The organism is Undibacterium sp. GW821-FHT11H02 (genome assembly GCF_058808015.1).
The window spans coordinates 1-57,671 of the sequence record NZ_JBXARG010000019.1; the positions used below are offsets into that span (position 1 = coordinate 1).

The 57,671-nt window shown below is 47.7% G+C and carries 40 protein-coding genes; 24 read left to right on the forward strand and 16 right to left on the reverse strand.

Going from position 1 to position 57,671, the window contains the following annotated elements; genetic code table 11:
* The 6 genes from AC1RR2_RS16805 to AC1RR2_RS16830 all read left to right on the forward strand — a co-directional run.
* A partial coding sequence (locus AC1RR2_RS16805; RefSeq protein ID WP_493223426.1) for a hypothetical protein occupies positions 1-318 on the forward strand: 318 nt, incomplete at its 5' end.
* Positions 319-465: 147 nt separating this feature from the next.
* Positions 466-1,377, forward strand: a complete 912-nt coding sequence (gene kdgD / locus AC1RR2_RS16810) for a 5-dehydro-4-deoxyglucarate dehydratase (RefSeq protein ID WP_493223427.1) — start codon at positions 466-468, stop codon at positions 1,375-1,377.
* Between the two features lie 113 nt (positions 1,378-1,490).
* Entirely contained in the window at positions 1,491-3,074 is a 1,584-nt protein-coding gene (locus tag AC1RR2_RS16815) for an aldehyde dehydrogenase (NADP(+)) (protein WP_493223428.1), read from the forward strand.
* Between the two features lie 94 nt (positions 3,075-3,168).
* Positions 3,169-4,590 (forward strand): MFS transporter, encoded by a 1,422-nt coding sequence (locus AC1RR2_RS16820; RefSeq protein WP_493223429.1) that lies wholly within the window; start codon positions 3,169-3,171, stop codon positions 4,588-4,590.
* 51 nt (positions 4,591-4,641) lie between these two features.
* Positions 4,642-5,568, forward strand: coding sequence for an SMP-30/gluconolactonase/LRE family protein (locus tag AC1RR2_RS16825; protein ID WP_493223430.1), 927 nt, complete (start codon positions 4,642-4,644; stop codon positions 5,566-5,568).
* A gap of 68 nt (positions 5,569-5,636) precedes the next feature.
* Complete coding sequence (locus tag AC1RR2_RS16830) at positions 5,637-7,304, forward strand: glycoside hydrolase family 43 protein (RefSeq protein WP_493223431.1); 1,668 nt, start codon at positions 5,637-5,639, stop codon at positions 7,302-7,304.
* Positions 7,305-7,366: 62 nt separating this feature from the next.
* Here AC1RR2_RS16830 and AC1RR2_RS16835 read toward each other — a convergent pair whose 3' ends face one another.
* The 7 genes from AC1RR2_RS16835 to AC1RR2_RS16865 all read right to left on the reverse strand — a co-directional run bounded on the left by AC1RR2_RS16835 (position 7,367) and on the right by AC1RR2_RS16865 (position 21,927).
* Positions 7,367-11,404 carry a response regulator gene (locus AC1RR2_RS16835; RefSeq protein ID WP_493223432.1) on the reverse strand — a complete coding sequence of 1,346 codons (4,038 nt, stop codon included), beginning with the start codon at positions 11,402-11,404 and terminating at the stop codon, positions 7,367-7,369.
* A gap of 93 nt (positions 11,405-11,497) precedes the next feature.
* Positions 11,498-12,412: a diguanylate cyclase domain-containing protein gene (locus AC1RR2_RS16840; RefSeq protein WP_493223433.1), complete on the reverse strand. Its 915-nt coding sequence runs from the start codon at positions 12,410-12,412 to the stop codon at positions 11,498-11,500.
* Positions 12,413-12,561: 149 nt separating this feature from the next.
* Entirely contained in the window at positions 12,562-14,469 is a 1,908-nt protein-coding gene (locus AC1RR2_RS16845; RefSeq protein WP_493223434.1) for a glycoside hydrolase family 28 protein, read from the reverse strand.
* Positions 14,470-14,536: 67 nt separating this feature from the next.
* Positions 14,537-17,290 carry a pectinesterase family protein gene (locus tag AC1RR2_RS16850; RefSeq protein WP_493223435.1) on the reverse strand — a complete coding sequence of 918 codons (2,754 nt, stop codon included), beginning with the start codon at positions 17,288-17,290 and terminating at the stop codon, positions 14,537-14,539.
* Positions 17,287-18,099 carry a rhamnogalacturonan acetylesterase gene (locus tag AC1RR2_RS16855; protein WP_493223436.1) on the reverse strand — a complete coding sequence of 271 codons (813 nt, stop codon included), beginning with the start codon at positions 18,097-18,099 and terminating at the stop codon, positions 17,287-17,289. Before AC1RR2_RS16855 ends, AC1RR2_RS16850 begins: the two co-directional genes overlap by 4 nt.
* 226 nt (positions 18,100-18,325) lie before the next feature.
* A complete protein-coding gene (locus tag AC1RR2_RS16860) occupies positions 18,326-21,022 on the reverse strand; it encodes a TonB-dependent receptor plug domain-containing protein (protein ID WP_493223437.1) in 2,697 nt (898 codons plus the stop codon).
* A gap of 215 nt (positions 21,023-21,237) precedes the next feature.
* The gene (locus AC1RR2_RS16865; protein ID WP_493223438.1) at positions 21,238-21,927 is read right to left on the reverse strand and encodes a FadR/GntR family transcriptional regulator; all 690 of its coding nucleotides are present in this window, start codon (positions 21,925-21,927) and stop codon (positions 21,238-21,240) included.
* 420 nt (positions 21,928-22,347) lie between these two features.
* Between AC1RR2_RS16865 and garD the strand changes: the two genes are divergently transcribed.
* From garD to AC1RR2_RS16885, 4 genes are all read left to right on the forward strand, one after another.
* Entirely contained in the window at positions 22,348-23,916 is a 1,569-nt protein-coding gene (gene garD / locus AC1RR2_RS16870; protein ID WP_493223439.1) for a galactarate dehydratase, read from the forward strand.
* A 79-nt stretch (positions 23,917-23,995) separates the two neighbouring features.
* A complete protein-coding gene (locus tag AC1RR2_RS16875; protein WP_493223440.1) occupies positions 23,996-24,820 on the forward strand; it encodes an NAD-dependent epimerase/dehydratase family protein in 825 nt (274 codons plus the stop codon).
* A 521-nt stretch (positions 24,821-25,341) separates the two neighbouring features.
* A complete protein-coding gene (locus tag AC1RR2_RS16880; RefSeq protein WP_493223441.1) occupies positions 25,342-26,073 on the forward strand; it encodes a hypothetical protein in 732 nt (243 codons plus the stop codon).
* 60 nt (positions 26,074-26,133) lie between these two features.
* Complete coding sequence (locus AC1RR2_RS16885) at positions 26,134-26,697, forward strand: C39 family peptidase (protein WP_493223442.1); 564 nt, start codon at positions 26,134-26,136, stop codon at positions 26,695-26,697.
* Between the two features lie 209 nt (positions 26,698-26,906).
* On the opposite strand, the gene AC1RR2_RS16890 is transcribed toward AC1RR2_RS16885, so the two are convergent.
* On the reverse strand, positions 26,907-27,089 hold the full coding sequence (locus AC1RR2_RS16890; protein ID WP_493221382.1) for a hypothetical protein: 183 nt from the start codon (positions 27,087-27,089) through the stop codon (positions 26,907-26,909).
* A gap of 218 nt (positions 27,090-27,307) precedes the next feature.
* Here AC1RR2_RS16890 and AC1RR2_RS16895 point away from each other — a divergent pair, with 218 nt between their 5' ends.
* The 3 genes from AC1RR2_RS16895 to AC1RR2_RS16905 are packed head-to-tail and all read left to right on the forward strand — an operon-like array spanning position 27,308 to position 29,742.
* Entirely contained in the window at positions 27,308-28,429 is a 1,122-nt protein-coding gene (locus AC1RR2_RS16895) for a sensor histidine kinase (protein WP_493223443.1), read from the forward strand.
* 20 nt (positions 28,430-28,449) lie between these two features.
* On the forward strand, positions 28,450-29,253 hold the full coding sequence (locus AC1RR2_RS16900; protein ID WP_493223444.1) for a LytR/AlgR family response regulator transcription factor: 804 nt from the start codon (positions 28,450-28,452) through the stop codon (positions 29,251-29,253).
* A gap of 33 nt (positions 29,254-29,286) precedes the next feature.
* Positions 29,287-29,742, forward strand: a complete 456-nt coding sequence (locus AC1RR2_RS16905) for a GNAT family N-acetyltransferase (RefSeq protein WP_493223445.1) — start codon at positions 29,287-29,289, stop codon at positions 29,740-29,742.
* A gap of 214 nt (positions 29,743-29,956) precedes the next feature.
* Here the strand turns inward: AC1RR2_RS16905 and AC1RR2_RS16910 are convergent, their stop codons facing one another.
* Positions 29,957-32,227 carry a carbohydrate binding family 9 domain-containing protein gene (locus tag AC1RR2_RS16910; RefSeq protein ID WP_493223446.1) on the reverse strand — a complete coding sequence of 757 codons (2,271 nt, stop codon included), beginning with the start codon at positions 32,225-32,227 and terminating at the stop codon, positions 29,957-29,959.
* Positions 32,228-32,552: 325 nt separating this feature from the next.
* Here AC1RR2_RS16910 and AC1RR2_RS16915 point away from each other — a divergent pair, with 325 nt between their 5' ends.
* The 8 genes from AC1RR2_RS16915 to AC1RR2_RS16950 all read left to right on the forward strand — a co-directional run bounded on the left by AC1RR2_RS16915 (position 32,553) and on the right by AC1RR2_RS16950 (position 43,973).
* The gene (locus AC1RR2_RS16915; protein ID WP_493223447.1) at positions 32,553-33,674 is read left to right on the forward strand and encodes a sensor histidine kinase; all 1,122 of its coding nucleotides are present in this window, start codon (positions 32,553-32,555) and stop codon (positions 33,672-33,674) included.
* A 3-nt stretch (positions 33,675-33,677) separates the two neighbouring features.
* A complete protein-coding gene (locus AC1RR2_RS16920; RefSeq protein WP_493223448.1) occupies positions 33,678-34,517 on the forward strand; it encodes a LytR/AlgR family response regulator transcription factor in 840 nt (279 codons plus the stop codon).
* A 50-nt stretch (positions 34,518-34,567) separates the two neighbouring features.
* Positions 34,568-35,095: a hypothetical protein gene (locus tag AC1RR2_RS16925; RefSeq protein ID WP_493223449.1), complete on the forward strand. Its 528-nt coding sequence runs from the start codon at positions 34,568-34,570 to the stop codon at positions 35,093-35,095.
* Positions 35,096-36,528: 1,433 nt separating this feature from the next.
* Positions 36,529-38,250 (forward strand): glutamine--tRNA ligase/YqeY domain fusion protein, encoded by a 1,722-nt coding sequence (locus AC1RR2_RS16930; protein ID WP_493223450.1) that lies wholly within the window; start codon positions 36,529-36,531, stop codon positions 38,248-38,250.
* Positions 38,251-38,369: 119 nt separating this feature from the next.
* Positions 38,370-39,038: a hypothetical protein gene (locus tag AC1RR2_RS16935; protein WP_493223451.1), complete on the forward strand. Its 669-nt coding sequence runs from the start codon at positions 38,370-38,372 to the stop codon at positions 39,036-39,038.
* 437 nt (positions 39,039-39,475) lie between these two features.
* Positions 39,476-40,333: an OST-HTH/LOTUS domain-containing protein gene (locus AC1RR2_RS16940; protein ID WP_493223452.1), complete on the forward strand. Its 858-nt coding sequence runs from the start codon at positions 39,476-39,478 to the stop codon at positions 40,331-40,333.
* A 1,075-nt stretch (positions 40,334-41,408) separates the two neighbouring features.
* A complete protein-coding gene (locus AC1RR2_RS16945) occupies positions 41,409-43,379 on the forward strand; it encodes an eCIS core domain-containing protein (RefSeq protein ID WP_493223453.1) in 1,971 nt (656 codons plus the stop codon).
* 135 nt (positions 43,380-43,514) lie between these two features.
* On the forward strand, positions 43,515-43,973 hold the full coding sequence (locus AC1RR2_RS16950) for a Crp/Fnr family transcriptional regulator (RefSeq protein ID WP_493223454.1): 459 nt from the start codon (positions 43,515-43,517) through the stop codon (positions 43,971-43,973).
* Between the two features lie 198 nt (positions 43,974-44,171).
* Here AC1RR2_RS16950 and AC1RR2_RS16955 read toward each other — a convergent pair whose 3' ends face one another.
* A complete protein-coding gene (locus tag AC1RR2_RS16955; protein ID WP_493223455.1) occupies positions 44,172-44,930 on the reverse strand; it encodes a substrate-binding periplasmic protein in 759 nt (252 codons plus the stop codon).
* A gap of 303 nt (positions 44,931-45,233) precedes the next feature.
* The gene (locus AC1RR2_RS16960; protein WP_493223456.1) at positions 45,234-46,586 is read right to left on the reverse strand and encodes an amidohydrolase family protein; all 1,353 of its coding nucleotides are present in this window, start codon (positions 46,584-46,586) and stop codon (positions 45,234-45,236) included.
* Between the two features lie 847 nt (positions 46,587-47,433).
* Between AC1RR2_RS16960 and AC1RR2_RS16965 the strand changes: the two genes are divergently transcribed.
* The gene (locus AC1RR2_RS16965; protein WP_493223457.1) at positions 47,434-48,147 is read left to right on the forward strand and encodes a DUF3667 domain-containing protein; all 714 of its coding nucleotides are present in this window, start codon (positions 47,434-47,436) and stop codon (positions 48,145-48,147) included.
* Positions 48,148-48,428: 281 nt separating this feature from the next.
* On the opposite strand, the gene AC1RR2_RS16970 is transcribed toward AC1RR2_RS16965, so the two are convergent.
* Both AC1RR2_RS16970 and AC1RR2_RS16975 read right to left on the reverse strand, forming a co-directional pair.
* On the reverse strand, positions 48,429-49,208 hold the full coding sequence (locus AC1RR2_RS16970) for a substrate-binding periplasmic protein (protein WP_493223458.1): 780 nt from the start codon (positions 49,206-49,208) through the stop codon (positions 48,429-48,431).
* A gap of 434 nt (positions 49,209-49,642) precedes the next feature.
* Complete coding sequence (locus AC1RR2_RS16975; RefSeq protein WP_493223459.1) at positions 49,643-50,209, reverse strand: glycosyl-4,4'-diaponeurosporenoate acyltransferase CrtO family protein; 567 nt, start codon at positions 50,207-50,209, stop codon at positions 49,643-49,645.
* Positions 50,210-51,002: 793 nt separating this feature from the next.
* Here AC1RR2_RS16975 and thiI point away from each other — a divergent pair.
* Complete coding sequence (thiI, locus tag AC1RR2_RS16980; RefSeq protein WP_493223460.1) at positions 51,003-52,523, forward strand: tRNA uracil 4-sulfurtransferase ThiI; 1,521 nt, start codon at positions 51,003-51,005, stop codon at positions 52,521-52,523.
* A gap of 160 nt (positions 52,524-52,683) precedes the next feature.
* On the opposite strand, the gene AC1RR2_RS16985 is transcribed toward thiI, so the two are convergent.
* The 3 genes from AC1RR2_RS16985 to AC1RR2_RS16995 form a co-directional block, all read right to left on the reverse strand.
* Entirely contained in the window at positions 52,684-53,619 is a 936-nt protein-coding gene (locus tag AC1RR2_RS16985) for a TraB/GumN family protein (protein WP_493223461.1), read from the reverse strand.
* A 178-nt stretch (positions 53,620-53,797) separates the two neighbouring features.
* Positions 53,798-55,372: a hypothetical protein gene (locus AC1RR2_RS16990; RefSeq protein ID WP_493223462.1), complete on the reverse strand. Its 1,575-nt coding sequence runs from the start codon at positions 55,370-55,372 to the stop codon at positions 53,798-53,800.
* Positions 55,373-55,384: 12 nt separating this feature from the next.
* Entirely contained in the window at positions 55,385-56,254 is an 870-nt protein-coding gene (locus AC1RR2_RS16995; protein WP_493223463.1) for an ABC transporter ATP-binding protein, read from the reverse strand.
* Positions 56,255-56,674: 420 nt separating this feature from the next.
* Here AC1RR2_RS16995 and AC1RR2_RS17000 point away from each other — a divergent pair, with 420 nt between their 5' ends.
* Positions 56,675-57,280 carry a hypothetical protein gene (locus AC1RR2_RS17000; RefSeq protein ID WP_493223464.1) on the forward strand — a complete coding sequence of 202 codons (606 nt, stop codon included), beginning with the start codon at positions 56,675-56,677 and terminating at the stop codon, positions 57,278-57,280.
* Positions 57,281-57,671: the final 391 nt, after the last annotated feature.

The window sequence follows — 57,671 nt, forward strand, 5'->3', positions numbered from 1 at the left end:
CAGTGGCAGCGTGGTCGCCTTTTTTGGGTTACCTTTTTTGGCGAAGCAAAAAAGGTAACTGGCTGTCGGGCCACCCCGACCTACAGACTCAAAAATCAACAAAACACTCCGCCATACGACAAGAAAAAGCCAACCCAAAAAAATACAAATAACGCGTGGGCACAAAACCCGTGCCCACCCTACGTCCAGGGACATCACGCGGCAATACCCCATCCCCATCCCAACCTTCCCCTCGAAGGCGAAGGGGAAGGAGCAACACCACACAGGATTCAAACAAATCTTTGCTTGCTAACTTGTTCTGACAAAAAGTTTCATTAAGATCAACGAAATCCGCCTCATCAAATAAAAAACCAAAAACCCTTTGCAAAAACCAATTTTAAGTTGTACGATGACGTATCACTTAAATCTAAGCCCATGATTTTTTCCAATTCCACCCAATTTCCTGCCTTTATTCCTGGAGACACTATGCACCCGCAAGAACTTAAACAAATCCTCTCGTCTGGACTCTTATCCTTCCCTATCACCGACTTCGATGAGAATGGTGATTTCCGTGCTGATACTTATGCTGAGCGTTTGGAATGGTTGGCGCCATATGGTGCTAGTGCTTTGTTTGCGGCGGGTGGTACCGGTGAATTCTTTTCTTTGACGCCTGGTGAATACAGCGACGTGATTCGTACTGCGGTCGATACTTGTCGTGGCAAAGTACCAATTTTGGCGGGCGTGGGTGGTCCTACCCGTACCGCAGTTGCATTAGCTCAAGATGCGCAGCGTTTGGGCGCTCAGGGTTTGTTGTTGTTGCCGCATTATCTGACTGAGGCCAGCCAAGATGGCTTGATCGAGCATGTTGCTGAAGTCTGCAAATCCGTCAATATTGGCGTGGTAGTGTACAACCGAGCTAACTGCCGTTTGACACCAGATTCTTTGGAAAAGTTGGCAGCGCGTTGCCCGAATTTGATCGGTTTTAAAGATGGTATCGGTGACATCGAATTGATGGTGTCAATCTGGCGTCGCATGGGCGACCGTTTTAGCTATCTCGGCGGTCTGCCAACAGCAGAGATTTTTGCTGGTGCGTATAAAGCGATAGGCACACCAGTGTATTCTTCTGCGGTATTTAATTTCGTGCCAAAATTAGCGATGGATTTTTATCACGCAACAGCGGCTGATGACTTCGCGACGACCAATCGTCTGATCGATGAATTCTTCCTGCCGTACTTAGAGATTCGCAATCGCAAAGCAGGTTACTCTGTGAGTATCGTGAAAGCCGGTGCACGCTTGGTCGGTCATAGCGGTGGTCCGGTACGCGCTCCTTTAACTGACTTGACGGCGGAAGAAGATGAGATGCTGTTGAAATTAATTCGTGCACAAGGCGCGCAATAAGCAACTGAGGACTGTGTCGTCACGCTTAGGCACAAAGTAAAAAACACAGAAAACGGGCTCGCCCGTTTTCGCCACATTTTAAACAAGCTCATAGGTTTTATCAGGAGTAATCAATGCAAATCACAGGAAGCATGATCATCGGTCAGCAAACAGTTTTTGGTAGTGCTGGTTCGGTCAAAGCGATTAATCCCGCCACCAATAACGAATTCGAACCCGCATTTGGTCTCGCTACCAATGCGGACATTGAACGAGCCTGTCAGTTAGCTAGCGCAGCCTTTGACATTTTTAGGGAAACCAGCCCAGAACAACGTGCTTCGTTTTTGGAAAAAATTGCGGACAATATTTTGGAATTAGGTAGTAGCCTGATCGAACGCGCCACCTTAGAAACTGGCCTGCCAGTAGCACGTCTGGAAGGTGAACGCGGTCGTACTATGAACCAATTGCGCTTGTTTGCAAAAGTGGTACGTGATGGTCGTTATTTGTCTGCGACGCTAGATTCTGCTTTGCCAGAACGCGCGCCGCCACGCCCTGATTTGCGCTTGCGCAAAATTGGTTTGGGCCCGGTTGCCGTCTTTGGCGCCAGCAATTTTCCTTTAGCGTTTTCTGTGGCGGGTGGTGATACCGCATCAGCCTTGGCAGCGGGTTGCCCGGTAGTGGTCAAAGCGCATAGTGCTCATCTCGGCACGTCAGAATTAGTGGCGACGGCGATTCAAAAAGCGGTACGTGACGCAGGTTTGCCAGAAGGCGTTTTTTCTATGGTGATAGGCGATGGTCGCCAAATTGGTCAGAGCTTGGTATCGCATCCGGCGATTAAAGCCGTTGGTTTTACAGGTTCACGCCAAGGCGGCATGGCGCTGGTTCGCACTGCGGCACAACGCCCTGAGCCTATTCCTGTTTATGCAGAGATGAGTAGTATTAATCCTGTGTTCTTGTTGCCTGGTATTTTGTCCGAGAAAGCCGCTGGCATTGCTCAGGCTTTTGTGGATTCTTTGACACTAGGTGCAGGTCAGTTCTGTACCAATCCTGGTATGGTCATCGCAGTAGACAGCCCTGCCCTGCAAAGCTTTATACAAGCGGCATCGACGGCAGTTGAAGGCAAACCTGCTGCGACCATGCTAACGCCAGGCATACATCAAGCCTACAGCAACGGCGTCAGTCGTTTGCATGAGATTGATGGCATTAAAACTTTAGCGCGGGGGCAGGAAAGCACAGGCAGTGCTTGTGCTGCACGCGCCAATCTTGTGCAATGTAGTGCGCAACAATTTTTATCAACCAGCGCTTTGCACGATGAAGTATTTGGCCCTTCTTCTTTGCTCATCGTCTGCGCTGATCAGACGGAAGTACTGGCCATTGCTGAACACTTAGAAGGTCAACTGACAGCGACAGTCCATGCCAATGCCGCAGACTATGCGGCAGCTGGCAAGTTATTGACGATATTGGAACGCAAAGCCGGACGTATTCTATTTAACGGCTTCCCTACAGGTGTGGAAGTTGCGCATGCAATGGTACATGGTGGTCCTTTCCCATCCACTTCGGATAGTCGTTCTACCTCGGTGGGTGCTTCAGCCATTGATCGTTTCTTGCGTCCGGTTTGCTATCAGGAAGTGCCCGCTGAGCTATTACCTATCAGTCTGCAAACCAGCAATCCTTTAGGCATCCCACGTGTGATCGATGGGGAACTGAAACTGCCTGGATAAATAAAGACTAGCGCTGACACGATCTTGTCAGCGCTATTTTTTTGCTTCGCACGACTCATAGCAAGCTCACAAAAAATAAAACCGGAGACAAGAAATGTCATCATCAGCGAAAGCACAAGTTACCAATGTAGAAGTGCCCTTACACGCCAATGCGCAAGGGATAGGAAAATACCGATGGACGATTTGTGCCCTATTGTTCTTTGCTACCACCATCAATTACTTAGATAGGCAAGTACTGAGCTTACTCGCCCCCGATCTGAGTAAAGAATTCGGTTGGACCAATAGCGATTACGCCAATATTACGGCGGCATTCCAATTTGTCTATGCGATTTCCATGCTGTTTGCCGGGCGCTTTATCGACAAAATTGGTACGAAAAAAGCTTTCGTACTGGCGATTACTATTTGGTCTATCGGTGCCATGATGCATGCGTTTGCCGTTGCATTTGGCAGCGCTATAAATACTATATTTACGACGCTGGGATTGGCTGCAGTGCCCGTTTCTATCGCTGGCTTTATGATCTCTCGCGCCGTGCTAGCCTTAGGCGAAGCTGGTAATTTTCCAGCTGCGATCAAAGCGACTGCAGAATATTTCCCTAAGAAAGAACGCTCTTTCGCTACTGGCATTTTTAACTCGGGTGCCAACATCGGTGCCGTACTAGCACCTATCACCGTGCCTATGATTGCATCGGCCTGGGGTTGGCAAGCCACCTTTATTATTATCGGCGCCATAGGCTTTTTGTGGCTGGGTGCGTGGCTGGTTTTTTATGACAAACCTGAACAACAAAAACGTTTGACTGCGGAAGAGTTAGCCTACATCAATCACGATCAGGTACGCGATGGCGTGATCGAAAACACCAATGACGAAGGCAAAAAATTCTCTTGGTTTCAATTGCTCGCTTATCGTCAAACTTGGGCTTTTGCCTTTGGTAAGTTTATGACGGATGGTGTGTGGTGGTTCTTCTTGTTTTGGTTGCCCAAATATCTGGCGGCACAATACGGAATGAAAACCACCGATTTTGTTTTTCCATTGGCGGTTTTGTATAGCATGACCATGGTCGGTAGTATCGGTGGCGGCTGGTTACCGACTTATTTTATCAATCGTGGTGACGCACCGTATGATGGTCGTATGAAAGCCATGTTGATGATTGCGGTGGTGCCGCTGGTGGTATTGTTAGCACAGCCTTTAGGCTACCTGAGTTTTTGGGTACCTGTTATTTTGATCGGTATCGGCGCCTCAGCACATCAAGCATGGTCTGCCAATATTTTTACGACGGTATCGGATATGTTTCCGAAAAAAGCGGTGGCTTCTGTCGTAGGTATCGGCGGTATGGCAGGCGGTCTCGGTGGTGTTTTGATTACGAAACTGGGTGGCTGGTTGTTTGACTACTATGGTGCGCAAGCTCAATTGCAAACGGGTTACACCATTATGTTCGCCATTTGCGCCCTCGCTTATTTGGTCGCTTGGGCTGTCATGAAAACCTTGGTACCGAAATACAAAGTCATTAGTGACTTATAAAATCACGACCAGTATGTTTATCAACGAAGTGCAGCCCAGCCCAGAAAATTCATGTTAAACACTGTAGATACTGTCGATGTAGCGCGTGTCGGTAATTCATCCATCAATATCCGTTGTGGCGTTGGCGAGAGCCCAGTCTGGCTCGCCAGCCACCAGGCCTGGTTTTGGGTTGATATCATCGCCAAAACCATTTGGCGTGCCGATGAAGCTGGAAACCATGTGCAAAGTTGGCAGACGGCGGAGATGATAGGCTGCATCACGCCTAAGCAAAATGCTGGACAGCGACTTGAATTTATCGCGGGCATGGAGAGCGGCATCTTTGATATTGTGCTGGAAGCACCAGCTAAAGTAAGCGCCACACGTCTGGCAGCGCCAGCGGAGTTGAAACCAGGTATGCGTTTTAACGATGGGCGCTGCGATCGTCAGGGCCGTTTTTGGAGCGGCACCATGCTGATCGATATGAGCGAAGCACGTGCTGCTGGCCACCTGTTCCGCTATTCCAAGGAGCAAGGCATTTCGGCGCCGGTGGTATCAAACTTATTGGTACAAAATGGGCTCGCATGGTCACCCGATGGACGCACCATGTATTTATCAGACTCTCACCCCAACAGCCAATTGATATGGGCGTTTGACTACGACACCGAGACTGGCACGCCACACAATCAACGCCTGTTTGTCGATATGAAAAACTATCCCGGTCGCCCTGATGGTGCGGCAATTGATGTGGATGGTTGCTACTGGATTTGCGGCAACGATGCGGGACGAATTTTACGTTTCACACCTGAAGGCAAGCTTGATCGGCACATTGCAGTACCGATGACAAAACCGACTATGTGCTGCTTCGGCGGTACCAATATGGATACCTTAATGGTGGCGTCAATCGCGGCTGGCCAGGCTGACGATGACGTTTGGGCGGGTGCGACGGTACTACTACGTCCGGGAGTGCAAGGATTTGCAGAGACTCCTTTTGGCGCTTAGTGGCTGAGCTCTCGCAGTTGCAGTCAGCACTAATTTGATTCCAAATTTTATAAAAAGGATATCCCAAAATGATGATGGATAAAGCACTCGCTTGCCTGTTAGTTTCTTTATTGCTGCCCGCCCTCAGCGTATCCGCACAAACCGCTAGCAAAACCACAAGCGCTGCTAAGCCAAGCAATCAGGGAACCGTCTGGGAACCTGATCTTGGAAATGGTCGCTATCGTAATCCCGTCATCCATGCCGATTATTCTGATCCCGATGTCATCCGGGTTGGAGATCAGTACTACATGACGGCCTCCAGTTTTAACAGCGCACCTGGCCTGCCCCTATTGCAGTCATCCGATATGATTCACTGGTCGCTTGTCGGCCATGCGCTCCCGAATCTGGTTCCAGCAGAAATGTTCAGCACACCACAACACGGCAAAGGTGTATGGGCGCCGAGTCTGCGTTTCCATGATGGCCAATTTTGGATTTTTTATCCTGATCCGGATGTTGGCATCTATGTCATGACCGCCAAAGATTTTACCGGCCCGTGGAGCACGCCGCACTTGCTGATCGCAGGAAAAGGCTTGATCGATCCTACCCCTTTGTGGGACGACGATGGCAAAGCCTGGTTGCTGCATGCCTGGGCAAAAAGTCGGGCCGGCTTTAATAATCAATTAAATTTGAAAAGCATGACTAAGGACGCGCGCCAAATCATAGATGACAAGGGCGTGGTCATTGATGGCAACAAATTAGCGGGCTACACCACTTTAGAGGGGCCCAAATTCTATAAACGCAATGGCTGGTATTACGTTTTCGCGCCAGCTGGCGGGGTGGAGCATGGTTGGCAAACTGTATTCCGCGCCAAAAATATTCTTGGCCCCTATGAAGAAAAAATTGTTTTGGCACAAGGTAGTAGCAACACCAACGGACCGCATCAAGGCGCCTGGGTGACGGCACAAGATGGTAGCGACTGGTTCTACCATTTTCAAGATAAACGCGCTTATGGCCGCATCGTGCATTTGCAAGCTATGGTTTGGGAAAATGACTGGCCTGTCATGGGTGTAAAGAATAGCAAAACAGGCATAGGTGAACCGGTCGCTGAATGGCAAAAACCTTTGGGCAAAGCGATTAGCAGCAAAGTATCCCTAGCGACTCCTGCAGAGTCAGATAACTTTTCGCGATCTGAACTTGGATTGCAATGGCAATGGAATGCTAATTGGAAAGCGGAATGGTATTCACTATCAGCACACAAAAATCATTTACGTTTATATCCGCAAACACTGATTGAGAAGCATACCCTGATCGATTATCCAGCGATCATTTTGCAAAAAATACCCGCACCAGAGTTGAGCGTCAGTGTCAAATTGAGTTTAAACACGAACACAGACGGAGATCGAGCTGGTTTGATTTTGTATGGCCTGAACTATGCTTGGGTAGGTTTGCAGCAGCATCAAGGCAAATATGAATTGCTTTACCTGACCTGCACAGGCGCAGGCAAATGTCATGAAAAAATCTTCAATCAAATACCTATAAGCACCTCAGAATTACATCTCAAATTCAGTATGCGAGCTGGTGGTATCACGCAGTTTTATTACAGAGAAAATGCTAAAGACTTCTCAGAAATAGGCGCGCCTTTCGTGGCAACACAAGGGCGCTGGGTGGGCGCCAAAATTGGTCTTTTCAGCACCACACCCGCTACTACAAATCATCAAAATAACTATGCCGATTTTTCAAATTTCATGATCGAATAGTCAGATGCATCACCATTTTAGATCTCGGCTTGAGGATCGCGATTGATGTGAATAGCCCAGATCTAAGAGTCCAAGCTCTCCAAAATCAATTCAGCGTGCTTGAAGTCCAAATTATTAATATGCTGCTCTAAGCGCTTGATGTTTTCGGCTGACATGTGCTGGCTCAGGTATTCCTTTAAGGCGACAAACACATCCCCAGCGGCAATGTTGTTTTGGCGCAGATCTTGCCTTAGTTGTTGCAGCAATGTTTGTGCTTCTTGATCAGACACTGCAGCGGCAAATTGCAAGGTATCGCCGATCTGTTTTTGCTCCAGCCAAATGTGAGCCGCATTGATGGTTTTTTGTAATTCTTGTTCTACGCTTGCCAGCAAGCTCGCGACATTTTTTCCATCGCCATCGCGAATTTCATTTTCTGCTTTCAAACTTAAAACCGCAAACGCTTTAGCGCCCAGCGTACCTATAGATCCGCGCATGGTATGCAATAGTCTGGCTGCATCCTCTAATCTGTGCTCTTCTACCGCGGTCCTGACCTGCAACATCTGTGAACTCGCCCTTTCGATTACTGCGCTGATAGACGATAAGATTTTCTGCAAACTCTTGGGATCCGCTGCGGCCAACATTTCTAAAGAGCGGGGGTTAAAAATCTCAGATTCAGAGCTGGCGGGGGCTGCTGCCGAGGCGCCTTGTTTAATCGAACTGGCTGTCTCTTTGGCTGCACATAATCCTGGTGGCAGATATTTGATAATCGCTGCAAACATTTGCTCCACATCGATGGGTTTGGCGATGAAATCATTCATACCTGACTGCAGGCAGCGATCACGTTCCGAATACATCACCCCCGCCGTCATCGCGATAATCGGTATCTGCAAATGCAGCTCATTACGTATCATGCGCGTGGCACTAATCCCGTCCATGATAGGCATCTGCACATCCATTAAGACTGCATGATATTTGTCTGCATGGACACGTAAATGTTCCACCGCTAAATAGCCATTTTCCATCACTTCAACCGTCGCACCACCTTGTTCCAAAAAGCCTTTGGCGACGATTTGATTGAAAGGATTATCTTCCACCAAGAGTAAATGCGCGCCTTGAATTTGATTCGCGCGCGTCAAAACTGCTTTGCTATAACGGGGCATCATTTCCACCCCAGAGCACAACATAATCGCTTCGTGTACCGTATCAAACACACTAGAGCCCGTGATCGGCTTCATCAAAATCGCATCAGCATATTCTGATGCCTGCTCTTGCAGCATACGGTCGCGGCTAAACGCGCTCACCATAATGACCAGAGGCGTTTTGCCTTTGGGAAGCATGTCGCGTAACATTTTTATCGTGACCAAGCCATCCATCATAGGCATCTGCCAGTCAACAATAATGGCATCAAAATGCTGCCCCTTAGCCAGCTTTGCACTGACGATATCGAGCGCCTGTTGACCATTGCTGGCCGATTCCGCTTCCCAATTCCAAGAGCTGACGGTTCGACAAATATAGTTATTACTTGTGGAATTATCGTCAACCACCAAGAGATGCAGAGGTTTTCTATTCTCTGGTATCGGTTCTAACACTTCGCCGGTTAAAGCCGTCAAAGGAACCACAATTTGAAATTCGCTACCCTGTCCCAAATGACTATGCACAGCTATCTGGCCGCCCATCAGATTCAATATACTTTTTGAAATCGACAAACCCAATCCAGTTCCACCATATTGTCTGGTCGTGGTTGCATCGGCCTGCGAAAAAGGCTGAAATAGCCTTTGCAACTGTGCCTCATCCATGCCTATACCGGTATCGCGTACGCTAAACCTGAGCTTAACCGCCTTGGCATTCGCCACCTCGCCAGACACCCCTTCAGGCGCGCCTTCCAGCATATGAATAGATCCATCAGGCGATCCATCAGGCGCCCCGTCAGCCATCTCGTCGGGCGCGATATCGACAAATAGTGAAACCTCACCTTGTTTGGTAAATTTCAAGGCATTCCCGGTCAGATTTGTCAGAATTTGTTGCAGGCGTAATTGATCACCAAGCAAGCGCTTAGGGACGCCCACATCCACACCTATCGCTACTTCTATATCCTTATCAGCGACCGACACCGCCATCATACTGGCCAGTGCGCCCAAGATATCATCCAACAGAAACTCGTTGTTAGACAACTCAAGGCGGTTCGCCTCTATCTTAGAAAAATCTAAGACATCGTTCAAAATCCCCATCAAAGACTGACCAGAGATTTTGATCATTTCCAGATACTTGCGTTGTTCAGAACTTAAGCTGGTTGCGGCCAGCAATTGCGACATACCGAGCACGGCATTCATAGGCGTTCTGATTTCATGGCTCATGTTCGCGACAAAATCACTCTTGGCCTTACTCATTTGCTCGGCACTTTCTTTCGCTGTGATCAAGAGACGCTGCAATTCTTTTTCGTCCGAAATATCGTGCGCAATGCCGAGATAACCGGTGATATTTTTTTGCGTATCAAGGATGGCGGTCACGACCAGACGTACTGGGATTTTTTTCCCTGACTTGTGTACATAAGTCCATTCACGTGTCTCGTAAATACCTTGCTTCGCTTTCGCCACGAAAACTTCAAAACCTGCGATCTCCCGTTTCAACTCTGCGCTCAACTCTTTGCCACGTAACTCCACCTCTTCTCGCACATGCAGTCGCGCAGGCGATTCTTTACCCAGAAATTCCGTGCCTGAATATCCGAGCATTTTTTCTGCGCCTTTGCTAAACAGGCTGATGATGCCGTTCAAGTCTGTGGCAATAATCGAAAACTCCGTCGCCGAATCTATCACCGATTGCAATTTGGCCTGCGCTACAAGTTCAGCCCGTTGCGCCGACTTTATATCGGTGATGTCACTAACGATGGCATATACGCCATCAATCACACCATCACGATAACTAGGCACATACGATGCCAGGCTCTCTCTAACCACACCGTGGGAATCGATAATGCTGCGTTCAAACATTTGAGACTCACCGCGCAGGGCCGCGCTCATGTAGGGCAAATTTTGCTCATATAAAGTATCTCCGACTATGTCTTTGATATGCTTACCAAGAATTTCTTCTGGCTGCCATCCGAAATAGTCGAGATACACACGATTGGCAAAACGATTCCTCAAATTCGTATCCCAGCACCCTATCAGGGCTGGTACATTGTCAACGATAGTCTGAATTTCCTTGTGTTTACGTTGCAACTCCTGTTCAATTTCGCGCTTTTGTTGGTCCTGAATACGAAATAAATTCATACTCGCCGCCAGAATAAGTACCGGTACGAAAGTCACCAAGATAGGAAGATAGTTCAGAAAACCCAATCCACTTTCCGCCTTGAGAGGCGGTTCGAACGCACCGATATGCATCATCATACCGATCACCAGTGACTGCAAAAAAACGACCATAGTCACCGTTTTGAAATCGCTATCAACCGCAGCGAATATCAAGGGAATCACCAGATAAATAAAAGGAAACGGTAAATAGTGCAAGGAAATATAACTGACCGCACACACTACAAACGCATAGAAAAAAGGCGAACGTTTCGCAATGAACTGAAAATTACTCGTTTCTTTGCTGCGCTTAAGCACCAATAAAAAAGGCAGTAAAGAAAGTGTGCCCACCGAAGAACTGACGAACCACATGGGCAATACCTGCAAGAATTGGGCGAAGCCAAAAAAGCCCAGGATACTCGCTCCCATCAACGCGCCCAAGCTACTCGGAAGCAGGCAAACGCTGAGCACAAAACGCAGCATTTTTTTGGGTGATTGATCAAATACTTTAGCAATGTTTTGCTGTGTAGCAAACCAAGTTGCCACCAACATTTCTATCGCATTCGGCAATACGAAGGCGATGGACAGCCACCATGAACTGCCAGACATCCAATTCGCACCAAAATTGGCTATAGCAAGCGCGGCGGCCAATGACCACCTGCTCTTCTTGTCGAACTGCACGAGAAACATGATACCGATCGCATTCGGATACCAAAAATGGGCGACCGTTCCAGCACCTCTAGAAAAATAAATCGAGATCAGTGCCAGAACAAAATACGCCAGTCCTATCAACAAAATTTGCGTATAAAAGAAGTTATTCTTGGGAATGCTATGCGCCATCTTCGCCTTCTGAATAATCACAACATGATCTACGATACAAGATTGTTACATCACTGCTGAACCACGAATTAGAGCTACTGCGGGCAATTCATTTTACACAAGGAATTGATACTGATTTCTGCCATTCCGCTTTGCCTGATACAGTGCGCGATCCGCTTGCTCCAACAAAGCTTCCGGAGAAAAATCATTCCTTGGTACGACCAGGGAAAGGCCCACGCTGATCGTCAGATAGTGCGAGCAGGCTGAAGCCGCATGAGGAATCTGCAGCGCGAATACTTTGTCGCATAGCATCTGACCATATTGCCGCAAGATAGGCTCATCAACTTGCGGCAAAAGCACCACAAACTCTTCTCCCCCATATCGAGCCACCAGCTCGCCGGGGCGCTTGGTCGCTAATTCTAAGGTTTGGGCGACGGCACTAAGCGCCGCATCACCGCCAATATGACCATAGGTGTCGTTGTAATTTTTGAAGTAGTCAATATCGACCAGAGCGATGCCTAAGGGAAGTTGGTGTCTTTGCAGGCGTCGATATTCTGATTCTATAGCGCTGTTGAAATAGCCACGGTTATAGAGCCCCGTCATTGCATCATGCCGTGCCAGGGATTCCAGGGCTGCAGAATTTTGTTTCAAGCGCAGATGCGTACGAACCCGGGCTTGCACCACAGGCGGATTGAGCGGCTTCGCCAGGAAATCGACCGCGCCTGCATCGAGACAGGCTATTTCAACTTCCATGCCGACATTGGCAGTCACAAAGATAATTGCGCCGCCACTAGTGGCTTCATCGCTCTTTAAGCGACGACACACTTCATAGCCATCCATCGGTGTCATGGCAACATCGAGCAAGATCAAATCAGGTTTTTGCTCGCGCGCTATTTCCAAGCCACGCTCACCGCTGCTCGCAAATAAAATACGCCCAAAATCCTTCAATATCTGACTCAACATGCGAATCAAATTGATATCGTCATCGATAATGAGTATGCAACTTTCTTTAGGAGAATAGGCTGACATTGCGCTGAATCTTGGAATTTTTAATTTCTAGATTTCAACAATACCCCAATGGCAATTTTTGTCCAAATTTTTTTTTGCCAACGTAGCTTAAATGACAATCTCTGATCTTAGCATACAGTCGAACTAGCCTTAGCTCGCCTTTTTTACCACTAAGACCGCGCGTCCAATACTTGATTCAACACTTCGCCATTAATCTTCACATTCTTCAAGCGCAAACCCTGCACGTTGTGTAAATACACAGGCTGCTCGCGATTGACAGTGGTGCCGAAATCACAGTTTTCTATCGTCACACTGCTTACTGGCAAAATTTTAGGTGCAGGCAAACTACCGTTGTAGTCAGACGCCACCGGCCCCAAAATCACAATCGCCTGATAACAGGAATGCTGTCCCGTCTTCGATTTGACATTGCCGACTTTCACATTGGATATATGTACATTACTCACCTCCGGAGGGCGAGTCCGTACATTGTCCGCTACCGGGGCGTAATCACAATCGAAAGTCACTACGGCGCCTGCCGCCGTCGCCACGGTGCGCGAAGCGATCGGCGAGCCAGGCAAAGTGGCATAGAATGAGGGGCTAGTCTGCACGCCATTCGGTATCGAGATATTCCGCACATAAAAATGGCGTAAAAAGCCGCCACGGTTCATATTGGTTTTCAACCGTATCGCGGTATTAAGCGGATTCGTCGCCCAATTGATATTCTCAAACAAGAGATTTTGCGCATAGACGTTTTGTATACCACCCGCCATCTCACTGCCCAGAGTCACTGCGCCATGACCACTCTGCATGGTGCAATTTTGAATCACGATGTTTTGTGAAGGACCGTATTGGGTATCACGGTTTTTGCCCGCTTTAATGGCGATACAATCGTCACCGGAATCAAAGGTACAGGACTCGACCAACACGTAATTACAAGCTTCCGGATCAAAGCCATCGCTATTCGGGCCATGGCTCTTCACCAGCACTTTATTAATCATCAAATCGCGGCAATTCACCGGATGATGGACCCAAAATGGTGAGTCCTTCACTTGATAGCCTTGCAGTAAAACCTTGTCGCAGCCTATGAGTTGTATCATAGGCGGGCGTAAGTAATGGCCTTTACCAAAGACTCGCTTCGGTAAGGGCACGTTCGCTTCTGATAAGGCGGGTAAGTAAGCGGCATCAGCACGCCAACGATCTGCTTCGCCTTGTATCAACGCGACATCGTCGTTCGCGATCGCCGTAATGTCTTGTAAGGTTTGCGCGTTGAGCGGATTGACCGTATTTTCTGACATTTTTCCAGCTTTGAAATTAGGCGTTGTGCCCTGACCGATAGAGTTGATCGTGCGTTGTTTCCCTTTCCAGGTCCACCAGCAGTCACCGGCCTCATTAAAAGGTATGCCACCCTGGCCGTTTAAGATACTGGTACTGTCCTCGCCCGTTAAGGCGATATTAGTTTGGCCGAAGGCATACACCAAAGGTGAATAATTCAAACAGTCATTACTCTGCCAGCGCGAGATGACCAAACGACCGTTGGCAGCACAGTCAACAGCACCATATTTAGCGTAATCATCGGGTTGATTGCTAAAGAAAATGTGGGCGCCCGCCTGTAAATGTACATGCACATTCGATAGCAATACGATAGGACCGGCACAATACCAATCGCCCTTTGGAATCACTACACGGCCACCACCCGCTTGATGACAAGCCACGATCGCCGCAGCTATCGCCGGATAGTTATCGAAGGAAGCTAGTTTAGGACTAGGCAAGGATGTCTGCTCTTCAAATGAGACCCAGCCCGGTACCGAACTTAATTCACAAGTCTTGGCTCCGAATTGCGTAATCATAAAATCTTCTTCGCGAAACTTTAAAGGCTGTGCAAATCGATCAATGATGGTTTGCGCAGCTGTCCAGGGATCGGTTGCTGCCAAAGTCTCAGCACCAGCGGTTTGCATTCCCAAGCTCGTGCTCGTGCTAGTGACAGCACCCAAAGTCGCCAGTGAAGACAAGCGTAAAAAGCGACGACGCTGTGGATTAGGATTCATCATCGTATCGTGCCAATTTTTTGTACCTGACATGGAATTTCTTTCGTCTCAAATTTTTCCGAAATGAATACGTACTAGGCCCTAGTGATCTCTATGTAAATCACTCTTGCGTGTTATTAAATTCAGCCAGAAAGATAGCCGCACTAGCCGTCGCCAGTTGCTCTGGCGAGCTATAGCCAAGTTGCTTGACTGGATCGATGCCGACCTCAATCAAATTGCGCCAGTAGTCGGCGATCGTAAACTGCACGGGTCGAAATGCCAGCACGCTTTTTCGATTCCAATCGGCCCAAGGATGCTGCTTCTGGATATGCGCGCCAATTTTCGAATTCAAAATAACCGACTTACCCACAGTCTCTAAAACATTTTTGGAGATGGTGCCATGCGGTGCTTGATAGCCATCCATCTCGGCCAAGCTACAGCGATAACGGGGTACATTAATGCCCGCATAAGGCGTACATTTTTGGGTATGAAACCATTGCCGTCCCAGATAAAATTTTCCAGCTAATGCATTGACGCTACCATCGTGCGTGAAGTTACATTCATTGAACACAAAACCATACGGTGTCTTCACATTGGTATTTGGCGCAGTGACATAGGAAGTGCTGCGATCACCCAAGGATTTAATTTCTGAACGATAAAAATAGGCGGTGGTGTCGCCAAAGATAAAGTCTACATTCCCTTCTACATAGGAACGATGAAAAAAACTACGCGAGGTATGCGCAATCGCTCTTGATTTTAAAAATAAGCTGTCTTGAAAACCGTGCACACGGATATTTTCAAACTGTACTTTATCAGCCCCGTCCAGCATCAAAGCGACTGCCTGATGCTGCACTACCACGACAGGCGCTGTGCCAGCGGTCGTACCACAACTGGTATTAGGGCATTCCGCCTTCAAATCCACTTTGTCTTTGTTATAGGCATTTTCAAATGTGATGTTTTTGGCCTGAAAACCATCGCCTTTAATCCAGGCAATTCCCGTACCACTAGTGCCGACCACAGACCGGTCTTTTAATGATAGATACATGGCTTGAATCGCACTATCAACTTTTTCAAACTGCGCAGCAAATCGCTCGGTATAGACGCTGCCTAACAAAGCGGCGTGAACGCTGGCAGATATCTTGGTTTTACGCGCGTCAGTTTCATTCGAATACAGCGTGATAGGCAAAGCCGTCTCTGGCACGTACATCAGTTCCTGATAAGTACCCGGTTTCACTAAGATGTATAAGCGCGGCTTCGTTGATTTTTCTGCGACTAATTTTCGTCCGTCGAGTAAAGCTCGATTGATCGCTGCCTGCACTGTGGCAAAGCGGGTTTGTCCATCAGCGGGTGCGTTGGCATCAACCACATAATCGACAGGCAGATTTGTCTTATTGACTAGGTCGTCGCTTAAAGGATTCCAAGGATCAATGACTTCTTTGCCCGCGGCACCAGTAGTGCGCAGCGCTTGTTCGATAGAGTAGTAGTTTGCTTGCTCCGCACTTAGCTGCGGTCTGAAATTCACAGGGGCAATCGCTGGGAAGGCGACAAATTTAGCCTGACAATCAGCAGACGCTGGCGCTGTCCAGCGCAATTCGCTCGCGGCTTCTGCGACTTTGCTAATTTGCTGATCAATCTCGATATTGGCAAATTGCAGTGTCTGTGGCGACTGCGCCGCTAGCGCTACTTGTTTGAACTGAATTGCCAATGGATGGGCGGCATCGTAGCCACGAACGATGATTTGTCCCGGCGTCAAACTACTGACACGTTCGAACACAATATCGCGATACTGAGGAATTTTATCGCCAACCGCGTTCTTGTCGTAGCGCGTATCAAGATCAATTGGGCGTTTGCTATTGCGTATGCAGACATCTTCATAACGTACTTGTTCCACCACACCACCGCGTGACACATCGCTCTTAATTCGTAAGCCCGAAGTCGTGCCATCCAGGCTCAAATCTTTGACCAAAATGCGACGCACGCCGCTATTGGTTTCACTGCCTATCGACATACCATGACCACTGTAGAAATGATTATGCAAGACCGATACATTTTCAGTCGGCCCATTATTACCGCCTTTGATTGCGATGTTATCGTCGCCTGTCCGGATGTAGCTATGCGCGATCGTGATATTGCGTGAGGAGATAGGATCAATACCATCCGTGTTTCTGGCATCCGAAGGTGTATCAATCTTCACAGCCCAAGCAGTAAAACCATCGACACGATTTAAAGTCAGATGAAAGTTCGGCGAATTGCGTAAAGTAATTTGATAAAACGTGATGTCTTCAGACCGAATCACTTCGATGAAACGCGGCACATTATGTTCGTTCTTTTCCTTCTGCGCGCGCCGTGCCATCTGCCACCAACTTTCGGTTTTGCCGACCACCGTTTGACCACCCTGACCATCAATCACACCGCTCCCGTATATGCCACTGCCGCGTGCATTTTCTATTGTGATAAATGGTTTGCAGGTGCGCCCTTTTTCCGCATTCACGCCGCAAGTCTGAGACCCTTTATCGTAAAGCGCTGCATCGTTGCTTGCATACAAAATTGCATCGCGATCGACCAATAAACTGACGCCACTAGGAATACGCAGAGGACCCGATTGAAAACTATCTTTCTCATTATTCGCAGCAAGTTGCACCGCTTGGCCTGGTGGGCAGCTATCCAATGCAGCCTGAATACGTTGCGCATCGAGTGCTTTGCTATGTTCTGCTTGGGTATGGCTGGCGGTCAAAATAGTGCAGACAGCAGGAATGCGTGGCTCACTGACCTGGCGACTGTCTTGTGCCAAAGCAGGTGTAGCGAGTACGCCTAAAGCTATGAATACCGCGCTGGCAAATAGTGAATGTAGGGAATGATTAGCTAAAATTTTCATTGCGCGCCTTCCGTTTTAAATGCAGAACGAATTGCTGGCACTTGCTGCTTCAATTCTTGCTCCACCATATTGGCAAAAAAAGCCGCCCCTTTGAGGCCGACATGAGTACGGTCAAATGCGGATTTGGCCGCACCTTGTGGTTCTAATTTGGCGAGGTCTGTTGTGCTTGCATCGACCTTAGGTGGCGGTGGCGCAACGGCCAAAGTATCCGCTTCGGCCTCACCCATCGCCTGCACGGCGGCATGACTTTCCGCATTCAAGGGCAGCAAAATCGTCTTGGTTTCACGCGCGACTTTTTCTGTTGCGTCGGCCCAAGGTTTCAAATTATTTTCTAGCACGCCTTCTTTAAAACTACGACGTGTCAGTGGCGTCACCAGAACGGGAACACCGTTCAAAGCTTTCACTTCAGCGACGTAACGCGCCAAATTGACGGGGAATTCTGTTACCAGATCGGTGGAACGTCCCGGTTTACCAGGCTGATCATTGTGTCCAAATTGAATCAACACATAGCTTGTCGTCGTCGCGCTATCCGCTTGGCCTAACAGTTCTTGCACCTGGTTCCACAAACCTTCGGCTCGAAAGCTGCCGGAGCTGCGACCGCCCCGCGCCAGATTGATACACTCTACCTTAGGCTGAAAGCGCTGGCACAATGCATCGCCATAACCGCTCTTAGTCGCCATGGTCGAGTCACCGACCAAGATCACCCGTACTTTGTGGCTTTCGGCATGGGCGTTTTGTGGACATAAGATCGAAGCACTAAGGAAAAGAAAGACGTAAGTCAAAATACGGGTAAGAGACAACTTATTCATGGCATTTCACTTATTTTCTGAAACTAAATAGGGGTGTCACATTGTAGGGCGGGTGCAACCCGCGCCGCCAAGTCATCGAGCACCTGAGCAGCGCGGGTTACACCCGCCCTACAAAACTTCGCAGAAACTGAACCACCCTCACCCTAGCCCTCTCCCGCTTGCGGGAGAGGGAATATTAGCGGTGTGAATTTTGATACAGGTTCATCAGCTCTGAACAATATCGCGCTTAGAACGTATAAGTAATACGTGTATTAAACGCACGCCCCAAAGGACTAGCCGCACTACTCAAATAGCCGTTGTAACCACTGTGATTGGTGACTGGTGGATTGACGTCAAACAGATTGTTGACACCGACCACAATCGCGATATGTTTAAAGCCCTTATAAGTCATCGTGAAGTTATACACGGTGTAAGGTTTGATATCACGATAGTATTGTGCCGCAACCAAATTTTGATCGTGGTAACCAGTATTGTAGTTCTGCGTCAATTGGGTATTCCAATCGCCTTTAGACCATGACAATGCGAGGTTATGCTTCCAACGGAAAGTGATAATTGGCAAGCTGCTGGTCGTACCATTGCTAGCGAGACCAAAGCGGCCGATATTGGAAACAAACTCACCACCTTTTTCCAACTGATTATCAAACTGAGTCAGGTAAGTGCCGTTCAATTGCACTTTGAATGTACCCAAATCTGAAGTCGGGAAAGTATAGTTAGTCGCGACGTCGATACCTGCCGCTTTTTGCCCACCCAAATTCATCGTCGTATTTTTGATGTAGAGCAGTTTGCCTGTTGCATCCCGCACGAACAAATCAGCATAACGAGTTGGATTCATGAAGTAAGCTTGCTCGGGCAAGTTCGCCAGCATGTTATCCATATTAACGCGCCAGTAGTCAAACGACATCGTCAAATTCTTCATAGGTTCGAGCACAACACCGAGTGTGCCACCGACTGAAGTTTCTGGCGTCAACTCGGCATTACTACCGGTTTGTCGTGGCAACTTGACGTTACAGACTGTGGCTGCCACCAAACCTGGTAAAGGCTTACCTGTATTGGCAATCGCTGGTGTGGCACTTGGACATTGCACAGGATCGTCCCAGGCAGATGCAGTAGTCGTCGTCGCACCCGGCAGACGGTAGCCATAGCGATCAAACAAAGTCGGCGCACGGAAACCGGTGTTGGCAGAACCACGGAACATGATCTTAGAATTTGGTTGATAACGGAAACTCGCCTTAGGATTAATCGTATTGCCGAAATCACTAAAATGATCGTCACGTACCGCCAAATTGACATTCAATTCTTTACTGACAGGAATATCCAATTCAGCAAACAAGGCAGCCACATTGCGTGCGCCCTGACCACGTGAGGGAGACGATGCTGCATAGGTAGCTACCAGGCCGACATCCGTCTTCACGTCCTCTGTTGTATCACGATGAAAATCACCCCCGATCGCCAGGCCAACATCGCCAGCCGACAACTTCATGATAGGCTTATTCATTGTGAATTCAATGCCAGTAAATGTACTTTGGGAGATACGTAATTTCTGACCATTCAAAGAAATGCTCTCCAGGTAAGCTTTACCTGTCGCATCTTGTAAACCGAAAGGATTTAAGGTGCCGGCGGTAATTCCTGCCAATAATTTCGGGCCATCCAATGCACCTGAATGCAAGTAGCCAACGCGATCACTTATACCAATCACTAAGCCGGCTTTATAGTCCCAACCGCCGATTACGCCCTCGTCGCTGAAATTCAAACGCTGATTAGTTTGCACGTCGCGCGTGATATACATACCGGCATCGGCGACACTCCAAGTTACCAATAAGGGTGCACCCGTCACACCCGTCACGGCAGGCACGCCGCCACTACCGCCCGGATACCACTTGCTGGTAGAAGGCAATAAAGCCGTTACACCGTTTGCTGCCAAACTGGTGGTAGGAATTTTGGTGCCGAAAATTTCAGCCTGACCACGCGCATAATCTATCGAGAATAAGTGATCTTCACTGATTTTCTTAGTCGCTTTGGCAAAGAAAGTTAATTGCTCACGACCATAGATCGCGGTGTTGTAATTGGAGTTATCAATCACGCAGGTGTTTTTACCACCTTGTATCGAGTAAGGCGCAGTACATCCAGAGGCATAATAAGGATTGGCCGCAGCGAAACTCTTATTACTAGGAATCGTAAAGTTCGCAGGACTAGCAAAACCACCACTAGCCAAAGAAGGCGCACGACCGATGCTGGTCAACAATTCCGCCGAATTTAATTCAGCGCGATCCGATGCCGCCAAACGGCTACGACGCAGACCATCTAAAGTGGCATACACATTCCAACCGTCTTTTTGCAAATTACCCGCACCTGCAATAAAACTAAAACGCTTTTCATCACCGCCACCATCACGCTGCGGCTGCAACGCTTGTGCCGTAATTGCAGCACCTTGGTAGTCGCGCTTAGTAATAAAGTTAACCACGCCGCCAATCGCATCCGAGCCATATATGGACGAGGCGCCGTCATTCAAAATTTCTACGCGTGCAATCGCACTCATAGGTATCACATCCAGATTGGCGTAACCATCAGCAATCGCTTCATTCGCGAGGCGACGACCATTCAATAACACCAGAGTACGGTTCACGCCCAAGCCGCGCAAATTGATATTGGTACCCGAACCCGCATTTGACGGTGCTAAAGAGTTTGACTGTGGTAAGGCCATCATCAAATCGGCCAAGGTAGTCATACCCCGTTTTTCCATTTCGTCGCCAGATACTGCCGTGATGGGCAATGAGGCTTCACTGGCCAGGCGCTTGATTGAAGAGCCTGTAACTTCGACACGTAAGGGTTCTTGCGCGGCGGCTTGTTGCATCAGACCTAAGACGGCCACTGTGATGGCAGACAAAGTCAATTGTTTCATCTGAGATTTTTTACTAGTTTGCATTACTGTCTCCTGCTCATTTTTGAATTAAAGCCCCATACGACAGGAGCTAAGATCTTGGTCGGAATACCTCGCGTACCCGATGCCGTCACAACGAGGGTCAGGCAATGCCTGAACCGAGGTCTGAACCGGTCAATTTACTCAACTTCATACTGCAAATTTCTGTTATCCCTGCCCTGAGCATGCCTCTCAGTTTCACTGAAAAAATAGGATTGAGCTCAACCACGAGAAAAAGTCCTGGTAACGCGCTCCAGATGCGCACGCATTGCTCTGCGTGCGGCCGCCGGATCATGTGCAACAATCGCTTCCAAGATATTGCGATGATCGGTCAAAGTGAGCTGACGCAATTCCTCGGTTTGAAAATGCTCTTTTAAGCGATGCCACAAGCGACCGCGCTGATTCCACAAATATTCCATCGTGCCGACCAAAGCACTATTGCCCGTGGCACGCGCTATCGCCAGATGAAAATCACGATCTGCGTTTTCATTACTCGCATAGTTTTCGTGATGTTTTTCCATCTCCAATACGGCTTTCAAAATCGCATCAATGGAGGCATCGGTCGCCACCCGCGCGGCGATCGCGGCTACCTCTGCCTCAATTAATCTGCGTGCAGATAAAACTTCAAACGGTCCAGGCCCAACTTCCGGCAGTTCTTTCTCCACGTCCTTCTCACAGATATACACGCCGGAACCACCACGCACCTCCACCACACCACCTAATTCCAAAGCCAACACGGCTTCACGCAAAGAGGCGCGACTCACCTTTAACTTACTTGCCAAGTCACGCTCTGATGGCAAGCGCTCACCCGCAGCGATACCGTCCTCTTGTATGAGAGCCAGTATGCGATCCGCGACAAGGCGGTACAGTCGCGGCTCATGCTCACTGGTCGAATGGACTTTTTTAATCATTGCTACATCAAACCTTCTATTGTTTTTTATGCTGCGTGTCGCTAATTTGCCGCATTTGGTAAGACCATTCTAATGTGGTTAGACCAATTTTGCAATGTGGACTAGCCAAATAATTTTTTTGGTGGCATACTCACCACATATAAAAGCCCAAAATAGGGATGAAATTGATGTGACTTAGCACTCATCTCTTTCTGAAATGCCAGAAAATTCACCAAGAAATAGCTCTGAGATAGCTTGAAGAGCAGCGGTAAAAAGAAAAAACACCAGCTAGGTTTTGACCCCGCAGTCAATCTATCGGCGTCGAAAACAATTTAGCTAAACTGGTCAGTCCAGTTACTATTGGGTTGTGACTTGATGCTAGTTCAGTGACTGGTGAAGTAAGGGCAAATAAAAATAAAGAAACAGAACGAGAGGAACCAAATGGCAAGCGATACGACAACGACAGCAAGCGCCCTGAGCGCCTTCTATATACGCATGCATGAGCATGACAATGTCGCCATCGTCGTGAATGACGGCGGTTTGCCTGCAGGCAGCCAATTTGCAGACGGATTGACGCTGTTAGAAGCAATACCGCAAGGTCACAAGGTCGCACTGATGGATATCGGCCAAGGCGCTGCAATTACCCGCTATAACGTCACCATAGGCTATGCCCAACAAGACATACCAGCCGGCACTTGGATACAGGAAGCCTTGGTGCAATTGCCACCTGCCCGCGAGCTCGAAAACCTCCCGATTGCCACTCGCAAAGCAGCGGCCTTGCCCGCATTGGAGGGCTATACATTTCAAGGATTCCGCAATCCCGATGGCAGTGTTGGCACCCGTAATATTCTGGCGATCACCACCACCGTGCAATGCGTCGCAGGGGTAGTGGACTATGCGGTCAAACGTATAAAAGAAGAGTTGTTACCGAAGTTCCCAAACGTCGATGATGTGGTCGGACTCGAACATACTTACGGCTGCGGCGTCGCGATTGATGCGCCGGACGCCATGATTCCGATACGCACCGTACGTAATATCAGTCTGAATCCTAACTTCGGTGGTCAAACCATGGTCGTTAGTCTGGGCTGTGAGAAATTACAACCGACACGTTTATTTCCCAAGGCGGCTATCCCAATTCAAAGTCAGCCAGAGCCTGATGTGGTGTGCCTGCAGGATGCCGGGCATGTCGGCTTTCAAAGCATGATTACGTCGATTCTGCAAACCGCAGAAAAACATCTGACGCGCTTGAATCAAAGACAGCGCGAAACCTGCCCTGCGTCTGAATTGGTCGTGGGTGTGCAATGTGGCGGCAGCGATGCATTTTCTGGCGTAACCGCCAATCCGGCAGTCGGCTTTGCAACCGATCTATTAGTACGCGCTGGCGCCACCGTGATGTTCTCTGAAGTCACCGAGGTACGCGATGGCATAGATCAATTGACCTCACGCGCAGCGACTCCTGAAATTGCCGAGGCAATGATACGCGAGATGGCTTGGTACGATAATTACTTAAAACGCGGAGGCGTAGATCGCAGCGCGAACACCACGCCGGGTAATAAAAAAGGCGGCTTGTCAAACATCGTAGAAAAGGCCATGGGTTCTATAGTGAAATCCGGCAGCAGTGCGATTACTGGCGTGCTCTCCCCAGGTGAAAAATTGACGCAAAAAGGTCTGATCTACGCCGCCACACCGGCCAGCGATTTTATCTGCGGTACTTTGCAAATGGCAGCAGGTATGAATCTGCATGTTTTCACCACTGGTCGTGGCACACCGTATGGCTTAGCCGCGGTACCTGTGATCAAGGTGGCGACTCGCAATGATCTGGCACGTCGCTGGCATGACTTGATGGACATCAACGCAGGTCGTATCGCCAGTGGCGAAGCGACAATAGAGGAATTGGGTTGGGAGTTATTCCACTTCTTACTCGAAGTGGCGAGTGGAAAAAAAACCTGGGCCGAATACTGGAAACTGCATAATGCCTTGGTACTGTTCAATCCTGCGCCAATTACCTGATACGCCAGACGCAATAAACTCATTTTTTAGCCTATTTTCAGCTTATTTCCAGCTTATTTCCAGAGTATAGAGAAACATCATGACAACAACGACACCAGCTAACAAAGCCTTCAATCGCATACTATTAACCGGCGCTGCCGGCGGCTTAGGCCGGATTTTGCGTGAGCGTATTAAGCCTTGGGCGAATATCGTTAGATTAAGCGACATCTGCGACATGGGCCCCGCGCAAGAAGCTGAAGAAATCGTGCAATGCGATCTGTCCGATAAAGCCGCTGTCCATGCGTTAATGGAAGGTGTTGATGCGGTTCTGCACTTTGGTGGTATCTCGACTGAGAATAATTTCGAAGCGATCATGCTGGCCAATATTCAGGGCACCTACAATGTTTATGAAGCCGTACACAAGGCGGGCGTAAAACGCGTGGTATTTGCCAGTTCCAATCATACAGTGGGCTTCTACAAAACCACCGACTATATCGACGCCAATGATCCGCGTCGCCCGGATGGTATGTACGGCATCAGCAAGTGTTTTGGCGAAGATTTATCGCGCTATTACTACGACCGTTTTGGCATAGAAACCGTTTGTCTGCGCATAGGCTCTTCCTTCCCCGAACCAATTAACAAACGCATGATGGTGACTTATTTCAGCTATGACGATTTAGTCGAAATGCTGCGCTGCTGTTTGTTCACGCCACGGGTAGGACACACCATTGCTTTTGGTGCCTCCAACAATGCGGCGAGTTGGTGGGATAATCGCCTCGCCAGTCACCTCGGCTACCAAGCAAAAGACAGCTCCAGCCAATTTGCCCACAAATTTCCTGACAGTGCTGACTATCCTGAAAAAGACGACATCACGACGATTTATCAAGGTGGTGGATTCTTATTGACGGGACCGCAGTATAAGTAATTGCTTGCATGAGTGACGGTAGAGTGCGTATGGCGTACTCTACGCAAAATCTTCACAATTCCACCTACATGATCGGCCATTCCAATCCCTTTAGTTAAAGGTCAAAAACGTCCTCAGATCCAGCGTCTACTAACGTACGCCGCCAGTCACGATGAATCTTCAATCTGTAGCAAATCCACCTCACTTCGCTCACACGCTTCTAGTCAAAATAGCTGCTCGAAATAGTAATGAATCGCGATTTTAATTCGGCATTCTCAATACTTTCTGACGAATCCGCCCATCTATCCCGCCAACAAGCTCGCAAATGATTGGCTTGCATGACCTTGCATAGCGCACTTCATATAAATCGTCACAGTTCTTTTTCCTGTAAGGCGCACTCTGCGTTTTACGAAATCACCTCTAATACTTCAGCAGCTCACTTTCTCAGGCAGGGCTGCAAATCTGTTCCGACTTCTTCATTCATTCTCATTCTTAGCGGGTAGAAGTTCGGAATTTTTTGATATTCATCATGGAAGGAAACTATGAAACATACATTCAACACGGTGCTGATAGGACTCGCGATTACTGCGGCTTATGCCACCCCCGACTCTGCTTCAGCACAATCGACATTACGTCCCACTTACGATGCCAAGGCAGTAGCGCAAGCATCTGCCGCTAAAGAACCGCCAGGTCTACGCGCCGCGGCAGAAGCAGGTTTGCGTAGTCTGATTAATGAGCTGACTAAGGATTTAAAAGCTGGCAGCTTGCCCGATGCTTTTCCATTTGATGTGAATGATTTGTCCGAACTCAAAACCGCCAAGCTGGGATTGGGTTTCGAGGTATTCAGCGCACATCCCCAAACCTTGCTGGCAGGTGGTCGTCCCTTTGAACAAATGCTGTTGGGCACGGGTGTATGGAATTTTGTCGTGCTGACTGACGGACATCCAGCCGCTTTATTGGAAATGGAAAAAGTGAATGGTAAATGGCAAGTGAACGGTGCTGGCGCATCTAAATTAGCTCAAGACGTACACAGCACGACTGCCAATCACGCGGGCAAGAACGCCTTCCGCTTCGTACGGATTTATCAAGCAACAGCCGATTTCATGGAAGTCAAAGATATGGAAGGCAAAGCCCGTTATGCGCCCCTGCTGGCGGCTCGCCAATCTCTACGTATGAGTGCGAGCAACGCCGACACTTTACCTGGTACCAGCGGCGATATCTTGCCTGAGTTACAGGAAGCCGTGCGCGGGCACCTTGCACGCTTTGGCAAATGATTTGAACATCCACAACAACAGTAAGAAAAACATAAATCACACTGTCTAGGAGACATCGCAATGAAAAAAACAAGGAAACAATTGCTTATTCAAACCCTGGCAATCGCCAGCATACTCGGCCTGAGTCAACTCGCATCTGCACAAAGCAAGAATCTAAATGTGCATTTAAAAGTGCAGGAACATAGTCAATGGTGCTGGGCTGGCACTAGCCAAATGGTACTCAATTTCTTCGGCAAAACGCCTAGCCAATGCGCCGAAGTCAATTACGCCAAAGGTATCAACTACGCTTGTGGCAATAGCACTTTCAATTGGAATAGCTATGCCAACCAGCCCAACTCCACTAATTCGATTGCCTATATTCTCAACGGCTGGGGCGTCAACTCGTCCGTCGTCGGCGTCTTATCCCAATCGAATTCCACTTCACGCATCAACGCCAATCGCCCTTATGTCATCTTGTGGCAATGGACTAGCGGTGGTGGTCACTTTGTCGTAGTCAAAGGCTATAGTGGCAACTACCTGTATATCAATGATCCATGGCCAGGCAATGGCGCTTACACCCGCACGTATGCCAGCACCGTCTCGGCCTCTGACCGCTACTGGTATAACACCGCGGTCACTAACTAAGTAACTAAGTAGGTAAGTAAGTGCTTAAATAAGTCTTTAAGCAACTCAGTTTTTTGCGGGTCAGCGTCTTTTCCCCCTCCGGACGCTGGCCTGTCAAAGCCAGCCCCTCGCTCTACCATTCGCGCTGGATTCAACAGGCTCCACGTCAAAAACGATCAATTTGGTCGCAAGCGACTATATCCGACTCGATTTCTTCGCTAAGCTTTATACTAGGGCGTGTTGACATAATATTTAGGCAATGCGTTCTTGACAAAACGCAGGATGGCAAGGCGCATCTCGCCGCTGCGGCTGGCCGCCCCAGCAAGAGAGGCAACGCTGTCCATCGTGCGTTTTGACAAGAACCCTTCGGGAATGGCCGAAATGAGCGCATGGCGTTGTTGCAATCTGCTCATAGTGCATGGTGTTTAAAACTCGCTACCGCGCAGCTTGCGGTGTAGTCAGGGTTTCGGACAGCATGCTGTCCGCTGACGTAACGAAGTTCCCTTGCAAGGGAACTTTCCCATAGCGTTAGCCTAGCCCTGCGCTCATTTCGACTCATTCGCATGCCAAAATATTATGTCAACACGCCCTATGCAAAAACTTAAGCCAATGAAATCCGGGTATCCATAGCATGATCACACAAACTATTTTTGCTCGACAAAAATCACATTCCGTTTCGATGTTGCGAGAAATCGTACAACTCTTCTTTGTCAATACCGCCATTGCGATCTTTTTGACATTCGTGATGAAAGTCGGTCCAAGCTTTAGTATGACTTGGGTATTTTCTATGTTGATAGGTAGCGCCATCAACTTGACCATTACGAGCATGCGCTGGGTTATCTGGCGGCATAACAAACCACACCGCCCTAGCTTTTTACTCATGTGCGCCGCCTCGGCACCGATAGGCTATTACCTCGGTGGTGTCGCCGGCATGTTGATTTATGGTCAAAAAATTCCCAACTTCTTTTCAATACTAAATAGAGGCAATCTCCCGATTGTCATCATGTGCGTCTTCATCAGCCTGTTTGCCGGCATCTTTTTTTGGAATCAATCCAAACTGGCAGAACTACAAGCCGAGCAAGAAAAAGAAAAAGCCCGCACTGCCGCCATCGAAAAACAAGCGATGCAAGCACAGCTACAATTGCTGCAAGCGCAGATAGAACCGCATATGCTATTCAACACACTAGCCAATTTGCAAGGTCTGATCGCAATTGACACTGCTCGTGCCCAACATATGTTGGAACAATTAATACGGTACTTACGCGCTAGTCTGGATTCTTCGCGCACCCAAAAAACCACGCTCAAGCACGAGTTTGAATTAATGAATTCCTATCTCGAACTACTGGCGATCCGCATGGGAAAGCGTCTTTGCTACAGCTCGGATTTACCACCCGAATTAGCCACACAAGAAATCGCTCCCATGTTGATACAGCCCTTGGTAGAGAACGCGATTAAACACGGCGTAGAACCAAAAATGGAAGGCGGTAGCATTCATGTCAGCGCCAAAATAAAAGCGCAGACCTTGCAAATTCTGGTGATCGATACCGGCCTCGGATTACCCGTCGATTATGACGAAAACTATGTCAGCGCAGATAGCCGCAGTCATGTCGGCAATGCCAATGTGCGTGAACGCATACTCGCCTTGTATGGCCCGGATGCCAGCTTACAACTACGCGCCAACCAACCCAGCGGTGTGGTCGCACAATTGATATTACCGCTATCAGATCAAGCACAAATTCCATCCATTTCTTAAGACTATATTCCTGGATCATCATGCAAAAAATACGCGCCCTGATCGCTGAAGACGAAGAGATACTTTCTTTAACTCTGGTCAAAACTTTAGAAAAACTATGGCCGGAACTAGACATTGCCTGTGTCGCCGCCAATGGTGTAGTCGCCGTCAATGAAGCACTGAAAATATTTCCAGAGGTGATTTTTCTCGACATCAAAATGCCGGGTAAAACCGGACTCGAAGTCGCCGAAGAATTAGCAGAAGAATGGCCGACTGATCAACCATTCCCGCTCATTGTCTTCGTCACCGCCTATGACGAATTTGCGATCCAGGCTTTTGAGCATCAAGCCACCGACTATGTCTTAAAACCTATCAGTGATGTGCGCATCGCCAAGACCGTACAAAGACTGCAAGCCAAGCTGGAGGACAAACAAGAGCGCCCTTCTGAGTTAGAACGTATGATCGCGCAATTAGGCAAACTCAATCCTGCACTCGCGGGTTTGAGCCATCCATCTGCAGAACGCCTGACCATGATACGTGCGGCCGTAGGCAATCAGATCCGTATGATACCGATTGCCGAGGTACTATATTTTGAAGCGACCGACAAATACATCAACGTCGTTACCGCCGACCAGGCAAGTTTGATACGTATGAGTCTGCGTGAATTATTGCCGCAACTCGATCCGCAATTATTCTGGCAAATCCACCGCAGCTACATCGTCAACACCCAGCATCTGCACTATGCCAGCCGCGACGAAAGCGGCAAGCTCAGCTTGCACCTCAAAGGCAGTACCGAAAAACTCCAGGTCAGCCGGGTCTATGCGCATTTATTCAAGCAGATGTAAAATTCCGCAAGATCCATTACAACAAGTGAATTTATGCAAAACATCACCTGGCAAATCTGCCGCTTTCAAGAGCTCACCGTCGGACAACTGTACGCCATCTTACGTGCCCGCTCAGCCGTCTTTGTAGTCGAACAAAATTGCCCCTACCTGGACATGGATGATGCCGATCAAGACTCTCTACACTTAATCGCCTGGAGCGAAGATCAACAAGCGGCCGCTTACTTACGCATCGTGCCACCCGGTTTGAAGTACCCAGAAGCCTCGCTAGGTCGCGTCATCACCAGTCAATTTGCGCGTGGTACGGGCATAGGCAAGGAATTGCTGACACGCGGCGTTGCCGCCTGTTTAGCGCAACATCCATCGCACGCAATTCGCATCGGTGCGCAGCAGTATCTGGAAAAATTCTACCAATCGTTTGGTTTTGTCACCGTATCCGACATGTATCTGGAAGATGATATTGCCCATGTGGAGATGTTGTTGACAGCTTGAGTTAAAAAAATATCTCATACTTAATTTTGCAGTGGCTATTCAGTCGTTACGAAAAAATGACCAAAACCCTTCAACGCTAAGACGCAGAGGCGCAGAGAATGGCGAATGTTTTACTGGTTTTCTCCGCGTATCTCTGCGCCTCCGCGTCTTGACATTGATGGGTTGGCTTTTTTACTTTTATCAATGAGACTGAGTAGTCACATTTTGCATCAACTTACAACTGATACAAATAATTCAACTTAATAAAAGCCCGCCGTCCCGTTCGCAAATTCAAATCCTCAGTACGTTGCAAATGCGTAGGATTACCAATCAAAGCCAGATTCTCCTGACGATTGCCATAGCCAGCAATGATGCTGGTACCGGGACTCAATAAATAGCTAATCTGAAAATCGGTATTGAGTTGCTTACCCGAAGTCAAAGTGCTCAGACGGGGATTGCTATCCAACATATGATAATCGGCGATCAAACGCAGTCCCAGAAAGCGATTGTGTTGATAGCTCAATTTTGAGCGCAGCATCAAATTGCGATACACCAGTGAAGTATTTCCTGTCGCATAGGCTGGCGTGCGCAAATCATTCCACAAGATTTTTTCTTCCAGTCGCCATTGCGCGTGCGGTTTAAACGTCACAGTTAAATCAGCACTCCGCCCCTTCCCCATGAGAGCCGTAACACCGTCAGCGGGCATGTAATTGATACTATCCATCACACCCACTTGCGTCATCACACTCAGCCAGTCCCACCAACTTGTACCCGCATCTATCATCCAGCCTTGTTTGCGATAATCGCGACCCGCATAATTTTCAAAACCGCGTTTCACAAAGCCCTCGGCCCAAGAATTACGACTGAAATCAGCAAACATACCAGCATGCACCAACCAATCTTGCAACTGCCCCTCCTGATTGCGCGCCGCTTCGCTATTGAGTACCGCGCCTAGTCTTTGCAAGTGCTCATAGCCGTCCAAATGCCAGACATATTTGCCCTCTTGCTGCACTTGCTTGACGTCGGTGCGCGGCAAGAATGCGAGGCTGGTGGCAAAGTTGGCGCTGATATCTAAGTACTTCGCCAAAAATTCTAAGTGCTTGCCCTGGTGTTTAGCTTCAAGATAATTCAAATGACCGCTTTGTTTCAGCTCCCGTTTATCGAGCTGAGTTTGATGCTGACTACGCGCGATTTGGCTTTGAAAAATCCAGTTTTCATCGAATTGATAGCGGCCATCCAAACTGAGCACCGAATCGCGTTGCGCCAAATCAGCGTACTCGGCACGCTCAGCACTGACCCGTCTATCTGTCGCTAACACGCCCACACTCACATCATGCGTCACATCATTTTGTACACGCGCCATCGCAATGCGCGCATTGGCTTTCTTTAATTCCTGATCTTCACCCGCCGCCTGATCGTCTATCAATAAGCCACCATAGGCCCAATTTTCGGCCCTACCTGTGACCCGCAAACCCGCCTTAGGCTGACTGATACGACGTGAAAAGAAGAGCGGATTCGGCGTATGAAAAAAGCTCGCATTCTCTAAAAAAAACGGACGTTTTTCCGGGAACAAAACCTCATAGCGTTTGCCCACCACGATCTGCGGCTCATCCGATTCGACTTCACTGAAATCAGGCTTCAAAGTCAAATCAATCGCAGTCGCATCACCGAGTACCCATTTTGCATCAAGTCCGGCCTGCACTTTGTTGTCTTGTTGCCAAACGGGGCGGCTATGGTCATCGGTACTTAATAAACGTGAGTTACCCAAAAATACAAAAGGATTGAGTTGCGCATTGCGACCTGCACTCAATTTTTCCGGGATCGTCATGTTCGCCATTTGCGGCACAAAGCCCGCAATTTTTTTGCTGATAGGCGGCCAAAAGGCTTCTTCGTTCAAACGCGAAATCACACGCCCCACCGCGACGCCCCAGATTTGCACGTCGGCGTTCTTAAAACGCAAACTCTTCAAGGGGATAGCCAAACGCGTGACATAACCATCACTGGTCAATTCACCTTCGGACTCCCATTGCGTGTCAAAATTATTATCAGGATCGAGTCCCTCAGTGCGTCTCGAATCTAATTGCACGCCGTAAGGATTGACGAAAAAAATAAACGAACGACGCTTGTCATGAAAGGTGTCCAACTCCAACACCACAAAATCATCACCTTCAAAATCCTCACGTTTGGCAATGCGCGCACGTATCAACGCAGGATCATCTTTCGCCACAAACATGGCATAAAAATGCGTATCGTCATACGACAAATAAGCGGTCGTCGCTTGCGTCGCAGGACTACCATCACTGGGGGAACGCTGAGTAAATTCGCGGATCGCAAAACCCGCATCAGCAGGTACACCTCGCACATAGTCGCGCAACAGCGGCGGCGTTTTAGCTCGCGGTATGGACACATTATTTTGCGTCTGAGACTGTGCTTGTGCCTGTGCAGTAAGGCCTAGGGGCACAGTAGCAAAACATAAACTCAGTGCCATGACTATTTTTTTCAACATAAACTTCTTAACTCCAAACTCACGGTGATGCAGGCAGAACCAGCGAAAAAGCTGGCATTCTACAGTGTCTGCTTAGAATACTAAAAACTATTAAAGTTCCACCAACAGACAAAATCATGCGCCAAAAACAAATTAGCAAAACCTAAACCACGCTTGCGCGTTCGTTCAAAATTGGGATGAAGCACCGCCTCCCGGTGACTAAGATGTGAACGCGGCTAGCATGGGATAAAAACAGGCTGTTATACTCAGCATCATGCCCAACCTCCCCTTGCCAACGCCTGAACTAATTGATACGGAGCGATCACGTTTCGCTCTTTGGAGACCGATGACGAGTCTGTTGGTCGGGCATATCTTGGTTTGGGGTTTATTTAGTCTCATCGCAGCACTCACCTCATGGAATGAAGATCTGCGAATAGGTTTGGCTCCCAACTTTTGGGATATCTGGGTCTATTGGGCACAAAGCGCCATCGCCCTGGCCGCTCTAAGTTGCTTACTATTTGCCGGCTTTTCACGATGGCCGCAACTACTAAGTTCAAGTAAAAAACTGATTACCGCTTATTTATTGTTACTACTATGTTTGCTACCACTGCAACTACTGTTTGTCGTCCAAACATTGATACAAGAAAACGCGGGGCAGGGCCTTCAGCTCAATTGGGACACCATGCAAAGCCAGTTTCAGGTGATAGATCGCTTTGCTTACTTTTTACGCTTTAGCTCGGTCACGGCGGTCTATGTCGCTGTGGCTGCCATCAAGATATGGCAACAAAATCAAGAGCGCAGTCGTCTCTGGGAGCAGCAGCGCACCAACTTACTCACCCTAAAACTCGAACTAGAAGAACAAAAACTACTCGCTCTACGCGCTCAATTAGAGCCGCATTTTGTTTTCAATGCCCTCAATGCCATCAGTGCGTTGGTGATTTCCGATAACAAAGCCAATGCCTTAAACGGCATCCACGGCCTCAGTCAATTGCTGCGCTACGCGCTCACCGCCAGTGAAAACAATTGGGTCAGCATGGCGCAAGAGCTGGCCTTCATCGAAGAATATCTGCAATTACAAAGTCTGCGTTATGGCCCTCGATTGCAAATCCAAATGCAAGGCATTACAGAGCAAATTCGCGAAGCGGATTGTCCGCCCCTGTTATTGCAACCGCTGATAGAAAACGCTTTGCGTCACGACCTCGATTGTCACCAAGGCACCAGTCATATCCAGGTTGATTTTTCACACGACGAACATAGCCTGACCGTAAAAATCAATAATGCGATTCACGCCAATAGCAGCCCCAATCCCGGCGCTGGTCTTGGCCTGCGCAACACCCGCGCCCGACTACAAATGGCCTACGGACAACAGGCAACGCTAATCACACAGCAAGACAGCGATCGCTATATCGTGACTTTGCAATTACCTTTACTTCGACCAACACGCGCCACCATCAGCAGTACGGAATAAATCATGAATACGACGCCGTCCTTATCCGAAACCAAGAACCGCTGCATCATCGTCGATGACGAAGAATCAGGTCGCATTACCCTACGCTATGCTTTATCGACGACACCCGGCTGGGAGATCGCAGCCGAGTTTAATCAAGTCAATCAGGCACGTGAGTTTTTGGAGAAAAACAGCGTCGATGTCGTTTTTTTAGACATACAAATGCCACAAGAAAATGGCATCAGTCTGGCGCGCAGTATCAGCCAAATGGCGCAACCGCCCCTGATTATTTTTGTGACCGCTTACAATGCCCACGCCGTAGTCGCCTTCGAGCTACATGCACTCGACTACCTACTCAAGCCATTCAACAGTGCCCGTTTCGCAGAAGCCATCAAACACGCACAAGATATCCTAACGCAACGACGCGGCTATGCCCAAGTTCTACAAAACTATGTAGCATCAGAAGCGCGTCCACAAGAACAAGAACCAACCTATTTGGAACAAGTAGTCGTGCGCTCGGTCGGTGAAATGGAGTGCGTACGTACCGCCCAAATACGATGGATAGCCAGTGCCAGTAATTATGTAGAACTGCATTTAGAAAATCGCGTCGTCCTGCACCGCATGACGCTCAGTAATCTGGAAAAACATCTAGACCCGAAACAATTTATGCGTGTACATAGAACCGTCATTGTACGCAGAGAACAGATGCAGCAAGTCAGTGTCACCGGTGACGGTGTCTATGAATTAAAGCTAGTTTGCGGCGCTGCTGTCCCCGTCAGCGAAAGGCATATCGATGCGGTACGCGCCGTATTCCACAATTTTCAAGATCCACTTGGGACACTCATTGGTAAACAAAGGCTTTGAAAGTCATGAAAAAAATCTCGTTCCTGATGTGTTTATTCTGCACACTGATTATGATAAATGACGCAGCGTTCGCCCAAACCAAAGCCCTGAGCTTGGGCGGTCTGCGTCTGAATAGCAGTACAGCAGAAATAAAAGCGAATTTCCCGCATTCTGTGGTTGATGCGCAGGACCGATGGACCTATATCACTGTCGATAAACGCGACATCAAAGACGGCGTCACCAGCGCCAACTACACGATTCAAAACAAACAAGCGACCCGCTTGCAGCTACTTTTTGGGTATCAATTCGAAACACGCAAATCCGATGCCTTTCACCGCAACCCGTTCAACACCAATCCCCCCTGTGAACCACTGCTCAAGCAACTCACCAAGACCTACGGTAAACCCTACGGCCCATTCGATGGCGAAGAAGAAGGCTTACGCTACAAAGAATATGTATGGGATAACGACAGCGAAAAAATGATCTACTTCTGTGCCCATCACTATCAAGCCAGCAAGAAAAAACTATGGGCGGCCGGACTCGTCATCGCACCAAATAAACCAGGTAGCTGCATGCACAAAAGCTGCACGGAACCATAGGCGACGTTGGCAAGCAAGTATTTCGTAGGGCGGGTGAAACCCGCGCAGCCAAACCATTGAGCACCTGAGCAGCGCGAGTTGCGCCCCATAAGCGCGAACCAAAATCAAGATATAGTTGGAAACTGTCGACAGATTGGTTTTTCTCCTTCCCCTTCAAGGGGAAGGTCGGGATGGGGATGGGTTTTAGTCGAATAATTGGCGACATTTCTTACTCAAATCAAACCCATCCCCACCCTAACCCGCCCCTTGAAGGGGCGGGGACCTAGTGTCCATGCGGTCTAGATTAATTTTGAATTTGATTAGCGCCTATGGGGTTGCACCCGCCCTACGATATCGATTTAGCAATGACCAACTCAAAATTGAACCGCAAAAGTATCGACACCAGTCCCCTCTCCCGCAAGCGGGAGAGGGCTAGGGTGAGGGAGGTTCAGACAAACACGATTTTAAAAATAAGCTAAGAGCTCAACCCCGATTTTGGGCATTGACGATCATGCTAGCCACCTGAACGCCCCTCATCCCCGCCCCTTCTCCCGCCCGCGGGAGAAGGGAGTCAAATTAGCCTCGTAGGGCGGGTGAAACCCGCGCCGCCAGACCACTGAGCACCTGAGCAGCGCGGGTTGCCCCCGCCCTACGATACCGCCTACAAAACCTAATATTGGAACGATAAACTCAAAATTGAACCGCAAAAGCATCGACACCAGTCCCCTCTCCCGCAAGCGGGAGAGGGCTAGGGTGAGGGCGGCTCAGACAAACACGATTTTAAAAAACCAACTTAAGAGCACAAGCCCGATTTTTGGCATTGACGATCATGCTAGCTACTGAATGCCCCTCATCCCCACCCCTTCTCCCGCCCGCGGGAGAAGGGAGTCAAATTAGCCTCGTAGGGCGGATGCACCCCGCGCCGCCAGACCACTGAGCACCTGAGCCGCGCGGGTTGCCCCCGCCCTACGATACCGCCAACAAAACCTAATATTGGAACGATAAACTCACAATTGAACCGCAAAAGTATCGAAACCAGTCCCCTCTCCCACAAGCGGGCTAGGGTGAGGGCAGTTCAGACAACCACGATTTTAAAGAAATAAGCTAAGAGCACAACCCCGATTTTGGGACTTGACCATCATGCTAGCCACCTGAACGCCCCTCATCCCCGCCCCTTCTCCAGCCCGCGGGAGAAGGGAGTCCAATTAGCCTCGTAGTGCGGGTGAAACCCGCGCCGCCAGACCATTAGGCACCTGAGCAGCGCGGGTTGCCCCCGCCCTAAGCTACCAGAGCTCATTTCCCCCAAATCCGCACCCAAAAACCGACGTTTTCCTCGAATAAAACTCTACAAAACCGCGCAAACCCCATAAACCACGTCCGCTACGGTAAAATGCTTGCCAATATTCAATCTAAACCTACTCCCAATTTGTATCCTTTTTGTAAAGAATTTAGCAATGAGCAACGACAACAAAAATCCAGAAGCCCCAGTCATCTCTAATTTCCTGCGCGCCATCATCGACAAAGACCTCGCCGAAGGCAAATACACCCGCGACGGCTTACCGAACCTGATCACCCGTTTCCCACCAGAACCCAACGGCTATTTGCACATCGGTCACGCCAAATCCATTTGCCTCAACTTCGGTTTAGCGCGCGACTACCAAGGTCGTTGCCACTTACGTTTTGACGACACCAATCCTGAAAAAGAAGATCAAGAATACGTTGATACGATTATGGACAGCGTCAAATGGTTAGGCTTTGATTGGGAAGGCGCGACAGGTAATCATCTCTACTACGCCAGCAATTATTTCGACACTTTCTACGCGATTGCCGAATACTTAATCGAAGCAGGCCACGCCTATGTCGATAGCCAAAGCGCTGAAGACATGGCAGCCAACCGTGGTGACTTCTCCAAGCCTGGTGTGAACTCGCCTTTCCGCGACCGTGCCGTAGCAGAATCTTTAGACTTATTCCGCCGCATGAAGGCTGGTGAATTTGCCGACGGTGCGCACATCTTGCGCGCCAAGATTGATATGGCATCACCCAACATGAATATGCGCGACCCAGCGATCTACCGCATTCGTCATGCGCATCATCACAACACCGGCGACAAATGGTGCATCTACCCGATGTACGATTACGCGCATCCGCTCGAAGACGCGATAGAAAACATCACGCACTCGATCTGTACTTTGGAATTTCAAGATCACCGTCCGTTCTACGACTGGATCATCGCCCGCGCTGCCGAAGGTGGTTTCTTCAAACAACCAGTACCGCAACAATATGAATTCGCGCGCTTGAATTTGACCTACGTCGTCACCTCCAAACGCAAACTGCGCCAACTAGTAGAACAAAACATCGTCAGCGGTTGGGACGACCCACGCATGCCTACCATCGTCGGCATTCGTCGTCGCGGCTACACACCAGAAGCCATCCAATTATTCTGCGAACGCATAGGCGTCACCCGCTCCGACGGCTGGATCGACTACAGCACGCTAGAAGGCTGCCTGCGTGAAGACCTGGACCCAAAAGCACCACGCGCCACCGCCGTCTTGCGCCCGCTCAAACTGATCATAGCCAATTTCCCCGAAGGTGAAAAAGTAGCCTGCACCGCGCCTATCCACCCACACCACCCAGAACTCGGCAATCGAGAATTCACCATCAGCAAAGAATTGTGGATAGAACAAGAAGACTTCATGGAAGAACCAAGCAAAGGCTACTTCCGCCTCTTCCCGGGCAATAAAGTGCGCTTGCGTTACGGCTATGTGGTCGAATGCACAGGTTGCGACAAAGACGAGAACGGCAACATCGTCACCGTGCATTGCAACTACTTCGCCGACAGCAAATCCGGCACAGAAGGCAGCGCCAATTACAAAGTCAAAGGCAACATTCACTGGGTCAGCGTGTCGGATTCTTTGGAAGTGAAAGTGCGTTTGTACGACCGTTTATTCACCGACGCGAATCCCGATGCGGGCGGTAAAGACTTTATGGCTTTGTTGAATCCAGCGTCATTAGAAACGATTCGTGCTTATGTTGAACCGGGCATGGTTTCCGTTGAGCCTGATACCCGATTGCAGTTCGAACGCCATGGGTATTTTGTGGCGGATCGTGTGGATTCTGTGAAGGGTAAGCCTGTGTTTAATCGGGTTACTACTTTGAAGGATAGTTGGGGGAAGTGAGTCAGATAGCATTTCGCAAATCTATCTAGGCCTACCGAACTAACCGTCACCATAAAAAAATTAAGTTTTATTTAAATATGAAAAAACACCTTTTTTATACATTTCTAATTTTATTTGTAATGACTGCACTTATTACACTTGCTGGAGTAACGAAGATCATTCAAATTGAAGAATTTTATTTGAAAGGACTTTTTGCTACGCTATTAATGGAACTCGTTGGAGCAGTCATTGGGATGTACAAAAACGTCGATTTTTTTGAGGGAAAACAAGATGTTGCAACTTCCGAAAAAATCACCAAAATGCCAACGTTAAGAGACTCCACTGCAGAATCAAAAAGCCTTCCACATGAAACATTTCTTTCGAAAAACGAATCAGAGAAAAATGAAAATAACAGTTTGATTCAGCAAAACTCACACGTGCTTTCCTCAGTCCTAAAAGATCATACAAAAACACCAATCGCTTTGAGAGATTACATTAGATCTGAAGAAGACCACTCTCCAATTTTAGAATTTAATCGCGAAAAAGTACAAAGTCGATTTATTGGTATATCCGTTAACTGGGAACTAAAAGTTTATAGCATTAAAAATATCGATGAAAACCATGTCGAAATAATTTGCGAACATCCTAATGCTGTAGTCATGTCTATCAACTCCGGTTCAATTTCATTGGATGAGTATCCAGACCTAAAATTCTTAAAGAAAGGCACCACAATTAAACTAATTGGAAGCATTGAGTCTATCGATTTGCCGAGATGTATAACATTGACTAAGTCGAGATTAGTTTTTTAGAAAGTAATGTATTACAAAAACAACCCCGGTCAGCACTAACATTCCAATGCTCAATGAAAATAGCATTAATGTTAAGATATTTCTTTGCTTTTCCTGTTCGATGATACATACGAAAATATGGCTAATAAGAAAAATACTTGGTATACGGTAAAAAATCAAAGCTTAGCTGTTTTTGCGAGAAGCAAGCGCGGGGTCAGGCCTTATGTTTGACACAAAACCACACGTCATCGTCATCGAAATCACCCAAATGTTGATTCCTACAATGAAATCTAAATAGAACAAAAGCGCGGGGTCAGTAGAACAAAAGCGCGGGGTCAGACCTTACATTTGACATTTCAAGACTGTGCGCAAACGGGGTCACGTCTTGACATGCAACATAAACTTCGCAAACATTCCACAACAAGTCTACCTCTCAGCATTTTCCTCTCAACGAAATAATGAATGAAAACATAGTCAGCGTGCAACAAGGTGTACAGCGTAAACTTGGTCGCTGTATTCTTCGCTTGCAGCAAATCGAACAACTAATAAAAACCTTGGTGCCGCTCATATCTGTGCAAGGTAATCCTGAGAAACTTCTTAGCATCCAAGAAAAGCAAATTGCGGATGCTAGAAAAAAAACCATGGGCGGACTCGTTGGTATGCTGACGGGCGAATTTCTTACTTCTGAAAATACAGAGGAAATAACAGTAGATGCACCCGAAAACGTCGGCTCAACTTTTTGGTTTAGTTCCAAATTTCAGATAACGATGCCTGATGAAGAGTTCGAGAAAACGATACAAGGATTAGTTGATTTGGTCGAGATGAGAAACGGGCTCGTGCATCATTTTATTGAACGGTTTAAGCTCTCATTGATTTCCGAATGTCATAAAGCAGACGCCTACCTCGATGAATGCGATGAAAAAATTAGCATACAACTATTAAAGCTGCAAAAATGGAGAATAGGAGCAAGTGATGCGGCTGCTGCGAGCTTGGCCTACATGGGCACGACAGAGTTTGAGAATCTCATAGTTCATGGCATAACGCCTGATGGAGAGGTGCTATGGGAACGAAGCACGATAGTGGAATACTTGCGTAATGCCGAGAAGGCCTGCGCTCAAGATGGCTGGGCTTTGCTTGACACAGCTATTGCTCATATTCGGTTGATCGATAATGAGCAGACACCATCTAAATATGGATGTAAGACATGGCGGGAAGTTTTAAAAAAATCCGAACAATTTGAAACCAAAAAAGACGTCAACCCTAGCAATGGAAAAGGCGAAGTTTGGTATCGTAGTATTACAATCGCTCCCAACTAGCTACCCTGCAGCAAAGCTCAGGGCCGAGCCATGTAAGACGGGTGCAACCCGCGCTGCAAATCACCTCAACGATTTATCGTTCAAAACTTCTTTCAAGCACCTAATTCCCCTTTCGGCATTTTGAATATGCTGGCGGCGCGGGTTGCACCCGCCCTACTTTTTTTCATCTCGAAAGAAGCTCTGGGCCAAGTCTTGACATACAACTTCAATGCATTAATCCACTAATTCAACACCTAATCACAAGAGTATATTTTTGACATACGGTCAGTCGAGCTGCGACTCAATTCGCACCCCTTACATGGCTTTAACGAAGCGGCGTCAAGCGCTCGTAGTGTGGGATCGTCTGCTCAGTTTTTTACTCGTCTTATGGCTATCAACAGATTATCACATTCAAGTTTAGAGAAAGTTTTGGTGTTGATGACTGCGCCATTCATATCGCTTCAAAGGCTTAATGTGGCGATGCCGTTGCTGTCGAACTCGATAAGGCGCAATCTTTTCGTAGGGCGTCAATAGCGCAGCGTATTGCGCCGTATGGAATCGTTCAGAAACGGTGTAATACTCTTCGCTATTACACCCTACGGCACTACCATGCGAACGACATGATCACCCGCGCCCACCACCGATACATAGGCGCCCCAATCAATATACATGCCAAATGCAATAACGCGATCAACCATGTAGGGCGGGTGCAACCCGCGCTGTAAATTACTTCAACGATTTATCGTTCAAATATTCGTTCAAGCGTCAAATCACCGTCGCGGTATTTTGAACATGTTGGCGGCGCGGGTTGCACCCGCTCTACTTTTTCTCATCTTGAAAACACCCAACGTGAAGAACGAAAGAGCTCAAGTCTTGACGTGCAATATCTCCCTAGTGATGCGCAATGCGTTGAGGTTGTATGTTGAGACTAGCGCCCAAATCGCCTTAGCGCCCAAATTTCTACTTCAATTCTCAACAAAAATTCCACACCGCCAGCTTGCTGGATTTGTTTCTGCAATACTCTTTGCCTTTGCATAATGATTATCGGTAGAATAGATGCTTCTTCTGATGGCATTTCCCTTATACGAGGCGATACATGAGTTCATCGGCACCGATGCAGCAAGCGAAGACAGAGGCGTTAGCAAACACTGCGGAACGCAACATGCAGTTGGCGCCTCAGAGCGAATTAATTAGCGCGACTGAACATGCAGACCTGCGCTCCCAAGCGAGCTCTCAGCGTCAACTACAGAAGGCCGCCAACCACAGCACTCAAAACCTGCAGTTCAAAACCCTACAGCAAATCGCACGTGGCAATGCACGCGCCTCACAGCTCAAAATCATCAGCGCCATGATGAATACGCCCTCAGCGCAACGAGTGGAAGATGAAGAAGCGCTGCAAGCGAAGACTATCGAATCATCAGTTCAGCTTGAAACGAAGACAGACGCAACACAATCGCCTAAGCCAAACAACACGGGCTTGCCCGACAATCTCAAATCTGGCATTGAATCGCTTTCTGGCATGAGCATGGATCATGTCAAAGTGCACTACAACTCTTCGCAACCAGCACAATTGAATGCGCATGCTTACGCGCAAGGTAGTGACATCCACGTCGCTCCAGGGCAAGAACAGCATTTGCCACACGAAGCGTGGCACGTGGTGCAGCAGGCACAAGGACGTGTCAGACCCACTATGCAAATGAAGATGGGTGTGCCTGTGAATGACGAAGTTGGGTTGGAGACTGAGGCTGACGTCATGGGTGAACGCGCGATGCAGTTGGCAAGTTCAACAACTCATGCCTCTCAATTGGATGCACCAGCTCATTCTCCGACATCATCATCGCAGTTGAGTGGCTTGCACAGCATACAACGGAAAGTATCAATTGATGACAAACCATATTCGTATCAGGAGGGGACAGGAAGATTACATGGCTCTGGTTCTAATATGCAGCACACCTTCACCCCCACGAATAAAGTGAAGGCCAGAGCGTGGTCAAATGATTCCTGGAAGCGACATTATAGGAGTGTGAGTGAATTTCAAGATCACTCATCAGGTGCGCCAGTCAATGTCGGTGTTTTTGAGTCGATGGGCTTATGGTATGAGCTTCCATTTAAGACTGGTACACCATTTGTACTAGCCGAAAATCATAGTACAAAAGTCACACCCATCATGAAGGAAAGTAATCGCCGCGGAACGATTCTGCACGAAAGTAACGGCGTCATTCCGATCAAATCAAAAGAGAAAGCGCAGAAGCCCGATGCACCAGCTGGTTTTCATAAAACGGCGATGGAATCGGTTATTGCGAAAACCTTGTTTGGCGTCGTATTTCACACTGCATCAAGAATGAAACCGAAAGTCGCGCCTGACTATATTGTCGAAAGCCCGGCGATATGGATAGAACACTATGCTGCGGCAAACGAAGATGGCAAGGGACAAGATGACATGCAGCGCCCCTACTACACCAATGAAGCCGGCGTCAAAGTCATACAAGGCGAAAATCTTGGGGGAGAATATAGTTCGATCAATACGATGAGAAACGTAAAAGATCAATTTGATGTTGAAGCGGAAAATTATATTGCCCATTCAAATAAGGAACAGGCGATCGCTTATGTGAGAACCACCAAAGACGCATTGGGTGCATGGTGGGCCAATATGCTCGAAATCAGTGAGCTGTATAAAACACCTATCCTGGCCGCGGGTAGAATCGCCGAACTAGAAACTGTAATTCGCGAACAAAGAACGAGAATCATAGGACGTTTAAAAATATTGTTCAACGATGAATACAAGGCAGAAATAATCGCGAAACCAGACGATGGAGATGGCGGTCTAGCAGAAAGAACACAAGCAGCGCTGGAGGCTGGCTTGAATGGCGAATTAGCGGCAGCAATGGCTATGAGAGACCTTGCAATGTTGACTGTCATTCTCAATACTGAGGACTGGGGTGATCACGAAATGATCGCAATGGGCGCAAAGCATGTTCAAACGCTCAAGTCGGTCATTGAAAACCGAACGGACTTGCAAGTGATAACCCGAGAAGAATTTATTGATAACAGTAAGAGCGCGCTGTAATTATTCGTCACCAGCTAAACGTCGGTCAAATCCGTGCATAAGAGACCATGATTGCTATAAGCGAATACACCTGTCCATAAATGAGAGCCACCACTGACGGGTCTCCTATGGAAAATGACCAAATGCGAGGATGCTATGAGTAGCCAAATTGCCAATATGCTTGATGGGCTGGACTTGTTTAGTGATTTTTCCTACGCCGAACTGGAAGTCATTGGAGCTTATTTAAATTTCGAAGAGGCCAAGGCCGGCAAAGTGATCTTTAATGAAGGTGAGCCGGGCAACTTTCTGGTGATCTTGACCAAGGGCAGGATTGCGATCTACAAGGAAGCCGACCAAGGCAAACAATTGCTCTCCAATGAGGTAAGGGGGCGGGTCATTGGTGAGATGGCTTTGCTCGACAACGAACGGCGCTCAGCCACCTGCATTGCTGATAGCGATTGTGAATTGCTGGTATTTACCCAAACCAATCTGAAGCGACTATCGAAGGATCGCCCCGCGACCGCCTATCACTTCATGTTTCATTTGGCACGTTCGCTCTCAAGACGTTTGCGCCGCACTTCTGGCATATTGGCCGATTTTTTAGGTCACGCATAAATCACCCTTGCCTTCCCCCCTTTCGACCTAAGGAAATTATTAATGATCAATTAAAAGCGCGGGAGCAAATCTTGACATACAACCTCAGTGCAATCACTGCGAATTCAAGACCTAATCCCAAGATTTGCGCCACAAAATTACTCGGAGTTTGATGGCCGCATCGTCAAGCTTTTACAAGTCTACTGAGCACGGTGGTTTCTAACGGCTCAACTGAACTGTTTTCAGAATCGCCGCATTCAATGCGTCGATGGTGGCGGCAGGTACTTTTTTACTGCACACAATGTAGCGCATTTCAGCTGCGGGAATGTCCGTGAACTTGAGGATCTTGAAATCAGTCATTTTGAGTTGTGCGTTGGCCACGTACAGTTCGACTTCTTCTTGCGTCACGATAGACAAATCTGCCCGACCCAGATGAATCAGTCTCACGATGTCCGACACTTCCGCAGCCTCCCAAATCAACTGTGTGACTGGCATTTTGGCAATGAGGTTGTCGAGGTAGGGGCCGTGCAGAAAGTTCTGTTTGATCATGAGTCGAACATCTGATCGCCCCAAGAGGTCTTTTGCGGTGGTTCCCATTTGGTATTTGAAGTTCACATTTGCCAGGCCCACCAGCGGTTTGTCGCGGTAGATGGGCTGTGTGAACTGTGCGTAGCTGGCACGCTCCGCGCTGTAGTACCAGCCCGGAGAGCAAATGGCCGCTGTGTTGTTCTGTAGTGCATCCAGGATAGCATTCGCGGAGCGTACCTGCCAGACGATGGGAATCCCGGCAGCTGCAAAGATCTTGGCCGCCGGATCAGCTGTAAGACCAACAACATTGCCACCGTTATCCGTGTAATTGAAAGGCTTGCGTTCGTAGTACATAAGCCTTAAGGGCTCTAAGGCTTGAACCAAAGCCAGATTGTAGAGCGGAAGCAGTCCGAAAAATACCAAAACTGCCTTTATAAGAAACCAGCGCATCGCATCTTCCGTTCGCCAAGTCGGTAGAAGTATCTTAGTGCAAAAGTACTTGGCAGACAAGCCAAGCACTCATTCACACTTTGGCTGAATGGAGCTAGCCTGACAACTTACATTGATCCCTTATTTGCCTGCGGCGCTCAAACGATAGCAGGCCACTTGCCCTTCTTCCAGTGGTGAGCTCATGTTAGGACGGCAGCAGCTCGATGTTCGACGGCCTGGCATTTCACTGGCTTCTCGTTAAGGCTCACCCGCGAGTTGCTCCTTACCGCTACTGAAGACATGAGCTGCTGTCGAAATACGGAGTCAAGGCTTGACAACAATCCCACCCTTCATCACAAATTTCACTTGTTCTAATAACAGCAGATCGTCTAATGGATTGCCCGGCACGGCGATAATGTCGGCGATTTTCGATTTCTCTAAGCTACCGATTTTCTCGCCCCATCCTAAGAGTTCCGCAGCGTGGATGGTGCTTGTTCGAATCACTTCCGCAGGACTCAAACCGGCCATTGCGTAAACACGCAATGGTAAGAGTGAACTTTGGCCGCGTGTTAAATTGCCAACTTGGTAGTAGGAATCACTGCCAAAAACAATTTTGACACCCGCCGCTTTGACTTTAGCAATTCTCTCAGCCGCCAGTTTTTCGACATACTTAAACATCTTTAAACGCGGCTGTTCAGATTCACCTATTTCTTTTTCGTTGGACTTCCCGAGGTAATACCATGCAGGAAAATCTGTCGGTACCATGGCGATATTTTTCTTTGCCATTAATTTTAGAAGTTCATCGGAGATCCCGTAGCCATGTTCAATCGAATCCACACCAGCCTGCGCCGCAAGCATTCCCGCGGGTTCGGTGCCGGCATGTGCAGCGACTTTGATTCCTACTCGATGAGCCTCATTAACGATCATCTGCAACTCTTCGAGTGTCAATAAGCGTGACTCTGCATCGACAATCACTTTGATCACGTCGGCGCCATCGTATATGGCGCTACGAACGGCTCTGCGTGCTTCTTCAGGACCACTTATGACGGCATATTCCTTGTCGATCAAGGCGTGGGTTTCTTTCGTCAACTTGTTGAATTGTCCGCCAATCGGCGCCAAGGCACGCGTCGATACCAACATACGCGGTCCTTGTATCCAAGATTGATTAATGGCATCGCGCAAGTCAACGTCAGCATTTGTACCAGAGTTACCAAGGTCACGCACCGTGGTGATGCCTGACATCAATTCTTCGCGTGCCATGGTCACGCCCAACAATGCTCGCTTGGCATCAGACATCGTGGAAAGTGTGTGCACCATACTGCCAGACTCACGTATGCGCGCCGAAGTTTCAAACGAGAGATTGTGTAGCAAGTGAGTATGCGCATCAATCAACCCCGGCATCAAAGTGACATCGCCAAGATCAATCTGTTTGGCACCGGGCGGGATCGCAATATCCTGTCCAAGCTCAGTGATTTTGCCTTTCGACACCAAGACGATCGGATTGTTGACGATCTTCCCTGTTTTCACATCCAATAAGCGCGCTGCCTTAAGTGCAGTGATTTCACCATCATCCTTTGAGGACAACAAAAAACTAGCCGCATTGGCGATACTTGCTGATGTCAGCATTACTACCGCAAAGGACGCACACAAAAAACGACTCAAAAAACTCAATCTCATGGATTACCTCACTCTACAAAAGAAGAAGCGATAGTGTAACGAAAAACCAATAAAGTAAAGGATCGACTTTTTTGGCAGCACTACAGCAGTGAGGGGGTAGTTCGGACTTTGCTACATCTCCCGCAATTTCGAAAGCGCAAGTCTGCTAAAGCCAGGAGGACATGCAACATCACCCCGGCGATGCGTTTTGGCAAGACCAAATCTCAAACCAAATTCAGCCATTTAGGGCGGGTACAACCCCATAGGCGCTAACTAAAATCAAGATATAGTTGGAAACTATCGACAGATTGGTTTTTCTCCTTCCCCTTCAAGGGGAAGGTCGGGATGGGGATGGGTTTTAGTCGAGTAATTGGCCACATTTCTTACTCAAATCAAACCCATCCCCACCCTAACCCGCCCCTCGAAGGGGCGGGGACCTAGTGTCCATGCGGTCTAGATTAATTTTGAATTTGGTTAACGCCTATGGGGTACAACCCGTGCTGTAACTTACTCAACGATTTAACGTCTAAATATTATTTCAAGCGTCAAATCACCGTCTCGGTATTTTGACAATGCTGGCGGCGCGGGTTGTACCCGCCCTACTTTTTTATCTTGAACACACTAAAGGTGGAGAATGAAAAAGCTCGTTTCTTGAAATGCCACACCCTCTTGTTTTTTGTTGTTCAAACTTGAGATTGAGCTCCATCTTTGACAGTATGGGATACCTAGAAAATCAAAATAGTTTTGACGGTCAATAGAAAATACCTCACACTTCAAACAAGGGCTCGCATTGCCTGCCATTTTCGCGGACGAAGATCCTTAAGTCTTATTCTCGAAGTCCACTCATTTTTTTCACAAGCAACTGAATATGAACTGTAAAAACTGTACGAGTAAAATTCATGGCAACTATTGTGCCCAATGCGGAAATGCCGTGCAGCTAAAAAGAATCGATGGCCACTTTATTTTGCACGAGATCGAGCACGTTTTGCATTTTGAAAAGGGGCTTTTTTTCACCATCAAAGAGTTATTGCTACGTCCAGGAAAATGCGTCAGGGAGTACATTTCTGAGAATCGTAGTCGGCTAGTCAAACCGATTATATTTATTATCGTCACGTCCTTAATTTATACGATAGCGGAGCATGTATTTCATATTGAAAAAGCTTATTTCAAAGTCAGTGGCAGCACGACGCCCACCTACGATGCGATTTCACACTGGGTACAAAGTCACTACGGTTACGCCAACATCATTATGGGATTTTTTATCGCGTGCTGGCTGAAAATTTTCTTTAGAAAGCACGATGTGAATTTCTTCGAAATTTCGATTCTGCTTTCTTTTGTAATGGGTATGGGTATGCTTTTTCTGGCTATCGCAGCGGCCTTGAATGGTGTTACGAGATTCAATCTCATGCAGGCTTTTAGCTTTGTTACGCTCTTCTATCTATCTTGGGCAATCGGTCAATTTTTTGCACCGAGAAAGCTGGCAAGTTTTTTAAAAGCAGGTGCCGCATATCTCCTAGGATTTGCCAGTTTTAGTGCCAGCACATGGGTACTTGGTTTTGGATATGATGCATTGATGCGTTGAAGCTATTACGCAGAACGCGGGATCAAGGCTAGGCATGCAACATAGGCTCAGAGCTACCTCATAGCCGATAGCAAGACCTAACCCAGCGTTTTTTAGAGCGCTAAACATCTTTAGCCGCTGCTGATATCAGATTCACCTATTTCTTTTTGTTTATCGTGATGTAGATCTAAGCAAGCACAAGAAACTGCGGATCGCAGTCAGGTTATCAAAGAATAGTGTGGACTTGTTTTATTAAGTAGCGACAGAATTTTCGGCTGTAACGATGGCTGCTGGAGTGCACGCTAATTCGCTTTATCCGTGATGTACTTTTTTTCGATGCGCTGAATGCTTCCATCTTTCGCCATCTGTTTGAGGCTTTCCATCATCACGTTGAGAGGCTTCTCAAAATTAGTTTGTCGAGAAAATGCCATATATGTTGGGCTGTCGCTATGATATTTAAGTGCCTGTAGTTCAAGCTCTTGTGTCAAGCCAAGTTTGTTAATTTCCCAAAGGCCTGCAATATTATTGACCAATATAAAATCAGAACGACCTTTGGTCAGCATTTGCACAGTATTGCTAATGGTGTTGCCGCTAAGGTAGCTCACATTTTGGCGCTTTACTAGGGCATCGGGATAAAAGTAACCCAGCGTAATCCCAATGCGAAGACCTTCAAGATCTTTGAGTGTCGTTAACTTCCTGGTATCGCCTTTTTTTCCATAGAATCTGTACTCAACTGAATTTCGGTAACCTTGGGTCCAAGCTAAATAGGAATCGCGATCTTCGTTCTTACTGATGGTAGTGGTCAAGTCAGCCTGACCATTCCTCAGCATATTTAAGGCACGCTTCCAAGGTACCATCACGACTTTAATCTGATAGCCACCGCGGCTAAGTGCCTCGCGAGCGATGTCGATATCAATGCCTTCACCGACAGGATCGTTCTCTGAGTTCACAAAGGGGGGATAAGGTGATGTGACAAGCGTTAACTGTGTTTGTTGGGCGCGTACATCTTTATAGCCACACACGCTCGAAAGGATGAGTATGATCACCATCCTCAAAGCGAGCACGTGAAAAGGGATGTTCATTGAAATAAGATTGCACATTTCCGATGCGCCCCATGCTTTTTTCGTAACTCTACTATTTATGCCAATCAATGAAAGATCAGCATAGGATCAATTTACTGATTTGAGTATGTGCTATGTAGGTAAAGTATTCAAGCGATTTTTCCTCGATGCCAGCCTCTTAAAAGGATAGGAAATTCAAGCAGCTTGAACGAAGTATTTTACCTTAACCCCATGATCACAAGTCCAAGTTTTGGCTTAATCAGGTCTGATCAAACAACACTTTTTCGAGCGCAGCATCAAAACCGCAACGAATCAGTAAGGCGCAATCTTGTCGTAGTGCGTCAATAGCGCAGCGTATTGTGCCGTATGTCGCGTTGAAACTGTAAATATTACTTAAACTGGGGCTGCTAGTGGGTGCGCCTTTTGATTGCTTTCTTGCTAGAACATCCCACTGCCTAAGCGGCCGAAGTCACTGTCGCGCTTGATTTTTTTCGTTTACTTATACTGATCGCTCTTCTTAGCCTTGGCCTATTGTAGCGTTGCAATAAAATTGGATAAACATTCAATAGAAGGTTTAGTACCAACAACCACAATGATTCTTGTATGCTGATAGTGATTGCAACGTAGATCGTAAAGGCGAGAACAATAAAGAAAATAATGAGATGGCCCAATTCTGATTGCTTCGTGCGATATTCCAAATGAATCAGCGCTTCAGAATTTTTCGCTACAGGATTTTCTCGTTTGTTTAATTTTTCCCATCCGACCAACACCAGTATTTTTCTAAAAATGTTTATGCCTAGTATTTCATAGGTTCTTCCTTTTTTCTCCCAAGCTTTCTCTGAATAATAATCAGAACTCAATTCAGCTTTGAGTGATTCGGTAAAAAAGAAAACACACATCATTAAGACTAAGTTCAACATCCAAGCAAATAAAAAACCTTGTAAGCCTACTTTGCTAACCAGCCCATAGACCAACAAAGTCGAGAAAATGACTATCAGAGAAAGCAACAGATATTTACGCATATTGAAAGGTCTTTTAGCTTGGTCAGTAAGAATAATTTACGCAATCGATAAAAACTTCCGGCCTCAATCATCTTGGGCAGATAAGCATTAAAGCGTCTTTTGGAAAAACCTGTTTTAAGCGAACACTTTATATTTCTAGCGTCGAATAGTACGTCAAATAAAACGTCAAAACTGCCTCCTGATTCTTTGTTCAAGGCAGACTGACACTTTACGAAAACAGTATCAACTACAGCGCAGCTTAGCTTTAAGAAGGTTTAGATGTTAAGTTGATGAAATGAAAATATTGTATCAGTAAAAAGTGGGCAAATGACGAAAGCATAAGGGGAATTAATTTATTCACGGCGAATGAGTCTTGGCCCCTTCCAAAGCTCCATCATGTAAATAAAAAACTAAGTGAACGAAGAGCAGAATTCATCTTATGCAAAGAGAAAATTCCACCCAGACGAGAAAATGCGAGATTTTATCCGAATTGACTTTGTAGCTTTGGACAAAAATGAAAACCCCTCAACGCCGAGACGCTGAGGCGCAGAGACACGCAGAGTAACCCAGTAAAATATTCGCTTTTCTCTGCGCTCCTCGGCGACTCTGCGTCTCGGCGTTGAGGGGTTTTGAAGCATAATTAACCACCTGGTTCGCTTATCTGAACGGCATTCCACCCAGACGAGTGTATTTTTTTAAATCTCAGCTTATCAACATCGAACACGACCAAGCCCCAAATTTCTACACCAGCGTCGCCGCAACCGTCAACTCCATAGCTAGGTTTGATCAAGAGAAGTGATCTACATCCTTTATAATGCAAGGTTTTGCTCGCTTGAAAACCATCTTCACCATGAATTACGTCGTCAAACTCTTTCCCGAAATTACTTTAAAAAGCACCTCACTACGCAGGCGCTTCATCACTGCATTACAGATCAATCTACATACGATTTTGTCGTCAATAGATCCGGAAATTAAAGTGCTGCGGGAGTGGGATAGGTTGCTGATTCAGGCTACGCCTAGCGCTGATCAAGCGGCTTTGGTCGATGCGCTCGGGCGTATTCCGGGCATTCAGAAAATTCTCGCCGCGCGTATTCTCGATACGCTTGATCCTGACATGATGTTGGCCGCGGTACGCACTGCCTTTGGTCGTAAGTTGGACGGAAAGACTTTTGCGGTGCACGTTAAGCGTAGTGGCTCGCATAATTTCACATCTCTAGGTTTAGCGCGTCACATCGGCGGTGCGCTTCAAGATGAATTCCCGAATGGTGGTGTTGATTTGGACAATCCACAGCTGCTGATACGCTTAGAAGTGAACGCTAAGAATACGCTGTTAGTGGAAGCCGAATATCCCGGTTTGGGTGGATATCCGGTGGGAACACAGGAAGAAGTTTTGTCGCTGATTTCGGGAGGATTTGATTCAGCAGTCGCCTCTATGCAACTCATTAAACGAGGCTGCAAGGTGCATTATTGCTTCTTTAATTTGGGAGGTGCGCAGCATTCAAACGGCGTCAAACAAATGGCGGTACGTTTATGGCAACGCTTTGGTACTTCGCATCGGGTACGTTTTTTCGAAGTGAATTTCACACAGGTGTTGGCACATATTCTTGAGCGCATACCGGTTGGCAATCAAGGGGTCGTACTGAAACGTAGCATGCTACGCGTCGCGGATAGTTTGGCGCAGCGTTGGGAAATCCCAGCCTTGGTGACGGGCGAAGCCTTGGGTCAGGTATCGAGTCAGACTCTGACAAATCTGAATGCCATCGACCGTGCGAGTGAGACGGTAGTATTGCGCCCATTGGTGAGTTGGGACAAGCCGGATATCATCGAGTTGGCGCGTCACATAGGCGTAGCAGAGTTAGCTGCGTCCATTCCCGAATTTTGCGCTGCCATTTCTAGTAATCCCAATGCGAGAGTCAAACTAGCGCAGGTGGAGTTGGACGAGCAGCGCTTGGATGCTGAAATATTCCAGAACGCGATAGACGCTGTGCACTACTTCGATGTGAAAGACATGATGCAAGAGCTGCAGACCCTTGCACCGCCAACAGGCCTGCGCTGCGTCGCAAGCACGCTTGCTGACGGGGTGATGCCAAACGCCGGTGACGTACTCATAGACGTACGACCCGATGCCCAAAGCACTGCTCTAGCCCCCCTATTGCGCAAGTATCCCAAACTGAGTTTACAACGTATCCCCTATTACAGAATCTTGACTGAATTCACTAAGTTAGATCAATCAAAAAACTATTTTTTGTATTGCGATAAAGGCGTAATGAGCGGCATGCAGGTGGAGCACTTGCGTGAGCGTGGGTTTAGTAATGTTCAGGTGTGGCGGCAATAATCAGACGTGTTTTTTAGCTTTTTGGGCTCATGTGAACTTTGGGGGTCTTGGCATGCAATATTTCCTTCAAAAATCCGCCTATGCAAGAATTACCCCTATGATTTCCCATTAGCCCACAAACTTTTCAAGGCTCACCTATCAGATATTTCCCCGGATCTTCTTAAGCCGCCCGCACGCGCCAAGCATCAGCTTTGAGTTGCTCCAGCAAGCTATCGGGACCGGCCATGTGATACAGGCCAACAATCACCAACGAGGGTTTGGACTTTTTCTGCATTTCTGCAAATCTGGGTAACCAGCTGCGGTTACGAGCCACGATGTGCTTGGCATAAAGATCGGGCTGTGCTCGCTTCATATTGGCAACAAACGCGTCTGCTGGCCCACTCTCTCCGCGTGCCCAAGCGGCGTAAATACGTTCATTCTCTGCCTGTCCGGCCAAGATATGGTCGAGTGTGTATTGGAGGAATTGACTGTCTTCCTGTGCACTCATGCCCCCCATGAATTCAATCAGATCGTCCTGTGATTGAAATTCGCTCGCATGCGGAATATTCAGTGCCTTAGCGCTGCGCAAGAGTACACGTTCTGCAGTGCCCTGCTCATTTAATTTCAATGATTCAAAATAGGCAGATTCGATCGTGAATGCTGCCAGCCAAGGCTTCATTGGTGCTAACGCGTCAAATGGAAACTTGGCGAGTTCAGCCACTTGTTTGAGGCGAGTCAAGTCGTTCGCACTCAGTCTTTCAGTGATAGTCTTGCTCGTATCGAGCCCAAATTTGGCGATCAACTCCTTAGGATTTTTGTGGCGCACTTGATTGGTTTCAGTCCATACTTCAGAACATGTTTTGAGCAAGGTTTCAATTCGCGCGTCACTCCACGTTGTCGAACGCGCCGGGGTCTCGCCCATTAAATATACGGTTTTTCCCGCTTTCTCCACTAGCCACAATGGCCATGCCACAGCTGCAGAGGAATCTTTATCCTGCGCTATTGCGCGACCTGTCAAACCATACCCAGCCATGACAGAGACTGCCGCCATAGCTGTTAAAAACTGTCGACGTGATGCCATATTATTTGGATTGTTGGCGATTGCCTTGATTTGCATAATTTATTTTTCCTTAAAGTGCATTTAATTCGTAAATGAGAAACTTCAAACCAACATGTTCACTTCACTAACTCGGCTTTAGACAGATTGAGAATGAACATATGTAGCTTGGGGGAACGTGGCCGTGAACTTGATTCTGCAAAGCACCAGGCCACGCGGCATTAACAAAGTCGGACTCTTAACGCGCTTGATAACGGTTATATAAAAACCCCAATATCAAGGCGGCGACTCCGACTTCACTGTAAAACAGTATCGAATTATTGCTGGCGGATTCATTGAACGCCAACACGTCGAAGTAGGGTGCCCCCTTGGTTTGAATTGCCAGGTAAAACCAGAACATAAAGGGTCCCAAAAAAGTACGGGAGGTGCGAGTCAATCGCCCTAACATCGATGCCAATGCACTCATGAACAGCACGCCAACTAAGAGTGCCAAAGCAAAATGCGGTGCGTGGAAACTCCAGCGATATAAGACCACGCCGAATAGCATGAAGCCTAACAAAACACTAGCCGCAAATTGACGTAGATAACGACGATCGGCACCACCGACCACCGCGTCGCCCATAGCAGACAACTGTGCCTGGTGATCTCGCGTACTCAAGTCACTAATCAATACTCCCCACAAGGCACAGGCAAAGACCAAAATACCAGCCAAATTTTTCACATTCATCAATGCCGCAAAAATGGAGAAAGCGATCATTGCAATAATGGCGAGCGGTGAATTGACCAAGGTAACTGCGACTTCGGCGACTACTTGTCCGACGAAATTAGGGGTCTTCGCTGCGTAAGCGAATAAGGGTTTTGCCAGACGCGAGGCAGGACGTAAGCCAGCGTTGACAATTTCAAATGGCGATCTCCGTTTTCTGATATTCGACAATTTTATTTTATCAGGCGAATAGCGATGGAACAGCGGAATAGCGAGCAACATAGGGATGAAACTCAGCAAGGTCGTGATGGAGCGGTATAGCAATATAGTGTTTGGAATCTCCGCTAACTCGACAACATTGGCTGGCAAGTCGGGATTGAAAGTACCAAGTCCTATCGAAATACTTTGCACAGTAAATTGAGTGCGAACGATAAAGTCGACGATCGTCATTCCCAATCCCTCTAGGATCATAATCGGCGGCATGCTGGACACATGGTCGTGTCCGACTTTGTCGAGCATCGATACTTCAAAGACCCAGACGAAAAAATAGATCACGTCGCCCGCTTTACCCATGAGAAGGGGTACACTGTCGAACAAAATTGCACAACTCGCACCAAAGAAGATGACTGGGAGCAGGACTAGTCCATACACTTTCAGATAGACGATCAACTGTACAGCCGATTCACCGCGAGCGATTTGTAGTCCGACGACCGTCATCAAATAAGCCGCGAGAATAAGTAAGAGATACGTCACCGCCCCTAACCAACGACTGAAAATAAAAGTGCCGTTACCAATACGTGTGGAGGCGATCACAGCACCGATTCCACAGCGCGCATCTTCAGCGATACGGCCTCGAGTCAGATAAAAACTCAATAATCCGAGTAGCGGCGCAAACAAACAAGCGGTACCCAAAGCAAGTGAAGCACTGTTGTAGACAGTACGCGCCTGATTAATCACCAACATGCTCAAATTGCCCTCGCCTGAGCCGAAAATCAAGCGCGCAAGCAGTCCTATCAGTATCAACACCACCAAGGTGCTGAGGCGGCGAGAACGAAGTCTGACTTCATTCATCACCAAGGATTTTATGACGAGAAATTTCTGTGTCCACATGCTAATCTACCTTCACAAAATGCTGTCATGATTAGCGTAACGCTGTGCCATCAACGCTTCTTCTAAACTCGGCGTAGCCATTACCGCACCTGCACATGGTGCATGGGGATGAGCAACGCGTACATTCACTACCTCACCTTGACGCTGCATGTGCAATACGTTGGTGCGAACCCGCAATTCTTCTAATTCTGCCGGCGAAACTTGCGCCGACCAGACTTGACCACGCGCGTTTTCTATCATGTTATCGGGGGTGTCAAAACCGATCAATTTACCCGAACGCATGATCGCCAGCTCACTAGCCACACTCTCGACATCGGACACAATATGCGTGGACATGATCACCAATTTGCTATGACCAATATCACCTAAAAGATTGCGGAAGCGCAGACGCTCTTCTGGATCGAGTCCTGCAGTGGGTTCATCAACAATCAAAATATCAGGGTCATTCAGCAAGGCTTGCGCAATCCCTAAGCGTCGACGCATACCACCTGAAAAAGCAGCCGCTGAGCGATTCGCGTGATCTTGCAGATTCACCAGTTCCAGTAACTCTCGAATACGGTGTGGATCTTTAACACCTTTCAGTGCGGCAAAATACTGCATAAATTCAAGTGCAGATAAATTGGGGTAGACGCCGAAGTCTTGCGGTAGAAAACCCAAACGCTGACGAATTGCATCAGGCTTTTTGATGATATTGACGCCTTGAAAATTAATCTCGCCACTCGTCGGTTTGGTGAGGGTGGCGATCATTTGCATCAACGTAGTTTTGCCTGCGCCGTTGTGACCAATTAAGCCAACGACACCGCGCTTTAACGATAAAGTGACGTGGTCGACGGCTATCACTGCCTTGCCGAAAGTTTTAACGACATTCTGAATTTCTAACATAATTTTCCCCTACAGATAGACTCACAACAACCTTCATTGGTGCGTAAGTCGGTTGTCCATGTCGGCACAATAAATGGCTTCGGTCAAATCTGTTGGCGAAAACCGATGAACTGCAAAAGTAGAGGTGTGAGTTGTTCAAAACTGAGGAAGTTGCCAGCATCAGCATTCATTCGTGCTTAGTGCCTGGTTGTAGGCAAGAGATCACCGATTAGCCCTCTGAACAATTTGGATCAGTGAAAATTTGGGGCAAATCTTGCCGCCAGACTATCTTCAAAAATGCCCTAGCACATGACTTGCCGCTATCATTTGTGCATTTTCCGTAAGAAACTCGCTTCGAATTTACAGCGAGGTCTATACAATTCATTGGTCAAATTAACCATTTACTGCTAGGATTTACTCTCTTTCTCTTGGATTACCATCATGTTAAAAAAAATCGCCTTCCTGCTATTGTTATGTTCTGCTAGCGCCCAATCATTTGCCCAAGAATATATGGATAAAATTGCAAAGCGTGCTTGTGAATGTTCAGAAACCATCCTCAAAAATAACAATGACAAAACACGTTCTATGGAAATAGGGTTTTGCATTTTGAACGCTGCCGATGCCGAAGACAAAAAGAAATTTAAAAAAGACTTCAACTTAGATTTTAATGAGATCGATAAGAATGGAGAGAAAATCGGCAAACTAATTGGCATGAAAATGGCACCAGTTTGTCCAACCACCATGTTGGCTTTAGCAAATGCTCAAGGTGACAAGGACAAGGCTAGCAATCCCATTCAAGTTATTTCTGGCGAAGTCATCAAAATAGAAAAAGATTTTTTCGTGTCATTCGTGGTGCGTGAATCCAATGGCAATTCAAGCAAATTATTTTGGACCAGCCCAATCGAAACCAGCATCGATATGGCGAATCAATATCAGTCTTTACAAGGAAAATCGTTACAGTTTTCCTTTGAAAACCAAAACATTTTCGATCCGAAAATCGGCGAATACCGCGCATTTAAGATCATTAAGAAGATCAATTCAAAGTAAGCGCATTAAGCTGAGCTCAGCTCAGCTTGCAGCACCTCAGGCACATCGCGAACGATAGGGGCGCTCATTGGCCCCCGGTAGTCATGTAATCGAACCGAATACTCGAAAAATACCAGAAAAAAGTTTTAACGCAACATCAGACGTTCGCATCGAAAATTCATCGTGCCTTGTTGCTTCGCTTCGTGCATGTGTGTGAATTGCGTCGGCTTCCAATTTATTTCTCGTAACAATGCCATTACGACTGGCTTCTTTTACTCTAACAAATCTCCCTCGATGCCTCGCCATCCAGACTCACAAAATGACCTGCATTAACAAGGAAGCATGCAGAGGTAAGCACAAATAAGCCAGCATCAAAATAAGAAAGCAATGCTAAGCATTTAGTCTCAGAACA

Excerpts from the sequence above, each read along its gene's own strand:
- kdgD (WP_493223427.1), top strand. The coding sequence starts at position 466 with ATGCACCCGCAAGAACTTAAACAAATCCTCTCGTCTGGACTCTTATCC.
- AC1RR2_RS16815 (WP_493223428.1), top strand. The coding sequence starts at position 1,491 with ATGCAAATCACAGGAAGCATGATCATCGGTCAGCAAACAGTTTTTGGT.
- AC1RR2_RS16820 (WP_493223429.1), top strand. The coding sequence starts at position 3,169 with ATGTCATCATCAGCGAAAGCACAAGTTACCAATGTAGAAGTGCCCTTA.
- AC1RR2_RS16825 (WP_493223430.1), top strand. The coding sequence starts at position 4,642 with ATGTTAAACACTGTAGATACTGTCGATGTAGCGCGTGTCGGTAATTCA.
- AC1RR2_RS16830 (WP_493223431.1), top strand. The coding sequence starts at position 5,637 with ATGATGATGGATAAAGCACTCGCTTGCCTGTTAGTTTCTTTATTGCTG.
- AC1RR2_RS16835 (WP_493223432.1), bottom strand. The coding sequence starts at position 11,404 with ATGGCGCATAGCATTCCCAAGAATAACTTCTTTTATACGCAAATTTTG.
- AC1RR2_RS16840 (WP_493223433.1), bottom strand. The coding sequence starts at position 12,412 with ATGTCAGCCTATTCTCCTAAAGAAAGTTGCATACTCATTATCGATGAC.
- AC1RR2_RS16845 (WP_493223434.1), bottom strand. The coding sequence starts at position 14,469 with ATGTCAGGTACAAAAAATTGGCACGATACGATGATGAATCCTAATCCA.
- AC1RR2_RS16850 (WP_493223435.1), bottom strand. The coding sequence starts at position 17,290 with ATGAAAATTTTAGCTAATCATTCCCTACATTCACTATTTGCCAGCGCG.
- AC1RR2_RS16855 (WP_493223436.1), bottom strand. The coding sequence starts at position 18,099 with ATGAATAAGTTGTCTCTTACCCGTATTTTGACTTACGTCTTTCTTTTC.
- AC1RR2_RS16860 (WP_493223437.1), bottom strand. The coding sequence starts at position 21,022 with ATGCAAACTAGTAAAAAATCTCAGATGAAACAATTGACTTTGTCTGCC.
- AC1RR2_RS16865 (WP_493223438.1), bottom strand. The coding sequence starts at position 21,927 with ATGATTAAAAAAGTCCATTCGACCAGTGAGCATGAGCCGCGACTGTAC.
- garD (WP_493223439.1), top strand. The coding sequence starts at position 22,348 with ATGGCAAGCGATACGACAACGACAGCAAGCGCCCTGAGCGCCTTCTAT.
- AC1RR2_RS16875 (WP_493223440.1), top strand. The coding sequence starts at position 23,996 with ATGACAACAACGACACCAGCTAACAAAGCCTTCAATCGCATACTATTA.
- AC1RR2_RS16880 (WP_493223441.1), top strand. The coding sequence starts at position 25,342 with ATGAAACATACATTCAACACGGTGCTGATAGGACTCGCGATTACTGCG.
- AC1RR2_RS16885 (WP_493223442.1), top strand. The coding sequence starts at position 26,134 with ATGAAAAAAACAAGGAAACAATTGCTTATTCAAACCCTGGCAATCGCC.
- AC1RR2_RS16890 (WP_493221382.1), bottom strand. The coding sequence starts at position 27,089 with ATGAGCAGATTGCAACAACGCCATGCGCTCATTTCGGCCATTCCCGAA.
- AC1RR2_RS16895 (WP_493223443.1), top strand. The coding sequence starts at position 27,308 with ATGATCACACAAACTATTTTTGCTCGACAAAAATCACATTCCGTTTCG.
- AC1RR2_RS16900 (WP_493223444.1), top strand. The coding sequence starts at position 28,450 with ATGCAAAAAATACGCGCCCTGATCGCTGAAGACGAAGAGATACTTTCT.
- AC1RR2_RS16905 (WP_493223445.1), top strand. The coding sequence starts at position 29,287 with ATGCAAAACATCACCTGGCAAATCTGCCGCTTTCAAGAGCTCACCGTC.
- AC1RR2_RS16910 (WP_493223446.1), bottom strand. The coding sequence starts at position 32,227 with ATGTTGAAAAAAATAGTCATGGCACTGAGTTTATGTTTTGCTACTGTG.
- AC1RR2_RS16915 (WP_493223447.1), top strand. The coding sequence starts at position 32,553 with ATGACGAGTCTGTTGGTCGGGCATATCTTGGTTTGGGGTTTATTTAGT.
- AC1RR2_RS16920 (WP_493223448.1), top strand. The coding sequence starts at position 33,678 with ATGAATACGACGCCGTCCTTATCCGAAACCAAGAACCGCTGCATCATC.
- AC1RR2_RS16925 (WP_493223449.1), top strand. The coding sequence starts at position 34,568 with ATGATAAATGACGCAGCGTTCGCCCAAACCAAAGCCCTGAGCTTGGGC.
- AC1RR2_RS16930 (WP_493223450.1), top strand. The coding sequence starts at position 36,529 with ATGAGCAACGACAACAAAAATCCAGAAGCCCCAGTCATCTCTAATTTC.
- AC1RR2_RS16935 (WP_493223451.1), top strand. The coding sequence starts at position 38,370 with ATGACTGCACTTATTACACTTGCTGGAGTAACGAAGATCATTCAAATT.
- AC1RR2_RS16940 (WP_493223452.1), top strand. The coding sequence starts at position 39,476 with ATGAATGAAAACATAGTCAGCGTGCAACAAGGTGTACAGCGTAAACTT.
- AC1RR2_RS16945 (WP_493223453.1), top strand. The coding sequence starts at position 41,409 with ATGAGTTCATCGGCACCGATGCAGCAAGCGAAGACAGAGGCGTTAGCA.
- AC1RR2_RS16950 (WP_493223454.1), top strand. The coding sequence starts at position 43,515 with ATGAGTAGCCAAATTGCCAATATGCTTGATGGGCTGGACTTGTTTAGT.
- AC1RR2_RS16955 (WP_493223455.1), bottom strand. The coding sequence starts at position 44,930 with ATGCGCTGGTTTCTTATAAAGGCAGTTTTGGTATTTTTCGGACTGCTT.
- AC1RR2_RS16960 (WP_493223456.1), bottom strand. The coding sequence starts at position 46,586 with ATGAGATTGAGTTTTTTGAGTCGTTTTTTGTGTGCGTCCTTTGCGGTA.
- AC1RR2_RS16965 (WP_493223457.1), top strand. The coding sequence starts at position 47,434 with ATGAACTGTAAAAACTGTACGAGTAAAATTCATGGCAACTATTGTGCC.
- AC1RR2_RS16970 (WP_493223458.1), bottom strand. The coding sequence starts at position 49,208 with ATGAACATCCCTTTTCACGTGCTCGCTTTGAGGATGGTGATCATACTC.
- AC1RR2_RS16975 (WP_493223459.1), bottom strand. The coding sequence starts at position 50,209 with ATGCGTAAATATCTGTTGCTTTCTCTGATAGTCATTTTCTCGACTTTG.
- thiI (WP_493223460.1), top strand. The coding sequence starts at position 51,003 with ATGCAAGGTTTTGCTCGCTTGAAAACCATCTTCACCATGAATTACGTC.
- AC1RR2_RS16985 (WP_493223461.1), bottom strand. The coding sequence starts at position 53,619 with ATGCAAATCAAGGCAATCGCCAACAATCCAAATAATATGGCATCACGT.
- AC1RR2_RS16990 (WP_493223462.1), bottom strand. The coding sequence starts at position 55,372 with ATGTGGACACAGAAATTTCTCGTCATAAAATCCTTGGTGATGAATGAA.
- AC1RR2_RS16995 (WP_493223463.1), bottom strand. The coding sequence starts at position 56,254 with ATGTTAGAAATTCAGAATGTCGTTAAAACTTTCGGCAAGGCAGTGATA.
- AC1RR2_RS17000 (WP_493223464.1), top strand. The coding sequence starts at position 56,675 with ATGTTAAAAAAAATCGCCTTCCTGCTATTGTTATGTTCTGCTAGCGCC.